Source organism: Caballeronia sordidicola, from assembly GCF_000729995.1.
Taxonomy (GTDB): Bacteria; Pseudomonadota; Gammaproteobacteria; order Burkholderiales; family Burkholderiaceae; genus Caballeronia; species Caballeronia sordidicola_A.
Map to the genome: position 1 here is coordinate 171,847 of NZ_JNFG01000004.1, position 56,692 is coordinate 228,538.

The 56,692-nt window shown below is 61.2% G+C and carries 57 protein-coding genes (2 of these 57 running past the window's edge); 35 read left to right on the top strand and 22 right to left on the bottom strand.

What is annotated here, in order from left to right; all coding sequences use genetic code 11:
- The 13 genes from motA to FH08_RS0104115 all read left to right on the top strand — a co-directional run.
- On the top strand, positions 1–666 hold the 3' portion of the coding sequence (motA, locus tag FH08_RS0104055; RefSeq protein WP_031357091.1) for a flagellar motor stator protein MotA. Its footprint begins 195 nt before the window's first position; the window shows 666 of its 861 coding nt (coding positions 196–861); its start codon lies off the left edge, out of view; its stop codon occupies positions 664–666.
- A gap of 33 nt (positions 667–699) precedes the next feature.
- Positions 700–1,677, top strand: a complete 978-nt coding sequence (gene motB / locus FH08_RS0104060; protein ID WP_031357092.1) for a flagellar motor protein MotB — start codon at positions 700–702, stop codon at positions 1,675–1,677.
- A 74-nt stretch (positions 1,678–1,751) separates the two neighbouring features.
- Positions 1,752–2,132: a response regulator gene (locus FH08_RS0104065; protein WP_031357093.1), complete on the top strand. Its 381-nt coding sequence runs from the start codon at positions 1,752–1,754 to the stop codon at positions 2,130–2,132.
- A 99-nt stretch (positions 2,133–2,231) separates the two neighbouring features.
- Complete coding sequence (gene cheA / locus FH08_RS0104070) at positions 2,232–4,487, top strand: chemotaxis protein CheA (RefSeq protein ID WP_031357094.1); 2,256 nt, start codon at positions 2,232–2,234, stop codon at positions 4,485–4,487.
- Between the two features lie 40 nt (positions 4,488–4,527).
- Positions 4,528–5,061, top strand: a complete 534-nt coding sequence (gene cheW / locus FH08_RS0104075) for a chemotaxis protein CheW (RefSeq protein ID WP_031357095.1) — start codon at positions 4,528–4,530, stop codon at positions 5,059–5,061.
- A 44-nt stretch (positions 5,062–5,105) separates the two neighbouring features.
- Positions 5,106–6,896 carry a methyl-accepting chemotaxis protein gene (locus FH08_RS0104080; RefSeq protein ID WP_031357096.1) on the top strand — a complete coding sequence of 597 codons (1,791 nt, stop codon included), beginning with the start codon at positions 5,106–5,108 and terminating at the stop codon, positions 6,894–6,896.
- Between the two features lie 175 nt (positions 6,897–7,071).
- Positions 7,072–8,019 (top strand): CheR family methyltransferase, encoded by a 948-nt coding sequence (locus tag FH08_RS0104085; protein WP_051887717.1) that lies wholly within the window; start codon positions 7,072–7,074, stop codon positions 8,017–8,019.
- Positions 8,016–8,735 (top strand): chemoreceptor glutamine deamidase CheD, encoded by a 720-nt coding sequence (gene cheD, locus FH08_RS0104090; RefSeq protein WP_031357098.1) that lies wholly within the window; start codon positions 8,016–8,018, stop codon positions 8,733–8,735. The genes FH08_RS0104085 and cheD overlap by 4 nt, the downstream gene beginning before the upstream one ends.
- Positions 8,732–9,847, top strand: a complete 1,116-nt coding sequence (locus FH08_RS0104095) for a protein-glutamate methylesterase/protein-glutamine glutaminase (RefSeq protein WP_031357099.1) — start codon at positions 8,732–8,734, stop codon at positions 9,845–9,847. Before cheD ends, FH08_RS0104095 begins: the two co-directional genes overlap by 4 nt.
- A gap of 91 nt (positions 9,848–9,938) precedes the next feature.
- The gene (gene cheY, locus FH08_RS0104100; RefSeq protein ID WP_031357100.1) at positions 9,939–10,334 is read left to right on the top strand and encodes a chemotaxis response regulator CheY; all 396 of its coding nucleotides are present in this window, start codon (positions 9,939–9,941) and stop codon (positions 10,332–10,334) included.
- A gap of 11 nt (positions 10,335–10,345) precedes the next feature.
- Positions 10,346–11,044, top strand: coding sequence for a protein phosphatase CheZ (gene cheZ / locus FH08_RS0104105; protein ID WP_035565282.1), 699 nt, complete (start codon positions 10,346–10,348; stop codon positions 11,042–11,044).
- Positions 11,045–11,315: 271 nt separating this feature from the next.
- Entirely contained in the window at positions 11,316–11,843 is a 528-nt protein-coding gene (locus tag FH08_RS0104110) for a DUF2844 domain-containing protein (RefSeq protein ID WP_235210279.1), read from the top strand.
- Between the two features lie 18 nt (positions 11,844–11,861).
- The gene (locus FH08_RS0104115) at positions 11,862–13,127 is read left to right on the top strand and encodes a DUF3443 domain-containing protein (RefSeq protein ID WP_051887719.1); all 1,266 of its coding nucleotides are present in this window, start codon (positions 11,862–11,864) and stop codon (positions 13,125–13,127) included.
- A 128-nt stretch (positions 13,128–13,255) separates the two neighbouring features.
- Here FH08_RS0104115 and FH08_RS0104120 read toward each other — a convergent pair whose 3' ends face one another.
- The 4 genes from FH08_RS0104120 to argS form a co-directional block, all read right to left on the bottom strand.
- Positions 13,256–14,053: an SDR family oxidoreductase gene (locus FH08_RS0104120; RefSeq protein ID WP_031357104.1), complete on the bottom strand. Its 798-nt coding sequence runs from the start codon at positions 14,051–14,053 to the stop codon at positions 13,256–13,258.
- A gap of 16 nt (positions 14,054–14,069) precedes the next feature.
- A complete protein-coding gene (locus FH08_RS0104125; protein ID WP_031357105.1) occupies positions 14,070–14,723 on the bottom strand; it encodes a thiol:disulfide interchange protein DsbA/DsbL in 654 nt (217 codons plus the stop codon).
- A 208-nt stretch (positions 14,724–14,931) separates the two neighbouring features.
- Positions 14,932–15,684, bottom strand: coding sequence for an SPOR domain-containing protein (locus FH08_RS0104130; RefSeq protein WP_031357106.1), 753 nt, complete (start codon positions 15,682–15,684; stop codon positions 14,932–14,934).
- A 196-nt stretch (positions 15,685–15,880) separates the two neighbouring features.
- On the bottom strand, positions 15,881–17,665 hold the full coding sequence (argS, locus tag FH08_RS0104135) for an arginine--tRNA ligase (protein ID WP_031357107.1): 1,785 nt from the start codon (positions 17,663–17,665) through the stop codon (positions 15,881–15,883).
- A gap of 455 nt (positions 17,666–18,120) precedes the next feature.
- Between argS and FH08_RS0104140 the strand changes: the two genes are divergently transcribed.
- A complete protein-coding gene (locus tag FH08_RS0104140) occupies positions 18,121–18,447 on the top strand; it encodes a DUF1840 domain-containing protein (RefSeq protein WP_035565243.1) in 327 nt (108 codons plus the stop codon).
- A 111-nt stretch (positions 18,448–18,558) separates the two neighbouring features.
- On the opposite strand, the gene FH08_RS0104145 is transcribed toward FH08_RS0104140, so the two are convergent.
- The 9 genes from FH08_RS0104145 to FH08_RS0104190 form a co-directional block, all read right to left on the bottom strand.
- Positions 18,559–18,777, bottom strand: a complete 219-nt coding sequence (locus tag FH08_RS0104145) for a hypothetical protein (protein ID WP_031357109.1) — start codon at positions 18,775–18,777, stop codon at positions 18,559–18,561.
- 158 nt (positions 18,778–18,935) lie between these two features.
- Positions 18,936–21,653, bottom strand: a complete 2,718-nt coding sequence (gene metH, locus FH08_RS0104155) for a methionine synthase (protein WP_075583284.1) — start codon at positions 21,651–21,653, stop codon at positions 18,936–18,938.
- Between the two features lie 11 nt (positions 21,654–21,664).
- Entirely contained in the window at positions 21,665–22,369 is a 705-nt protein-coding gene (locus FH08_RS0104160; protein WP_035565247.1) for a DUF4276 family protein, read from the bottom strand.
- On the bottom strand, positions 22,369–23,484 hold the full coding sequence (locus tag FH08_RS0104165) for an AAA family ATPase (protein WP_031357112.1): 1,116 nt from the start codon (positions 23,482–23,484) through the stop codon (positions 22,369–22,371). Before FH08_RS0104165 ends, FH08_RS0104160 begins: the two co-directional genes overlap by 1 nt.
- Positions 23,485–23,522: 38 nt before the next feature.
- Positions 23,523–24,611 (bottom strand): homocysteine S-methyltransferase family protein, encoded by a 1,089-nt coding sequence (locus FH08_RS0104170; protein WP_031357113.1) that lies wholly within the window; start codon positions 24,609–24,611, stop codon positions 23,523–23,525.
- 199 nt (positions 24,612–24,810) lie between these two features.
- Positions 24,811–25,068 carry a DUF3567 domain-containing protein gene (locus FH08_RS0104175; RefSeq protein ID WP_031357114.1) on the bottom strand — a complete coding sequence of 86 codons (258 nt, stop codon included), beginning with the start codon at positions 25,066–25,068 and terminating at the stop codon, positions 24,811–24,813.
- Positions 25,069–25,266: 198 nt separating this feature from the next.
- On the bottom strand, positions 25,267–25,473 hold the full coding sequence (locus tag FH08_RS0104180; protein WP_152602723.1) for a hypothetical protein: 207 nt from the start codon (positions 25,471–25,473) through the stop codon (positions 25,267–25,269).
- Between the two features lie 157 nt (positions 25,474–25,630).
- Positions 25,631–26,902, bottom strand: coding sequence for a DUF3108 domain-containing protein (locus FH08_RS0104185; RefSeq protein ID WP_081889348.1), 1,272 nt, complete (start codon positions 26,900–26,902; stop codon positions 25,631–25,633).
- Between the two features lie 204 nt (positions 26,903–27,106).
- Complete coding sequence (locus FH08_RS0104190; RefSeq protein ID WP_031357117.1) at positions 27,107–27,997, bottom strand: IclR family transcriptional regulator; 891 nt, start codon at positions 27,995–27,997, stop codon at positions 27,107–27,109.
- Positions 27,998–28,266: 269 nt separating this feature from the next.
- Between FH08_RS0104190 and FH08_RS0104195 the strand changes: the two genes are divergently transcribed.
- From FH08_RS0104195 to FH08_RS0104210, 4 genes are all read left to right on the top strand, one after another.
- Positions 28,267–29,253 carry a fumarylacetoacetate hydrolase family protein gene (locus FH08_RS0104195; RefSeq protein WP_031357118.1) on the top strand — a complete coding sequence of 329 codons (987 nt, stop codon included), beginning with the start codon at positions 28,267–28,269 and terminating at the stop codon, positions 29,251–29,253.
- Positions 29,254–29,389: 136 nt separating this feature from the next.
- Entirely contained in the window at positions 29,390–30,568 is a 1,179-nt protein-coding gene (locus FH08_RS0104200) for an ABC transporter substrate-binding protein (RefSeq protein WP_035565249.1), read from the top strand.
- 25 nt (positions 30,569–30,593) lie between these two features.
- Complete coding sequence (locus FH08_RS0104205) at positions 30,594–31,421, top strand: enoyl-CoA hydratase/isomerase family protein (protein ID WP_031357120.1); 828 nt, start codon at positions 30,594–30,596, stop codon at positions 31,419–31,421.
- Between the two features lie 69 nt (positions 31,422–31,490).
- Positions 31,491–32,246, top strand: a complete 756-nt coding sequence (locus FH08_RS0104210; RefSeq protein ID WP_031357121.1) for a PhaM family polyhydroxyalkanoate granule multifunctional regulatory protein — start codon at positions 31,491–31,493, stop codon at positions 32,244–32,246.
- A 42-nt stretch (positions 32,247–32,288) separates the two neighbouring features.
- Here FH08_RS0104210 and FH08_RS0104215 read toward each other — a convergent pair whose 3' ends face one another.
- Genes FH08_RS0104215 through FH08_RS0104230 form a run of 4 tightly spaced genes read right to left on the bottom strand, consistent with a single transcriptional unit; the run spans position 32,289 to position 36,283 of the window.
- Entirely contained in the window at positions 32,289–32,909 is a 621-nt protein-coding gene (locus FH08_RS0104215) for a chalcone isomerase family protein (RefSeq protein WP_081889349.1), read from the bottom strand.
- Positions 32,840–34,123 (bottom strand): SAM-dependent methyltransferase, encoded by a 1,284-nt coding sequence (locus tag FH08_RS0104220; RefSeq protein WP_081889350.1) that lies wholly within the window; start codon positions 34,121–34,123, stop codon positions 32,840–32,842. Before FH08_RS0104220 ends, FH08_RS0104215 begins: the two co-directional genes overlap by 70 nt.
- A 7-nt stretch (positions 34,124–34,130) precedes the next feature.
- Entirely contained in the window at positions 34,131–34,973 is an 843-nt protein-coding gene (locus FH08_RS0104225) for a DUF1365 domain-containing protein (RefSeq protein ID WP_031357124.1), read from the bottom strand.
- Positions 34,970–36,283 (bottom strand): NAD(P)/FAD-dependent oxidoreductase, encoded by a 1,314-nt coding sequence (locus FH08_RS0104230; RefSeq protein WP_031357125.1) that lies wholly within the window; start codon positions 36,281–36,283, stop codon positions 34,970–34,972. The genes FH08_RS0104225 and FH08_RS0104230 overlap by 4 nt, the downstream gene beginning before the upstream one ends.
- A gap of 297 nt (positions 36,284–36,580) precedes the next feature.
- On the opposite strand from FH08_RS0104230, the gene FH08_RS0104235 reads away from it, so the two are divergent.
- The 3 genes from FH08_RS0104235 to rfaE2 all read left to right on the top strand — a co-directional run bounded on the left by FH08_RS0104235 (position 36,581) and on the right by rfaE2 (position 39,696).
- Entirely contained in the window at positions 36,581–37,618 is a 1,038-nt protein-coding gene (locus FH08_RS0104235; protein WP_235210280.1) for a MerR family transcriptional regulator, read from the top strand.
- Between the two features lie 545 nt (positions 37,619–38,163).
- Positions 38,164–39,036 carry a ferritin gene (locus FH08_RS0104240; RefSeq protein ID WP_031357127.1) on the top strand — a complete coding sequence of 291 codons (873 nt, stop codon included), beginning with the start codon at positions 38,164–38,166 and terminating at the stop codon, positions 39,034–39,036.
- 168 nt (positions 39,037–39,204) lie between these two features.
- Positions 39,205–39,696, top strand: a complete 492-nt coding sequence (gene rfaE2, locus FH08_RS0104245) for a D-glycero-beta-D-manno-heptose 1-phosphate adenylyltransferase (protein ID WP_031357128.1) — start codon at positions 39,205–39,207, stop codon at positions 39,694–39,696.
- A gap of 38 nt (positions 39,697–39,734) precedes the next feature.
- Here rfaE2 and FH08_RS0104250 read toward each other — a convergent pair whose 3' ends face one another.
- From FH08_RS0104250 to FH08_RS0104260, 3 genes are read right to left on the bottom strand one after another with little or no spacing between them, the layout of a single operon-like run.
- Complete coding sequence (locus FH08_RS0104250; RefSeq protein WP_031357129.1) at positions 39,735–39,974, bottom strand: hypothetical protein; 240 nt, start codon at positions 39,972–39,974, stop codon at positions 39,735–39,737.
- A gap of 13 nt (positions 39,975–39,987) precedes the next feature.
- Positions 39,988–40,794 carry a type III pantothenate kinase gene (locus tag FH08_RS0104255; protein ID WP_031357130.1) on the bottom strand — a complete coding sequence of 269 codons (807 nt, stop codon included), beginning with the start codon at positions 40,792–40,794 and terminating at the stop codon, positions 39,988–39,990.
- Positions 40,791–41,738 (bottom strand): biotin--[acetyl-CoA-carboxylase] ligase, encoded by a 948-nt coding sequence (locus tag FH08_RS0104260; protein WP_031357131.1) that lies wholly within the window; start codon positions 41,736–41,738, stop codon positions 40,791–40,793. Before FH08_RS0104260 ends, FH08_RS0104255 begins: the two co-directional genes overlap by 4 nt.
- Positions 41,739–41,920: 182 nt before the next feature.
- Here FH08_RS0104260 and FH08_RS0104265 point away from each other — a divergent pair, with 182 nt between their 5' ends.
- From FH08_RS0104265 to FH08_RS0104305, 9 genes are all read left to right on the top strand, one after another.
- Entirely contained in the window at positions 41,921–43,054 is a 1,134-nt protein-coding gene (locus FH08_RS0104265; RefSeq protein WP_031357132.1) for an MlaE family ABC transporter permease, read from the top strand.
- Positions 43,054–43,932 (top strand): ABC transporter ATP-binding protein, encoded by an 879-nt coding sequence (locus FH08_RS0104270; RefSeq protein ID WP_031357133.1) that lies wholly within the window; start codon positions 43,054–43,056, stop codon positions 43,930–43,932. The genes FH08_RS0104265 and FH08_RS0104270 overlap by 1 nt, the downstream gene beginning before the upstream one ends.
- An 85-nt stretch (positions 43,933–44,017) precedes the next feature.
- Positions 44,018–44,977 (top strand): MlaD family protein, encoded by a 960-nt coding sequence (locus FH08_RS0104275; RefSeq protein WP_031357134.1) that lies wholly within the window; start codon positions 44,018–44,020, stop codon positions 44,975–44,977.
- A gap of 135 nt (positions 44,978–45,112) precedes the next feature.
- The gene (locus FH08_RS0104280) at positions 45,113–45,748 is read left to right on the top strand and encodes an ABC-type transport auxiliary lipoprotein family protein (RefSeq protein WP_031357135.1); all 636 of its coding nucleotides are present in this window, start codon (positions 45,113–45,115) and stop codon (positions 45,746–45,748) included.
- 105 nt (positions 45,749–45,853) lie between these two features.
- Positions 45,854–47,029 carry a VanZ family protein gene (locus FH08_RS0104285; RefSeq protein WP_031357136.1) on the top strand — a complete coding sequence of 392 codons (1,176 nt, stop codon included), beginning with the start codon at positions 45,854–45,856 and terminating at the stop codon, positions 47,027–47,029.
- A 65-nt stretch (positions 47,030–47,094) separates the two neighbouring features.
- The gene (locus FH08_RS0104290; RefSeq protein WP_031357137.1) at positions 47,095–47,427 is read left to right on the top strand and encodes a (2Fe-2S) ferredoxin domain-containing protein; all 333 of its coding nucleotides are present in this window, start codon (positions 47,095–47,097) and stop codon (positions 47,425–47,427) included.
- 11 nt (positions 47,428–47,438) lie between these two features.
- The gene (locus FH08_RS0104295; RefSeq protein ID WP_031357138.1) at positions 47,439–48,071 is read left to right on the top strand and encodes an alpha/beta hydrolase; all 633 of its coding nucleotides are present in this window, start codon (positions 47,439–47,441) and stop codon (positions 48,069–48,071) included.
- 648 nt (positions 48,072–48,719) lie between these two features.
- A complete protein-coding gene (locus FH08_RS0104300; protein ID WP_031357139.1) occupies positions 48,720–49,931 on the top strand; it encodes a D-alanyl-D-alanine carboxypeptidase family protein in 1,212 nt (403 codons plus the stop codon).
- Positions 49,932–50,033: 102 nt separating this feature from the next.
- A complete protein-coding gene (locus FH08_RS0104305; RefSeq protein ID WP_051887725.1) occupies positions 50,034–50,306 on the top strand; it encodes a DUF493 family protein in 273 nt (90 codons plus the stop codon).
- On the opposite strand, the gene FH08_RS0104310 is transcribed toward FH08_RS0104305, so the two are convergent.
- The gene (locus FH08_RS0104310; RefSeq protein ID WP_051887727.1) at positions 50,290–51,270 is read right to left on the bottom strand and encodes a transcriptional regulator GcvA; all 981 of its coding nucleotides are present in this window, start codon (positions 51,268–51,270) and stop codon (positions 50,290–50,292) included. The genes FH08_RS0104305 and FH08_RS0104310 overlap by 17 nt on opposite strands.
- A 122-nt stretch (positions 51,271–51,392) precedes the next feature.
- On the opposite strand from FH08_RS0104310, the gene FH08_RS0104315 reads away from it, so the two are divergent.
- From FH08_RS0104315 to lipA, 3 genes are all read left to right on the top strand, one after another.
- Positions 51,393–51,719, top strand: coding sequence for a DUF2917 domain-containing protein (locus FH08_RS0104315; protein WP_031357142.1), 327 nt, complete (start codon positions 51,393–51,395; stop codon positions 51,717–51,719).
- 210 nt (positions 51,720–51,929) lie between these two features.
- Positions 51,930–52,688: a lipoyl(octanoyl) transferase LipB gene (gene lipB, locus FH08_RS0104320; protein WP_031357143.1), complete on the top strand. Its 759-nt coding sequence runs from the start codon at positions 51,930–51,932 to the stop codon at positions 52,686–52,688.
- 13 nt (positions 52,689–52,701) lie between these two features.
- On the top strand, positions 52,702–53,712 hold the full coding sequence (gene lipA / locus FH08_RS0104325) for a lipoyl synthase (protein ID WP_031357144.1): 1,011 nt from the start codon (positions 52,702–52,704) through the stop codon (positions 53,710–53,712).
- A gap of 413 nt (positions 53,713–54,125) precedes the next feature.
- On the opposite strand, the gene FH08_RS48140 is transcribed toward lipA, so the two are convergent.
- Entirely contained in the window at positions 54,126–54,380 is a 255-nt protein-coding gene (locus FH08_RS48140) for a hypothetical protein (protein ID WP_051887730.1), read from the bottom strand.
- Between the two features lie 478 nt (positions 54,381–54,858).
- Between FH08_RS48140 and FH08_RS0104340 the strand changes: the two genes are divergently transcribed.
- Together FH08_RS0104340 and FH08_RS0104345 are read left to right on the top strand one after the other, a co-directional pair.
- Entirely contained in the window at positions 54,859–56,142 is a 1,284-nt protein-coding gene (locus tag FH08_RS0104340) for a dicarboxylate/amino acid:cation symporter (RefSeq protein ID WP_031357145.1), read from the top strand.
- Positions 56,143–56,217: 75 nt separating this feature from the next.
- Positions 56,218–56,692, top strand: partial view of a sensor histidine kinase gene (locus tag FH08_RS0104345; protein WP_031357146.1) — the start only. Its footprint extends 1,547 nt past the window's final position; only the first 475 of its 2,022 coding nucleotides appear in the window; its start codon is at positions 56,218–56,220; the stop codon falls past the right edge of the window.

Here is a 56,692-nt window from a genome sequence, read left to right on the forward strand (position 1 = left end):
AAGGGCTCGAAGTACAACAAGGACGTGTACATGGAGCTGATGGCGCTGCTCTATGTGCTGCTCGCAAAAGCACGCAAGGAAGGCACGCTGACGCTGGAGTCCGACATCGACGATCCGTCCAAAAGCCCGATCTTCGGCCAGTACCCGAAGATCCTGGCGGATCACCACATCGTCGAATTCCTTACTGATTATTTGCGCCTGATGGTCGGCGGCAACATGAACGCGTTCGAGATCGAAAGCCTCATGGACGAGGAGATCGAGACGCATCACGCGGAAGGCGAAGGCCCGGCGCAGGCGCTGCACAAAGTAGGCGATGCAATGCCGGCGTTCGGTATTGTCGCGGCCGTGATGGGCGTGGTTCACACCATGGCGTCGGCCGACCAGCCGCCGGCGATCCTTGGCGAGATGATCGCCCAGGCGCTGGTCGGGACGTTCCTCGGCATCCTGCTTTCCTATGGATTGATCGGCCCGCTCGCGAGCGTCGCGGAACAGCGCGTGGCGGAGTCGACGAAGATGTTCCAGTGCATCAAGGTGACGATCCTGGCGAGCCTGAACGGCTACGCGCCGGCTATCGCGGTGGAGTTCGGCCGCAAAGTGCTCTTCTCCACCGAGCGTCCGTCGTTCTCCGAACTGGAAGAACACGTGCGCCGCGTGAAGGCGAAGTAACCGCCTTCAGCGACCGAGCGCCCCGAGCCCGCCATGCCGACCAACAAAGATCGTCCGATTTTCATCAAGCGCGTTGTATCGAACAAGAAATCGCATCACGGTGGTGCCTGGAAGCTGGCGTACGCCGACTTCATGACGGCAATGATGGCGTTTTTCCTGCTGATGTGGCTGCTGAGCGCGGTGTCGCCGGTGCAGCGCCAGGGGATTGCCGAGTATTTCAACATGCCGCTGAAGAACGCGATCATGGGCGGGCAGGGTAGCGGCATGGACTCCAGCATCATCAATGGCGGCGGGCGCGATATTTCAAGCCCCGAGCCGGGCACGACCCGCATGAGCGACGGTACGCGGCGCGTGCAGCGGCTCGACGAACAGACGTTGAGAGCGGCGCAAGGTGAACTCGAGCGGCGCGACCTGGCTCGCCTGCACGACCTGCAGGTGAAGCTGATGGCCGCGATTGAAGCAAACCCGGTGTTGCGCCAGTTCAGGCAGCAGATCCGGATTGATTCGACGCAACAGGGTTTGCGCATCGAGATTGTCGATACCCAGAAGCGCCCGATGTTCGCGCTCGCAAGCAATAACGTCGAGCCCTACATGCGCGACATCCTGCGCGAGATCGGCAAGGCGCTCAACGACGTACCGAACCGGATCGTGGTGCAGGGGCACACCGACGCCACGCAATACGCGGGCGGTGAAAAGGGTTACAGCAACTGGGAGTTGTCTGCGGACCGCGCGAACGCTTCGCGGCGCGAGCTGATCTCGGGCGGTATGGACGAGTCGAAGGTATTGCGGGTGCTTGGACTTGCATCGACGCAGAACCTGAACAAGCAGGATGCTTTCGATCCCGAGAACCGGCGCATCAGCATCCTTGTGTTGAACCACAAGTCGGAAGAGGCCATGACGCGCGAGGACCAGCCGGCGACCACGATTACCAGCAACGCGGGCGGCGTGGGCGAGCTCAAGCCCAACTTCGGCTCGCTGGCGCCGGCCTTGCCGGCCAAGCCAGCGCCATGACGGCTGCATCGGGAAACACGCTCAAGAGAGCGCCAGAGCACGACAAGAACATCGGACAGAGGGCTGCAAATATCATGATCAAGAACATTCTGGCTGTCGACGACTCGGCTGCCATGCGGCAAATCCTCTCGGCGACGTTTGTCGCGGCAGGGTATCGCGTGGTGGTGGCTTTAGATGGCGCGGAAGCGTACGAAGCGGCGCTCGCGGAACAGTTCGATCTCGTGATCACCGACCAGAACATGCCGGCAATGAGCGGCCTGGAGCTGATCGGGAAATTGCGCGGACATCGTGCGTATGCGAATACGCCGATCCTCGTGCTGACGACCGAGTCGGGCGAGCCCTTCAAAGCCGCCGCGCGCGCAGTGGGCGCGACGGGCTGGCTCGAAAAGCCGTTCGACCCCGACATGCTGACCGAACTGGTCGCCACGTTGTCGGGAGCGGAACACCCGCACTGAAGCAAACCGTTCTTGCATCAAGTATCAGGCACGAAGAAAACATCAGCTTTTACGACGCGCATAGCGACGACAGACAAGGCATCCCGTGGTGACCCAGGCATGACACTCGACATTACGCAGTTCTATCAAACATTCTTCGACGAAGCCGACGAGCTGCTCGCGGACATGGAGCAGTTGCTGCTCGCGCTGGATCTGGCGAACCCCGATCCCGAAGATCTCGGGGCGATCTTCCGCGCGGCGCATTCGATCAAGGGCGGCGCGGCCACGTTCGGTTTTTCGGCGCTGACCGAGACCACGCACATCCTCGAGTCGTTGCTCGATCGGGCGCGCAATAACGAGCTGGTCCTGCGTCGCGACATGATCGATATGTTCCTCGAGACGAAAGACGTGCTGTCGGATCAGCTCGGCGCGTATCGCGCCAGTGCTGAGCCGGACGCAGCGGCCGCGAAGGCGATCTGCGCGAAGCTTGAGCACTTGCGGGACCACGATCCGGCTGACGCTGCCGTCGCCGCGGCAGGCGTTGCGCAGCCGCAGCCGTCGTTCACGGAAGCCGCCGCGATCGCGCAGGATCTCGCGCAAGTCGCGCTGGCGCTCGGTCCGAACGAACCGCCGCCGCATGTCGTCGAGCAAGCGAACGAGGCGGTCGAGGAAGACGGCGAATGGGCTGAATTTCCGGCTGCACCGGATGCAAGCCAAGGTGCCGAAGGCGCCGGGCAAGAGGGTCCTCACCTGAAAATTACGCTACGGGGGGTGGGAGAGAAGGACCAGGCTCTGCTGACTGAGGAGCTTGGAAACCTGGGTACTGTCGTCGGGGAATTGAAGTCGGGCAATGATTTGACGTTGTGGCTCGACTCGGATGTGTCCTCCGACGATATCGTCGCCGTGTGCTGTTTCGTGATCGATGAAGCGCAGATCGCGGTGAGCCGCGGCAATGCAGCGGATGCGGCGCCTGCTAGTGGGTCGCAAGCTGCTGCAGAGCAGGAAGATCTAGACGAGGTGGCAGCAAAAGCACCCGCACCTGAGAAGACGGAACCGGCGGCAGTCTCTGCTGCTGCCGCCGAGTCCCGCGCCAAGATATCCGCAAGCCCAGTGGTTGCAGAACCGTCCGAAGCGCCGAAGGCGCCGGAAGGCGACAAGAAGACGCGCGCGGCTGCCGCGCCGGCTGCCGCGGAAGGCAGCTCTATCCGCGTGGGTGTGGAGAAGGTCGATCAGCTGATCAACCTCGTCGGCGAACTGGTGATCACGCAGGCCATGCTCGCCGAAACCACGAGCACCTTCGATCCCGCCTTGCACGACCGCCTCTTCAATGGCATGGCGCAGCTCGAACGCAATGCGCGCGACCTGCAGGAAGCGGTGATGTCCATCCGCATGATGCCGATGGACTACGTCTTCAGCCGTTTCCCGCGCCTCGTGCGCGACTTGGCCGGAAAGCTCGGCAAGGAAGTCGAACTCGTCACGTTCGGACAGGCGACGGAGCTGGACAAGAGCTTGATTGAACGAATCATCGACCCGTTGACGCACCTCGTGCGCAACTCGCTCGACCATGGCATCGAAACCGTGGAAGCACGGCGTGCGGCGGGTAAAGCGACGGCGGGGCAGCTGGTGCTGTCGGCGGCGCATCACGGCGGCAACATCGTGATCGAAGTCAGCGACGACGGCGCGGGCTTGCGCCGCGACAAGATTCTTGCGAAGGCGATGAAGCAAGGCATGCAGGTCAGCGAGCAAATGTCCGACGACGAAGTCTGGCAACTGATCTTCATGCCGGGTTTTTCCACCGCCGAGCAGGTCACGGACATCTCCGGCCGCGGCGTGGGCATGGACGTGGTGAAACGCAACATCCAGGCGATGGGCGGCCATGTCGAGATCCAGTCGCGTGAAGGCAAGGGTACGACCACGAAGATCGTATTGCCGCTGACGCTGGCGATTCTGGACGGCATGTCGGTCAAGGTCGGCGCAGAGATCTTCATCCTGCCGCTGAACTTCGTGATGGAGTCGCTGCAACCCGTTGCCGACGATATCTACACGGTTGCCGGCGGCGAGCGCGTGGTCCGCGTTCGCGGCGAGTACCTGCCGCTGGTCGCACTGCACCAGGTCTTTGAAGTGACCGATGCGCGCACTGAACCCACGCAGGGAATCATCACGATCATCCAGTCGGAAGGACGCCGTTTTGCCATGCTGATCGATGAACTGGTCGGTCAGCAGCAAGTGGTGGTGAAGAACCTGGAAACGAATTACCGCAAGGTGCACGGCATTTCCGCCGCGACCATCCTGGGCGACGGCCGCGTCGCACTGATCGTCGACGTCGCGGCGCTGAATCGTGAAAACCGCTCGGCGCATGGCGCGCTGACGCATTAAACAGATAGTCGGAACACCCAACCAATTTTTGGAGGCTAACGTGGCAGCAGACATCCAATCGATTACTTCGGCGGTACAACGCCGTGACGTCCAACGTGTCAGCCAGGCCGAAGCGGCAGGACAGGAATTCCTCGTCTTCACGCTGGGCGCGGAAGAGTACGGCATCGATATCCTGAAAGTGCAGGAAATTCGCGGCTACGACAACGTCACGCGCATCGCGAACGCGCCGGCGTTCATCAAGGGCGTGATCAACTTGCGCGGCATCATCGTGCCGATCGTCGACATGCGCATCAAGTTCAATCTCGGTCGCGTGGAGTATGACAACCAGACCGTCGTGATCATCCTGAACGTCGCGCATCGCGTGGTCGGCATGGTGGTCGACGGCGTGTCCGACGTGCTCACGCTGCAAGCCGATCAAGTTATGCCGGCGCCGGAATTCGGCGCCACGCTCACGACCGAATACCTGACGGGTCTCGGTACCGTCGATGGCCGGATGCTGATCCTGATGGACATCGAAAAGTTGATGACGAGCAAGGAGATGGAGTTGATCGACTCCGTCGCCGTGCCCGCCTGAGTCTTCACATAGTTGGTTACCAATACGTTGGTCGGGAAGAAGACATGCTTAAGAACTGGTCGATTCGTACCACGCTGACGCTCGTGGGCCTGCTGTTCGTCGGCTTTGCGGCAGTGGTGAGCGCGTTGTCGCTCAACGGCTTGCGCTCGGCCGGCAATTCGCTTTCCTTGCTGGCGGACAGCGACATGGTGTCCATGCGCGCACTCAACGACGCGTCGTCGAACCTGCTGCGCTCACGCGTGGCGCTCGACCGCGTGCGCGGGCTGACGGAAGCGAACAACGCCGACGAAGCCAAGAAGGTGCTCGAGCGCGGGCAGTTCCTGCTCGATAAATCGAACGAGAGCTGGAAGCTGTTCTTGTCGACGCCCAAGCCGATGTTGCCGCAAGCCACGCTGGACGACATCGTGACGAAACGCGACGCGTTGATGCATGACGGCGTCGAACCCGAGTTCGCGGCGATGCGCACCGGCGACATGGCGGCGTACCACGCGATTGCGGACACCAAGATCAGCCCGATGTTCATCGCGCTCGACGCGGCGACGGCTGTCACGGCCGACTTGACCCAGAAGCACGCCGAGCAGTTGCGTGCGGACGCGGGGGCGAACATTGCGCTGCTGATCGAGGTGATCATTGGCGTGATGGTGCTGGCCGTGCTCACGCTGATCGCCACGCGTGTCGCGCTGGGCGGGATGATCGTGCAGCCGATCAACGATGCAGTCGATCACTTCGAGCGCATCGCCAAAGGCGATCTGACGAAGTCGGCGCATACGGACAAGACCAACGAGATCGGCCGGTTGTTTGCCGGTATCGAGCGGATGCGAACGAACCTGACCACGATGGTGGGATCGGTGCATCACGGTGCGGAATCTATCGATGTCGGCGCGCGCGAGATTGCGAGCGGCAACACGGATCTCTCGCAACGTACGGAAGAGCAAGCGGCGTCGCTGCAGGAAACGGCGTCGAGCATGGAGCAGCTCACGAGCACTGTGAAGCAGAACGCCGAGAACGCGCGCCAGGCTTCGCAACTGGCCGTCAACGCGTCCGATATTGCGTCGCGCGGCGGTCAGGTGGTGGAGCAGGTCGTGGACACCATGAGCGCGATTTCATCGAGTTCGAGCAAGGTGGTCGACATCATCGGTGTGATTGAAGGCATCGCGTTCCAGACCAATATTCTCGCGCTGAACGCGGCCGTGGAAGCGGCGCGGGCAGGAGAGGAAGGGCGTGGTTTCGCCGTCGTTGCAGGCGAAGTGCGCAGTCTGGCGCAACGCAGCGCGGCAGCGGCGAAAGAGATCAAGTCGCTGATCGGCGACTCCACCGCGAAGGTGGAAAGCGGCTCCGTGCTGGTCGCGCGCGCCGGCGAGACGATGGACGAAATCGTGCAGGCCGTGCGCCGTGTCACCGACATCATGGGCGAGATCAGCGCCGCGTCGGACGAGCAGTCGCAAGGCATTGAACAGGTGAGCCGCGCCGTTGGGCAGATGGACGAAGTCACGCAGCAGAACGCGGCGCTGGTTGAACAGGCGGCGGCCGCAGCGGCGTCGCTTGAAGAGCAGACACGCAAGCTGAAGGACGTGGTCGGCCATTGGCAAGTCAGCAGCGACGCGCCTTCCAGCGACCCGCGCGCGCGACTCGAACCGAAGGTTGTCGCCCGTGCGCATACCAACGCAAACCCCGCGATTAAAGTTGCAGCACGGCCTAACGTCGCGGCCAATCGCGCCGTTAATAAGCTTAGTGCCTCACCGGCTCCGGCCGCTTCGGCACCGGCAACACCGGTTGCGAAAGCGCCCGCAGCGAAGCTCGCAGCGGCCGCGTCCGGCGACTGGGAAACTTTTTAAGGCAGTGTCAGACAAGCATGCAGGCCCATCGAATCGCGCTCCTTGACGAGCATTTCAATGAAGCGCGCCGGGCCGTGTGGTTGTCGAAGAGACGCGGTGCAACGCCCCATGGGAATCCGACCGGAGACCCGTACCGGGCCGCCGCCGATGCACGTTCCAGCAGAACAAAGGCTAGATGATGGCAACGCGCCCACCCGTCGATTCACCCCGCGACCGGACCCGAACCGGTTCGGAAGTGGAACGCGACTTCGAATTCACCAGCGCCGATTTCGGCCGCATTCGCGACCTGATTCACCGGCGCGCCGGGATTTCGCTGTCCGAGCATAAACGCGACATGGCGTACAGCCGTCTCGCGCGACGTCTGCGCGCCTGCAATATCGATACGTTCCGCCTGTATCTCGATCGTCTCGAAGCGCAGCCGGATAGCGACGAGTGGGAAGCGTTCACCAACGCGCTGACCACGAACCTGACTGCGTTCTTCCGCGAATCGCATCATTTCCCGATTCTCGCCACGTTCGCGAAAGGCCGTCCGCAGCCGTTCTCGGTGTGGTGCTCGGCGGCATCGACGGGGGAAGAGCCGTATTCCATCGCCATGACGCTGATGGAAACGCTTGGCGACGCCGGCGCGCGTCATTGCACGGTGATTGCGACGGACATAGACAGCCAGGTCTTGCAGAAGGCCGACGCGGGCGTCTATTCGCTCGATTCGGTGAAGACCCTTGGGGCCGACCGCCTGAAGCGGTTTTTCCTGAAGGGCACGGGCGCGCATGCCGGCATGGTGAAGATCCGCCCGGAAGTGCGCGCGCTGGTGAAGTTCGAGCAACTGAACCTCACGGACGCGAAGTACGCGCTGCCCGGCCAGTTCGACGCGATCTTCTGCCGCAACGTGATGATCTACTTCGATAAACCCACGCAAGCGCAAGTGCTCGCGCGCTTCGAGCCGCTGATGAAGTCCGGCGGTTTGCTGTTCGCCGGGCACTCGGAAAACTTCACGTATGTGACGCAGGCATTCAAGCTGCGCGGCCAGACCGTGTACGGGTTGTCGCGTGATGCTGCTGCGGCGGCTGCGGCACTGGCCGCGGCGAAGAAAGCGGGCAAGACGCTCGCCGGGGAGCTCGCATGAGTGGCTTGCCGATCGCATCGAATCTTTACTTCGACAACCATTTCAAGCTCCCGGGCGTGAAGCTGTTGCCGAACGAGTTCTACATGACGAGCGAAGACATGGTGCTCGTCACGGTGCTCGGTTCATGCGTGGCGGCATGCATTCACGATCGCTCGGCGGGCATTGGCGGAATGAACCATTTCATGCTCCCCGACGACGGTTCCGACGCGTCGCAATCGAGCTCGGATTCCATGCGTTACGGCGCCTATGCAATGGAAGTGCTGATCAACGAGATGATCAAGCGCGGCGGCCGGCGCGAGCGCTTCGAAGCGAAAGTGTTCGGCGGCGGCGCGGTGCTGGCGGGCATGACGACGATTAACATCGGCGATCGCAATTCGGAGTTCGTGCGCCGATATCTCGCGCTGGAAAAGATTCGTATCGTGGCCGAGGACCTGCAAGGCATGTATCCGCGCAAGGTCGCGTTCATGCCGCGCACCGGCCAGGCCATGGTCAAGAAACTCATCACGCAACAAGATCCGAGCGTGGTCGAACGCGAGCAGGCGCTCGCGCGGCAAACACCCGAAGCACGCAGCGAACGGCTCGCGAAGGCACGTGCGCGCGTCGAGATGTTCAGCCGGCCCAAAGCCAACATTACCGATAAACCCCGCATCGAATTATTCGGTGCCGCAGCCGGCCTGCAGCGAACCGTCCGCACCAAGACGGCGGAGGAAGCATGACAACGGCCCGGAGCACGGAACCGAAAATTAGCGTGCTGTGCGTCGATGACTCGGCGCTGGTGCGCAGCCTGATGACCGAGATCATCAACTCGCAACCCGACATGCACGTGTGCGCAACTGCGCCTGATCCGCTGGTCGCGCGTGATCTCATCAAGCAGCACAACCCCGACGTCCTGACGCTCGACGTCGAAATGCCGCGCATGGACGGCCTCGATTTCCTCGAAAAGCTGATGCGGCTTCGGCCAATGCCGGTGGTGATGGTGTCGTCGCTGACGGAGCGCGGATCGGAAATCACGCTGCGCGCGCTGGAACTCGGCGCGGTGGATTTCGTGACGAAACCGCGCGTAGGTATTCGCGACGGCATGCTCGAATATGCAGAAAAACTCGCCGATAAAATTCGCGCAGCCGCCCGCGCACGGGTGCGGCAGACGCCTCACGTCGTGCATACGGCGCCTGGCGCCAGCGGCGCGGCAGCGGCCACGAAACCCACGCCGAATCTGAACAATCCGCTGGTGAGTACGGAGAAGCTGATCATTGTCGGGGCATCGACAGGCGGCACCGAAGCGATCCGGGAACTGCTGGTGCCCCTGCCGCCCGACGCGCCCGGCGTGATGATCGCGCAGCACATGCCGCCGGGCTTCACGAAGTCATTTGCACAACGTCTTAATGGCCTGTGCCGGATCGCGGTGAAGGAAGCGGAGCACGGCGAACGTGTGCTGCCGGGTCATGCGTACATCGCACCCGGCGACGCTCACCTGGTGCTCGTGCGCAGTGGTGCGAACTATGTGGCGCATCTCTCCGATGCCCCGCCGGTCAACCGCCACCGTCCTTCAGTCGATGTGCTGTTCCGATCCGCTGCGCAGAACGCCGGCAAGAACGCGCTCGGCGTGATCCTGACCGGCATGGGCCGCGACGGCGCGCAGGGCATGCTGGAGATGCAGCAAGCCGGCGCGTACACCTTCGCGCAGGACGAAGCGAGCTGCGTGGTGTTCGGCATGCCGCGCGAGGCTATTGCAACCGGCGGCGTCAGCGAGATCGCGCCGCTGGCGGAAATGACCCGGCGCGTGATGGCGCGGCTCAGTTCAATGGGTGAACGCACGCAGCGCGTTTAATCGACGCCAACAGAATTCGGATAGCAGCGGAATAGATACGCGGCGTAACGCGCCGCTTGCAGAAAACACAGGAACACAAGGAGCAGTGATGGTGGACAAGAACATGAAGATTTTGGTCGTCGATGACTTTCCGACGATGCGGCGGATTGTGCGAAACCTGCTGAAGGAGCTGGGTTTCTCCAACGTCGATGAAGCCGAAGACGGCGCGGCCGGTCTTGCACGCCTGCGCGGCGGCGGTTTCGAGTTCGTCATTTCCGACTGGAACATGCCGAACCTCGATGGCCTCGAAATGCTCAAGCAGATTCGCGGCGATGCCGCGCTGTCCCATCTGCCCGTGCTGATGGTGACGGCGGAATCGAAGAAGGAAAACATCATCGCCGCGGCGCAGGCTGGCGCGAGCGGATACGTGGTCAAGCCATTCACGGCGGCGACCCTCGACGAGAAGCTGCAGAAGATTCTCGAAAAGATGGCTAAGGCCGGGAGCTGATCGTGAACGAAATGACGAACCACGACACGCTTATCGACGTCGACGAAGGCGATGCATCGAGCGACCGCATCCTGGCGCGCATCGGGCAGTTGACGCGGACCCTGCGCGACTCCATGCGCGAACTTGGCCTCGACAAACAAGTGGAAGCCGCTGCCGAGATGGTGCCGGACGCGCGCGACCGCCTGAAGTACGTCGCCACGATGACGGAGCAAGCCGCCGAGCGCGCGCTGAACGCCATCGAGCTGGCCAAGCCGCTGCAGGAGAATATGCAGCGTGACGCACAGGCGCTGGATGCCCGCTGGGAGCAATGGTATGGCGCACCGCTCGAGAAAGCGGAAGTGAAGACCTTGCTGGCTGACACCCGGGGCTTTTTGCAACAAGTGCCGGTGCACACGGTCGCGACCAATACACAGTTACTCGAAATCATGCTCGCTCAGGATTTCCAGGATCTGACCGGTCAGGTGATCAAGAAGATTACCGACGTGGTGTACGTGATAGAGCAGCAATTGCTCGGCGTGCTGCTGGAGAACATTGCGCCCGAGCGGCGTGAACAATTCGCGGCACAGGCAGCGGCGCTGGCGGCCGCATCGAACTCTGCGAGCTCGTCGGATACGTTGCTGAACGGCCCGCAGATCAATCCGGAAGGCCGCACCGACGTAGTCCAGGACCAGACTCAAGTCGACGATCTGCTCGCCAGTCTCGGTTTTTGACAATACGAACGCTCGACGCGCGCGGGCTTGGCGCTGCGCAGGTGCATGCGCAGATGCTGGCGCTTGCACGCGTCGAGTCGCTTCCTGCGGCGTCAGCCCCCTGAAAGTATTCAGCGGCGCGCGACCATCCGCGTGTGTACGAGCCGTTGTTTTCCCGGTTCCGACTCAATCGACTGGCATACTGACAGCGCATTCTTATTAACTTTTGTGGCGCGGACGTTGCAGAAGGCAAAATAGCGAATATTGAGATAATCGAAACGAAGGAGCCGAAGTGAACACTTCGATCATTTCATTTAGCTTGCGGCGCGCAACGGCGCTCGCTAGCCTGGCAGCAGGGCTGACATTAAGCTTGCTAGCTGTATCCCCGGCTTATGCCGTGCTTGGCGGCGCGCCAATGACACCGCCCGCCGGCGCCACCGTGAACAACGCCGTGTCGCATGCGGCGGTTTCAGCGGTTGCTTCAGCAGCGGGTGCTACGGCCAGTTCTTACACCGTGCGCACAACGACGCTCGCCGTCGGGACGGTGGTGAACGAGTACGTCGGCACGGACGGCGTGGTGTTTGGCATTGCGTGGCAAGGTCGAAGAATTCCCGACCTGCCAACCTTGCTCGGCAGCTATTTCCCTCAATACGTGCAAGGTATCCAGAATCAGCGCGCCAACGGCGGCGGCCGCGGACCTGTCAGCGTGGCAGGCAGTGCGCTGGTGGTTCGCTCCGGCGGCCATATGGGCGCATTCGCCGGGCAGGCCTACCTGCCGCAGTCCTTGCCCGCGGGCGTCAGCCCCAGCGACATCCAATAACGGACGGAGACTTTTATTATGCGTCCGACGATTTCCTCGTCCAATCCGAGCTCGCGTTCGGGCCTGCTCCGGTGGCTTGCCGTGCTGAGCGTGTCGGTGTTACTCGCTGCCTGCGGCGGCGGAGGCGGCGATTCAGGCAGCAGTTCTGTCAGCAGCAGCAGTAGCAGCGGTAGCGGCAGCAATAGCACGCCGATCGCATCAACAGCGTCGAACACGGTGCCTATCACCGTCGGTCCCGGTGCACAAAACTTCGTCAATATCCCGAACGTATCGGTGACGGTGTGCGCGCCCGGCACGAACACGTGCCAGACCATCAACAACATTCAGCTTGATACCGGCTCGTACGGCTTGCGGCTGGCCAGCGACGCTGCCACGCAGATTTTGGGCAGCTTGCCGGTGGCCCAGTCGACGAGCAATGGTCAACTGGCGGAATGCACGCAATTCGCAGATGGCTTCACCTGGGGCACCGTGCGTACCGCCGATGTGAAGATCGGTGGCGAAACAGCGAGCAGCATTCCGATCCAGGTCGTGGGCGATCTGCCTGATTCCACGGTGCCGCTCAATGGCTGTATCAACGGCAGCAACGAGAGCACCTCGCGGCAACTGGGCGCGAACGGGATTCTCGGCGTGGGTGTTGCGGCGACCGATTGCGGTGTGGACTGTACGAACGCCGGGACCAGCAACTACTATTCGTGCCCGAGCGGGACAAACTGCTCGGCCATTGCCGTGCCGCTTGCCCAGCAGGTGGTCAATCCGGTGACGAAGTTCGCGGTGGACAACAACGGCGTGATCGTGCAATTGCCGTCGGTGGCGACGTCGGCGGCTTCTGCGACAGGCACGTTGGTGTTCGGGATCGGCACGCAGAGCAACAATGCGTTGACTGGCGTGACGTCGTATCGCTCGACGGATTTTGGCAACTTGATCGGCACCTATAAGGGCGCTTCGGTGACGACCATTGTGGATTCGGGTTCGAACGGCCTGTTCTTCACCGACAGCTCATTACCGGCCTGTACATCGACGTTTACGGACTTCTACTGTCCGGCGAGTGCGCAAGCGCTTTCTGCGACCGTTACCGGGTTAAATGGAGCGACGGGCACGGTGAACTTCACGGTCCTGAACGCGCAGACGCTGGCTGCCAGCGGCACGAACTATGCGCTTAATGGATTGGCCGGCAGCATTGGCTCGTTTCCGACGCTGTTCGACTTCGGCTTGCCGTTCTTCTTCGGCCGAAATGTTTATTTCGGTATTAACTCCAACGGAAATTCACCGTACATCGCGTTCTAAGCGCGATTGAGTTCACTTCGATAGCCTCAATGCGACGAGGAAAAACAACAAAGCCCGGCGAGTTTTGCGCCGGGCTTTGTTTTTCGTGGAGGCGTTTTTTGCTTCTGCACGCGTACAGTTTTAAACGATCATTCCCCCGCGCGCGGTTTCCTCGGCGCCTTCTCCATCAAGCGGTCATACAGCCAGCGCGGCACCACGTGCAGCAGCGAACCGGCTACACGCATCTGCCAGGGAAACGTTGCAAACCGGACTTTCCTCGCGATCGCATCGGCGCTTTTGGCGGCGAATACATTTGCGTCCATCAGGAAGGGCATCGGATACGGATTGTGCTCGGTCATCGCGGTGCGGATATAACCCGGCGCAATGGTCACTACCGATACCCCCTTCGGCCGCATCTCCACCCGCAACGCTTCGAGATACTTCAGCGCCGCCGATTTCGACGCGCTGTACGCGCCCGAACCCGGCAAGCCGCGAATGCCCGCCACGCTTGCGATGCCAACCAGTGTTCCGCGCCGCTCCGCGACCATGCGGGCGACAAACGGCTCAAACGTCGCGATCATCCCGAAGTAGTTGATATCCATCACGTCGCGAAACGTATCGAGGTCGCCATGACCCGTCAGCGCGCCGCGGCTGACACCGGCGTTGGCGATCACCACGTCGGCGCCCCCATGCTGCGCGCAGAATTGCGCCGCGGCGTGACCAAGCGCGCCGGCGTCGCGGACGTCGGCGGGATAGATCGAGATGGAATGGGAGGGAAAGCGTGCGGCGAATGCCGCGAGGGTGTCGCCACGACGGGCAACGAGGCCAAGCACCGCACCGCGCCGGAGATATTCCTCGGCGAGCGCGAGGCCAATGCCGCTGGATGCGCCGGTGATGAAAACTCTCAGCCGGGCTGGCGCGACGCCATTGCCCGGCGTGTCCTTCATAGCGGCGCTCACGCCGTTACATCTTCTTCGCGCGAACCTGGCCAACCAGGAAATCCAGGACCTGAATCGTGCCCGGCAGGCTGTTCGTGGTCGCGGGACCCGTCTCGTACTTGCCCTGCACGGCGAGCGTCGGCACGCCGTCGATCTTGTAATCCTGCATCAGCTTGGTATCGCGTTGCAGGTCGCTTTGCGTCGAGAAGGAGTTGTACGCGTCCATGTACTTCTTCTTGTCGACACCTTGCGTGGCGAGGAACGTAGCCTGCGCTTCCGGCGTCAGCAGATAGTTCTTCTTCACGTGGATCTCGTTGAACACCGCGGGCGTGAGCTTGTCTGCGAGGCCGAGTGCGTCGAGTGCGTGATACATCTTCGAATGCGGGATGAAGTCATCGCGGAACGCAACCGGCACGCGCTTGAAGACGACATCAGGACCTTGCTTCTTGATCCATGCTTCCAGATACGGGTCGAATTCGTTGCAGTGCGGGCAGCCATACCACATGAACTCGATCACTTCGATCTTGCCCTGCGCGTCCACCGGCTGCGCAGCTTGCAGCACCGTGTAGTCGGTGCCCGCAACGGGCGCTGCCGGCGATGCGTGCGCCGCATTCATGGCGCTCAGGGTACCGGCTGCGAGGCCGAGGGACAGAGCGAGGGCGCTGAAGAATTTTTTCATAATGACCGAGAAAGGGCGTGGAGACGCGAAAGGGGAACACACGACGCTTAAAGGAGGCTTAAACCTGCTTGGCTGGACCGCTGCTACGGCCATGCCTTGATAGCCCACGCCGCTGTCGGCCACAGCTCAGTGGCGCTCGGCGCTCATGCTATCAACCCGCGCCAGCCTTGGTCGAAAGGCCGCGCGGGCTGCGGGGTCTACTGCGCGTTCACTGCTTGGAGAAGCGGATGACCGCAGTGTCCACGCCTGCATCGGAAAGCCGCTGGCGCACGTTGTTCATGTCCTCGAACTTCGTGAACGGTCCAATCCGCACGCGGAAATACGTGACGTTGCCGGCATCGCGTTGCGTGACCTTCGACTCGAAACCCTGGAAACCGAGCCGTGCGCGCTGCTGCTCTGCATCGGCCTGGGTCTTGTACGCGCCAACCTGCAGGAAATAGCCCGTGTTCGCGTCGCCGGGCGCGGGCGGCGTGACCTTGGCCGTCGATGAAGCCTGCGCCTCAGCCGGCTTCTTCGCCGGCGTGGCGCTCGACGAGCCGCCCGGCGCGTTCGCAACCGGCGGCACGGTGGCCGGCTTCGGCGCGACGGCCGTACCGTTCGCGGCCGACGGCGGCACTTCCAGGATCTCCGGCTCGTCCTGCACGCCCGACGACTGCGTCTGGTTGTTCGTCTGCCCGGGCGCGGTATTCGGCGGTGCGGGCTGCGCGGCTTGCGGCACGGCCTGGCCGGGCGTCTTGCCCTGGAGCGGCCGGTTCGGGTCATACGGCTGTCCCGTGGCGGGCGCGGAGACCGCGTCGGCTGGAGCCGGCGCGACCTTCGCGACGAACGGCGTGGGCGCGCGCGTGATGTACAGCGCCACGATGACTGCAATTGCAAGGCCGACAATCAAGCCCAGCACGATACCGAGAAAAGTGCCCCCAGTTTGCTTCGACTGCTTCGACGTGCTGCGTGGTTTTGCCATCGTATGAATAACCTGCAAAAAGTCTTCTGAATGGCCGTCGATTATAACGGCGGCCTTAGGCGCGGTTTGGCGTTGCGCGATGTTGTGTTGCGCGGTATTGCGTTAAGTCATACACCCGTCGTTCGCCGTTTTCACACTTCGTACCCGCGCCGGGCATATGACACGCCCGGTGCGGCAGAAGTGCCCGGCATGGGAATCACATCTTGACGGGGGCGGACACGCCGATCAGCGCGAGGCCGTTCTCGAGCACCTGCCGCGTAGCGGCAAGCAATGCAATGCGCGCGTTGCGTACGCCGTCTTCCTCCACCAGCACGCGCTCCGCATTGTAGAACGAGTGGAATTCGCCCGCGAGGTCACGCAGGTAGAACGCGACCGCGTGCGGCGCGAGTTCGTCCGCTGCGTGCGAGAGCATGTCAGGATACTCGGCGAGCTTGTTGAGCAACGCCATCGCGCGTTCGCTCGACAGCGGCGACAGATCGACGTTCGGCAGCGTCTCTGCATTGCCGGCGTATTTCGTCTTCCAGTCGCCGAGGATCGTGCAGATCCGCGCGTGCGCGTATTGCACGTAATACACCGGGTTCTCGTCGCTTTGCTTGAGCGCCAGATCGATATCGAAGACGAATTCCGTGTCGGCCTTGCGCGAGATCAGGAAGAAACGCACGGCATCGCGGCCGCGGCGAATGGTGTCTTCATCGATCTGATCGGGCGCGACTTCCTCGCCCGGCGTCATGCCGCCCGACCATTCGATCAGGTCGCGCACCGTCACATAGCTGCCCGCGCGCTTCGAGATCTTCACTTCCACGCCGTTGCGCATGACCGTGACCATCTTGTGCAGCACGTAGTCGGGGTAGCCCTTCGGAATGCCGATGCCAAGCCCCTGCAGCCCTGCCCGCACACGCGCGATGGTGCCGTGATGGTCCGAGCCCTGCACGTTGATGACCTTGGTGAAGCCGCGCTGCCACTTCGCCACGTGGTACGCGACGTCCGGCACGAAATACGTGTACGTGCCGTCGGACTTGCGCATGACGCGGTCCTTGTCGTCGCCGTCGTCGGTCGTGCGCAGCCAGAGTGCGCCGTCTTGCTCGTAGGTCATGCCGGCGGCGATCAGCGAGTCCACGGTGGCTTGCACACGGCCTTCGTTATACAGCGACGACTCCAGGTAGAACTGGTCGAAGTCCACGCCGAACGCGGTCAGGTCCAGATCCTGTTCGTGGCGCAGGTACGCGACGGCAAAGACGCGAATAGCGTCGATATCGTCCACATCGCCCTTCGCCTTCACCGGCGCGCCATCCTTGGCCGCGACCGTCGCGCCGGCCAGATAGTCGCGTGCGATATCCGCGATGTACTCGCCGTTGTACGCGTTTTCCGGCCATTCCTTGTCGTCTGGATTGAAACCACGAGCGCGCAATTGCGTGGATGTGGCGAGATTGCCGATCTGCACGCCGGCGTCGTTGTAGTAGAACTCGCGATGCACCGCGTTGCCTTGCGTGCCGAGCAGGTTCGCCAATGCGTCGCCGAGCGTGGCCTGCCGGCCATGGCCGACATGCAGCGGCCCGGTCGGGTTGGCCGAAACAAATTCGATCAGTACGCGTTTGCCTTCGTCTCGGGCGTTGTAGCCGTAGCGCGCGCCTTCCACGATAGCCGCAGGCACCACGGCCTGTTTCGCCGCTGCGGCGAGCCGCAAGTTGATGAAGCCCGGACCGGCGACTTCGGCCGCATCGACCAAGCCCTGAGCGGCCGGCAGTGCGAGCACGGCATCGACAATCTGCTGCGCCAGCTGGCGCGGATTGGCCCGCAGCGGCTTGGCGAGCTGCATGGCCACGTTCGACGCCACGTCACCGTGCGCCGCGACTTTCGGGCGCTCGAGCACGATGACCGGTTCGACAAAGTTCGCTTCCGATGCGCCTTGCGACGCCTGTACGACTTGCTTGACCGCGTCGGCGAGCAGCGTTTCGAGTGTATGTTTTTGTGCGGGCAGCATGCTGATTCCCAGATCCGGTAATTGTTTGCTTATTTATTTGTTGGCTTGACTCAAGCTACGCGCTCGCTGAGAACGCGGCAAAAACGTGCGATCGAGCTTCAAACGCCGACGTGACGCGTCCTCGTTTCAATCCACTGCGCTCGCTCGGGAGCGGGCGAAGACTTTGGACACTCGGTCGAGACGCAACCCACGTCTGTGTATGCGCGTCCGGAGGCATATCCGGAGCCGGTTGCAGCCATAAAGCCAAAACCGGGGTTTTGTAACCGGCGCAACATTTGCTCGGGTAAATCGGGATTTTAGCAGGTGCTAATATGTCGAATCAGGGTCTAGTCGGGGAAACAAGTCAGGAATTAAAACAATGCGCCGGCGTGTGATGTAGCGGCCTGGGCTGTTACCACGCTTGGCGCATGTCGCTCACTAGCCACAAAAAGCCAACATAAGGAGAGGACCTTGCCATGCTGATCACATTCAAAACCAGAGCTGCACCGGACGTTCAGATGCTCGACAACCTTGCTGATTACCTGCTTGGCATCATCGGCAAGCGGCTTGGCGAGCGCGGCGTCATTACGCATGAAGAGCTGCCTGATTGCATCCATAAGCTGGAGTCGGCGGTTGCCACGGACAAACAGGAACGCGCGGAACATGACGGCCACTTCCACGAAGGCGAGCCCGGCCACGAACCGCACGAGATTCCCGTCGGTCTGGCGCAGCGCGCATACCCCTTCCTCGACATGATGCGCTTAGCCCATCAGGCAGACGGCGACATCTTGTGGGGCGTGTGAGCCGCGGGTTCTCTGGCCGAGCCTGACGCGAACCAGTGAGTCAGTATTAAAAAACCCGCCTCGTCGCCGATGCGGGTTTTTTTATTCAGATGAATGCGAAGCTATAGCGTTTTATTGGCCGGCTCCAGCTGCCGGTGCGCTCGCGCCTTTTTTCGCACGCGGTTTGCGGGGTTTTTTCTTGTGCTCGACGACAGGCGGCGAATAACTCGACGCGGTGCTCGAGCTTGCGCCCGTACCCGGCTTGGCGTTGCCCTGCGCGAAGGCAGCCGGGCTTCCCGACGTGAACAGCACAGCAATAGCAACGGCGAGGACAGGCGTCAGCTTGTTCATGTTCGACTTTCTCCGTGACGAATTGAAGGAATGCGCGACCGCCGCCATGACGGCCTTTTGCACCCCTTCGAGTGTAAGGAAAGTCAAAATAACCGTAATAGACTTCGCCAATATTGCGTCTTTGTGATTCCCAGTATTTGTCTGCGCCCGATTTTTGCCTAGAGTAAGGGCGCAAGTGCGCGTTCGGCGTCGTTCTTCGAAATCGCCATGCGTTGCGCGAAGCTATCCACCTGATCGTCCGCGATCTTGCCCACCGAAAAGTACGTGCTTTCCGGATGCGCGATGTAAAAACCCGACACGCTCGCCGCCGGCAACATGGCCAGCGACTCGGTCACCGTCATGCCAATTTCGTTCGCTTGCAGCACGTCGAACATGTCCTGCTTCACCAGGTGATCCGGGCACGCCGGATAACCCGGCGCCGGACGAATACCGCGGTACTTTTCTTCGATCATCGCGGCGTTGTCGAGTGTTTCGCCGGCCGCGTAACCCCACAGTTCGCGACGCACCCGTGCATGCAGCGCCTCGGCGAAGGCTTCAGCGAAACGATCGGCCAGTGCCTTCAGCATGATCGCGCTGTAGTCGTCGTTATCGGCTTCGAACTGCTTTTCTTTTTTCTCTACGCCCAGCCCCGCCGTCACCGCGAACATGCCGATGTAATCCGCCACGCCCGAGTCCTTCGGCGCGATGAAATCTGCCAGCGAGCGGTTGGAACGCTGCACGCCATCCACGATAGGACGCACGGTTTGCTGGCGCAGATTGCGCCATGTCATGGCGACTTGCGTGCGGGTATCGTCGGTATAGATCTCGATGTCGTCGTCGTTCACCGTGTTCGCCGGCAGCAGCATCAACACACCGTTCGCCTGCAGCCAGCGGCCCTGGATAATGCGCGAGAGCATCGACTTGCCATCGGAGAAAACGCGTCGTGCGGATTCACCCACGATCTTGTCGTTGAGAATGGCCGGATACGGACCGGCGAGATCCCAGGTCTGGAAGAACGGCGCCCAGTCGATGTAATTCGCCAACTCCGCGAGATCGTAGTTCTTGAAGATGCGCCGTCCGATAAACGTCGGTTTCTTCGGCTCGTAACTCGCCCAGTCGAGCTTCGTTTTGTTCGCGCGTGCTTCGGCGTACGTGACCATCGGTGTCGCCTTGCGGTTCGCGTGCTGCGTGCGAATGCGTTCGTAGTCCGTCTTGAGGTCTTCGAGGTATTTCTTCGCGCCGTCGTCCGAAAGCAGGCTCGACGCCACCGATACCGACCGCGATGCATCCGGCACATAGACCACCGGACCATCGTAATGCGGGGCAATTTTCACGGCCGTATGCACGCGTGAGGTCGTTGCGCCGCCGATCAGCAGCGGCGTTTGCTTGCCGCGGAAATAGTCGTCGCGCTGCATTTCCGACGCGACGTAGGCCATCTCTTCGAGGCTCGGCGTAATCAAACCCGACAAGCCGATGATGTCCGCGCCTTGCTCCTTCGCCATCGCGAGGATGGTCGCGCAGGGCACCATCACGCCCATGTTGACAACTTCGAAGTTGTTGCACTGGAGCACGACGGAAACGATGTTCTTGCCGATGTCGTGCACGTCACCCTTGACCGTCGCAATCACGATCTTGCCCTTTGGCCGGACGTCTTCGCCGGCATCGGCCATGCGCTTCTTTTCTTCCTCGATGTACGGAATCAGATGCGCAACGGCCTGCTTCATCACGCGCGCGGACTTGACCACTTGCGGCAGGAACATCTTGCCCGCGCCGAACAGGTCACCGACGATATTCATGCCGTCCATCAACGGCCCTTCGATCACGTTGATCGGGCGGCCGCCTTCGGCTTCAATGCGCGCCCGGACTTCCTCGGTGTCTTCCACGATGAAGTTCGTGATGCCGTGAACCAGTGCGTGGGCGAGGCGTTGATCGACGCCCTGGTTGCGCCACTCGAGGTTCTCTTCTTTCTTCGCGGCGCCGGTTTTGAATTTATCGGCGATTTCTAGCAGGCGATCCGTACCGTCCTCGCGGCGATTCAGCACCACGTCTTCCACGCGTTCGCGCAGTTCGGGATCGAGATCCTGATACACGCCGAGCTGACCCGCATTCACGATCCCCATGTCCATGCCCGCCTGAATCGCGTGGTAGAGGAACACGGTGTGGATGGCTTCACGCACCGGGTCGTTGCCGCGGAATGAGAACGACACGTTCGACACGCCGCCGCTGATCTTCGCGTGCGGCAGGTTTTCCTTGATCCAGCGCGTGGCGTTGATGAAATCGACGGCGTAGTTGTTGTGCTCTTCAATGCCCGTGGCGATCGCGAAGATGTTCGGATCGAAGATGATGTCTTCCGGCGGGAAGTCGACTTCATTTACGAGGAAATCGTACGAGCGCTTGCAGATCTGCGTCTTGCGTTCGTAGGTGTCGGCCTGGCCTTGTTCATCGAAGGCCATCACAACTGCGGCTGCGCCATAGCGGCGGATCAGCGTGGCGTGATGGCGGAAAGCATCTTCGCCTTCCTTCAGGGAGATCGAGTTCACGACCGCCTTGCCCTGCACGCATTTCAGACCCGCTTCGATCACTTCCCACTTCGACGAGTCGATCATGATCGGCACGCGCGAGATGTCCGGTTCGGACGCGATCAGGTTCAGGAAGCGAACCATGGCCGCTTTCGAATCGAGCATGGCCTCGTCCATGTTGATGTCGATGATCTGCGCACCGTTCTCAACCTGCTGGCGCGCGACGGCCAGCGCTTCGTCGAACTGGTTGTTGAGGATCATGCGTGAGAACGCCTTCGATCCCGTCACGTTGGTCCGCTCGCCCACGTTGATGAAGAGCGAACCGTCGGTGACATTGAACGGCTCGAGGCCGGAAAGGCGCATGGTGTGATCGGTCATGGGCTGAGGCTTTAGCTTATGAATTCTGGGAGTCGGGCGGCCAATGGCTGCGCGCCGATTTGCAGCAGTCGTTCAAACCACTGCCGGAAATGCGGGCACTGTTCGCGGATTTTATCGAGGGTGATTCTTATCGCGCTCGCTGGGCCGTGCGTTGTCTTTCTGTAACGAGGACGGAGAATTTCGAGGCGCTTCGACGGCGCCGTCTGGGGAGAGTCGTTGATCCATTCCGGGTTCGCGACATCGGCGCGGACCTTCGAAAGTACTGTGCGATGCTTGTCCCACTCCGGTTCCGCGTCGCAAAGCTTGCCGATGTCCGAGAACAACAACGACTCGAATTCGTGCGGCTGGATGTGTGGGATGAAGCGCTCTGGACGGCATCCAACGCGCGCGACAATGTCCCGATGCAACAGATGCTCGATGTGCTCAGCACGCTTTGATGGAGCCAAGCTGGCTGACTCGATGACACCTGCAAAAGACGTATCGAGCGCATAGAGATCGAACATCGTAGTTATGTACGCGTCGTTGTGCTCCTGCAGCGCGTTTCTGACGGCGCGTCTCGTGCGATCGAGATTGAGCCCGCCGCCATAGGGTCCACGGGATGTTTCCATGAGCAAAGGCTTGGCGAAAATGTTGGATAACCGCAGGACGGGTGCCAGCACCGATTTTACAAAAACCTCTTCGGTCGGACCCTCGCCGATAATAAACAAACGGGTCATTACGACGGCCTCCCGCCCAGCACATTCTGATTCCAGAGTTCGCCAAGCGAATAGTCTTCGAGCCAACCTTTGAGGCGTTCAGCATCCAAGCGGTGAAACGTCGACGCGCCGTCTTCCCGGTCTACGACGACGATATCTTCCGGCTCCATCAAGTTCATCAACTCCACCGATTGCGTGGAGACGATTACTTGCTTTCGCTCAGCCGCGCGCTTGAGCAGATCGGCGAGGATAACGATGGCGTACGGATGCAAACCAAGTTCCGGTTCGTCGATCAGGATGGTGTCGGGCATCAAATCCCACGGTTGCAGCAAAAGCGTGCTCAGGCAGATGAAGCGGAGCGTACCGTCGGATAGCGCGTGAGCGTTGAACACCACATCGGGTTTTCCTTTTTCCAGCCACTCCAATTGGACCAGTTTGCTTCCCTCGCGGGCAGGAACGAAGTCATCGAAGAACGGGGCGACGAGCCCGATGGTCTCCACGATCATTCGGTAATGGTCCGGATACGAAGTCCGCAGCAGACCGAGATAGGCGGCTAGGTTTCCGCCGTCGACTTGCAGGCGAAGCGTGTCGAACGGGGCGTGTTGCTGCTTTACCTTCGCGCTCTCACCAGTATCGTGGAAATGATAGACGCGCCAGCGATCCATGCCGAGACGCACGGACGACGTGAACCGGCCGCCAGTCTTCTCGAATTGAGATTCGGCATGAGGTTCAGAGAAATGTTCTCCGCGGCCAACAATCTCAAGACCCACAACCTCATGATTTGCATTTTGGTTGTCGCCTCCGTTAAACAGTCCCTCGTCTTCGAAAACCAGGCGATTGTCGTTGGTCGGTACAAGCGTGAAGTAATAAGAGTCCTCTTCGCCGTAGAACTCGGCGTGAATTCCCGAAGTCGTCCGCCGCGAAAAATGCAGCAACGCGTCCGGCCCCCCCTGCACCGCGACAAACAACTGAAATCTTTTCCCAACGATCTCCGCGAGCATCCGAAAGAAGCTAACAAAGTTCGACTTCCCCGCGCCATTGGCCCCAATCAACACGTTCAGATTGCGCAACTCGAAGTCACGCAATTCGCGTATCGATTTGTACCCGGTGATCGTCAGTTTTTTGACGGCGGCCATTGATCAGTTCCAGTAGGAAACCCGCGGAAAACAGCAAATTAAACCGTCTCGGCCTCTGCTTCACGATAATGCGACGGCCACTTCCTTGGCTTCACATCGGCCAGTGCCTTCGCGATCTCCGCGATATGTTCCGGCGTTGTCCCGCAGCACCCGCCCGCCAGATTCACCAAGCCCGCTTGCGCGAACTCCTTCAGCAAGCTGGAGGTGACGTCGGGCGTTTCATCGAAGCCTGTATCGCTCATCGGGTTCGGCAAACCCGCGTTCGGATAGCACGAGACATACGTGTCGCAGAGCTTCGACAATTCGGCGATATATGGCCTCATCAGCGCCGCGCCCAACGCGCAGTTCAAGCCGAACGTCAACGGCCGCGCATGACGCAGTGAGTTCCAGAACGCCTCGACCGTCTGCCCCGAGAGGATGCGGCCCGAAGCATCGGTGACGGTGCCCGAGATCATGATCGGCAGCAGTTCGCCCGTGTCCTCGAACAGCTGATCGAGCGCGAATAACGCGGCCTTTGCGTTCAGGGTGTCGAAGATGGTTTCAACCAGGAACAGATCGCAGCCCGCATCCATCAGCGCCTTCGCCTGCTCGTAATAAGCCTGGCGAAGTTCGTCGAAGGTCACGTTGCGCGCGGCCGGGTCGTTGACGTCCGGAGAGATGCTCGCGGTCTTCGGCGTCGGTCCGATTGCGCCCGCGACAAAGCGCGGCTTGTCCGGCGTCGAGTACTTGTCGCAAGCCCCGCGCGCCAACTTTGCCGACTGCATGTTCATTTCGACCGCCAGCGATTCCATGCCGTAATCGGCTTGCGCCACGGTCGTCGCGCCGAAGGTGTTCGTCTCGAGAATGTCCGCGCCAGCAGCCAGATACTGGTCATGAATCTCACGAATCACATGCGGCTGCGTGATGGACAACAACTCGTTATTGCCCTTGATATCGCGGGGATAGTCGGCAAAACGTTCGCCACGATACGCCGCTTCGTCGAGTTTGTAGCGCTGGATCATGGTGCCCATCGCGCCGTCGAGAATGAGAATGCGCTGTTGCAAAAGGGCAGGCAACACGGCGCCGCGCGTGTACGGGCGGCGCTCTGCGGCGGATTTCGGGTCGACAGTTTCGAGGGACGGATTCATGATTCACATGGCTCCAAACAGGCTGAAATAACCTGACATTGTATCTGTAGTGGGGTTCGAACGCTTTCTGATGGCGCTTTCGAAAACAACGGGCAATCAAGCGCCAGGAACAAAAAACCCCGCCACTTTCGTGGCGGGGTTTCGGGGTGTCGCTGAGTGTTCTTACCGCTTGGCCAGGCTACAAGCTGGGATACAACGTTTAGTGAAGGATCACCGGCTGGTTCATCAAGATGTCGAACTGACCGAGAAACTCGTCCACATCTTCCAACGATTGTTCTTCCTGCATCAACTTCTGGACATGCTCGCGAAAACGCGCGGCGAGTGCGCCGTCGATGAAGATTTCGCGCTGCATGGTCTTGTCCACGATCTCGTAACCGCCCGCTTTCAAAGCGAGATGGTTGTCCTGCGGCGGGAATTCGACTACACAATAGTTAGGGCTGTTGTAGATCATTTGCATGGCGACACTCCTTATTCCTGTTTGCCCGTAAGGCGTTTCTGCGTCTTACATTGAGCGTTTGGGTTGGAATTCAAGGGGTGGCCTCGACGTTGAGACCGAAAGCCCATCGAGGACCTTTGTTAGACATTCTCCCGTAAAAATGTTTCCAGAAGTGCCCTGAAACGCTGTGTTTCTTCTACTAGGGACAGATGTGCCGCGTCAAGTATTGCGAATCTTGCATTCTTGGTGGAATTCGCCACCATTTTCATCTGCATCGGCGGCAATGACCCTCTTGGGCGTTTTAGTCGATGTCAATTGCCGCCTCAGGTCGAAATCGCGGGTCGCTTCGGCGGTCTTGGCGAAACGTTCCAGCGATGCACCTACAACCGTTTCATCCCGTACTTGCCGCGTGATCGACAGTTCCATATTGACCCTTTTGAGAGGCAGCATCGGTTCGGGATCGAACCATCCCCACATATCCGCACACGTTCTGGCATTACCTGTTTAACGGAGTTTTTCGTCGATTCTTTACGCTATTCAGCTTACCTCGCCTGACTTAAGCCTGCGTTAAATCGAGCAGATATCAGGGTTTGTCGGATCCGGGCGCAGCGGGTGTTGCATCTTCTGTCGCATCCGGCGTGCCCGCACCGGATTGACCCGGCGTGCCGGACGGCGCTTGCAGCTTGCCGCGCCAGAGCATTTCGATCTGCATGCCGTTCGGCTCCGTCTGCAGAATGCGCACGGGCAGCCAGCCCAGCGCGGGCGCGAGCCAGATGTCGAGACGCCGGCGATCGCCTTCGCGCCGCGGCAGGCGGGTGAAATGGCGAGCCTGCAAGTTGCCGTCAGCGGTCTGCACGTTTTCATCGCCGACGGTTTCTATCGGCCAGATCTCGTTGCTGTCGTTATCGGCGACACTGAATTGACGCACTACGCCGGGCTTGTAGGCGTCGGGCGAGCCGCGTACCAGACTCGACAACTGCATGACAACGCTGAAGCGGTCTTGCGCACCATCGGCGAGCGGCTGGTTGTTCGGTGTGCGGGTGTAGACCAGTTGCTTCGTGGTGCGATCGAAGACGGTGATGTCGGCGGCGCGGCGGCCACGCTGCTCCGAATATTGCTCGGGCGCAATGCCGAAACCATCGATATGGCCCTTGCTCGAATACACATACGGTCCGACGAACGGCAAGGGGATCGACACCACCATCTCGTAGTGCTGGCCGTCGTTGAGCCAGTGGATATTGCCGACCTGATTCATCACGCCATTGATCCGCGTGTCGTAACGAAGTTCGCCCGTGGGCGGGACGCTGAATTTATCGCCGGTTTTTGCGGCTGCGGCAGCTGCTTGAGAGGCCGCAGCGTCGCTTGCTGCTTTCGCGGCAGCTTGGGTTGCTGCTTTCGCGGCAGCTTGGGTTGCTGCTTGGGCTTGGGCTGCTTGCTCGGCTTGGGCTGCTTGAGCTGCTTGAGCTGCTTCAGCTGCTTGAGCTGCCTGTGCCGCCTGTGCCGCTTGAGCCGCCTGTTCAGTTTGCGCGGTCGTGATGGCGTGCGTGGGTTGGGCTTGCGGCACCGGCTTGGGCTTGGGAGCGGGCGGAGGTGGCGCGACAGGCCTCGGCGCTTGAGCTATCGGCTTGGGCGTCAGCAACTCGACCTGCACCGGGACATGTTCAGCCGGCTCCGGATTCGATGCGTTCCTGCTCCTCTCCACCCATCGCCCGGCTAGCCAATGCAGTGCCAGGACAACGAGCAGCACGACCAGCCACACGACCCATCGAAGGGAATGGTCGGCGGATGAATTGTCGGACGATGCGCCAGCAGTGGCGCGACGGCGAAACAGCGAGGACGGCAGGGAGAACGGCATCGGCTAGCTCGGAAACGCGCGTGATCAGGCAAACGATAAAACGCTGCAGGGGGAATCATCGGCAACGATCATGACAGAACGCGAATGATCAAAGGACCAGGAAAGGGCCACGCGAAACGCGCACGAACCACGCACGAAACGCATATGACACGCGGGCACGCTGCGATGTTCCGCGCGGGTGACGCATCATGCAATCCTCAGGCCTTACCGCTCGCCCGGTGTGTACCCGAGTTCGTAAGACAGTTGTCCGGCGCATTCGCGCAAGGCGGTGTCGATTGCGCCGCCCCAGCGGGTATCGAATGATCCTTCGTGGCCGAGCGCAATCAACCCGAGCGCGAGATCCCCGGTCGAGTCGAACACCGGCGTGCAGAACGCATGGATGGTCGGCAGCAACATGCCCTCCACCCGTGCGGCCCCGTGTGCGCGGATCTCGGCGAGCACCGGCTCAATGTCTGCCATCGACTGCCGCGTGGCGGCGAGTTCGCGATCGAGCATCGCTTGCGTCTTGCTGCGCGGTAGCCACGCGGCAAACAGCAAACCCGTCGCCGATGACAACAGCGGCATCACATCGCCCAATTTCAACGACGCCTTCGCCGGATAGCTCGACTCCATCCAGTGCACGACAGTCGGCCCCTGATTGCCCCACACCGCGATCCCCACGGTGAGGTCCAGCCGGTCGCGCAATCCCGTTAGCGCGATACGCGCCAGCTTCACGCCATCGACTCGAGCGAGGCGCGCCAAACCCATCTGCAACGCGAAACCACCGAGTTCATAGCGCCCGGAAACGGGGTCCTGCGAGACCGCGCCAAGCCGCAGGAAACTCACCAGGTAACGGTGCGCCTTCGCCGGACTCATGCCGGCGCGCTGGGCGAGATCGCGCAGCATCATCGCGCGCGGCTCGTTAGTCAGCACGTCGAGCAGGCGGAAGCCGACTTCGATCGACTGAATGCCGGAGCGGGACTTTTCTTCGGCGGGGTCGGCGGGGTCGCTTGGGTCGGAGGAATCGGCGAGGTCGAGGGCATCGTCGGCTTCGGCCTGTTCGGGCAAAGGCAGCGTGGGCGAGACGGACGAACCGGGACGGCTGGGAGAGGGCATGGAGAAATCGATGATGGCGCGAGCCGGTTCAAATACAAGGTCAGGTCGGGCGCGTGAGCGGCCAATATGGCGACGGTAGCAGCCAAGCGAACGGCAACCGGCAAACGCCATCACCGCTCAAAAAGGACGTTCACCAGCCCTGGAAACGAACCGGCAAACGCAGCGAATCATTTCACCGCATCAGCCCGAATCATCCCAAAACCGCCCCGACATGATTCACCATCGTAAAATAGATTTCCTCCATCGTCACTAAACGTACAAAACGGGTTATGAAACTTGCCACGCTGAAGGACGGAACGCGCGACGGCCAACTGGTCGTCGTATCGCGTGATTTGCGCACGGCGGCCATTGCCGACGCGATAGTGCCAACGCTGCAACGCGCACTGGACGACTGGACTTTTTACGCGCCGCAGTTGCTGGATCTCTCCGATTCGCTTAACCAGGGCCGCGCGCGCCACTCGTTCGCCTTCGATCCCAAAGCCTGCATGGCGCCGCTTCCACGCGCGTTCCAGTGGGCCGACGCCTCGGCTTACGTGAACCATGTCGAACTCGTGCGACGCGCCCGCAAAGCGGAAATGCCACCGGAATTCTGGACCGATCCCTTGATGTACCAAGGCGGCGGCGACGATTTGCTCGGACCCGAAGACGATATCGTGTGTGCATCGGAGGCTTATGGCATCGACTTCGAAGCCGAAGTGGCTGTGATCACCACCGACGTGCCGATGGCCGTCAAACCCGCCGATGCGCTCAGGCACGTCCGCCTCCTGATGTTGGTCAACGACGTCTCGCTGCGCAACCTGATTCCCGCGGAACTCGGCAAGGGCTTCGGGTTTTTCCAGAGCAAGCCCGCCACGGCGTTCTCGCCGGTTGCGGTTACGCCCGACGAACTCGGGGATGCGTGGCGCGAAGGCCGTGTGCATCGCCCGATGATCGTGCACTGGAACGGCAAGAAAGTCGGCCAGCCCGATTGCGGCACGGATATGGTGTTCAACTTCGGCGAGTTGATCGCGCACGCGGCCAAGACGCGTAATGTGCGCGCGGGATCGATCGTTGGTTCGGGCACGGTGTCGAACAAGGATACGAAGCGAGGTTATTGCTGTATTGCCGAGAAGCGTTGCCTGGAAACCATCGAACACGGTGCGCCCACCACCGAGTTCATGAAGTTCGGCGACAGCGTGAAGATCGAGATATTCGATGAAGCCGGTAAGTCGATTTTCGGCGCAATCGATCAGTCGGTTGTGGCGCTGAATGGATAACTGAGTGAATAACTAAGGCCACCAGTAAGGGGTTTCGCCCGATGCGCTCCTATGCTGCGCCGCCCTACACTTAGCCGCATTGCGTCAAAACGCTTACAAAAAACCGCGTTGGCGCACCCATAACAAGGAGACTTCGATGCAGTCAGGCGGCGAATGGGGAACGGCGTTCAGGCAGTTGGCGGCGGGTGTCCTGATCACACTTTCAACGGCAGCCTGGGCGCAGACGCCGCATGTGAAGATCGGGCTGGTGTTGTCGTTGACTGGGCCGGCCGCGTCGCTCGGCATTCCGGCACGCGACACGGTAGCGCTGTTGCCGAAGGAAATGGGCGGCCGCCCGGTGGACTACATCATTCTCGATGACGCCTCCGACACCACGCAAGCCGTGCAGACCACGAAGAAGCTGATCTCCGAAGATCACGTGGACGCGATCATCGGTTCATCGATTACGCCGAACTCGCTCGCCATGATCGATGTGGTCGCCGACGGCCAGACGCCGATGATCTCGCTAGCGTCTTCGTCGAAGATCATTGAGCCTGTGGATGCCAAGCGTCACTGGGTCTTCAAGACGCCGCAAACCGACGCAATGATGGCGTCTGCCATTGCAGAACATGCGAGCAATCATGGCGTGAAGACGATGGCGTACATCGGCCAGGCCGATGCGCTCGGCGAGACCTTTTATGCCGAAGTAGCGAAATTCGCGCAGCTCCACCACATTACGATGGTGGCGAACGAGCGCTTCAACCGGACGGACACCAGCGTGACCGGTCAGGTGCTGAAGATCCTGGCAGCGAAGCCCGATGCGGTGGTTGTGGGCGCTGCGGGAACGCCTGCCGCACTGCCGCCGAAGACATTGAAAGAACGCGGCTACAAAGGCACGATTTATCATAACCACGGCACGGGCAATCGCGACTTCCTGCGTGTATGCGGCGCGGATTGCAACGGCACATTCCTGCCGACGAGCCCGGTGCTCGTTGCATCGCAACTGCCCGACGATCACCCGGCAAAACATCTCGCGCTCGAGTACATCAAGCTGTATGAAACGAAGTACGGCGCGGGCACGGTCTCGGCGTTCGGCTCGTATGCATGGGATGCAGGCATGTTGCTGAATCGTGCGGTGCCTATAGCGTTGAAAGCAGGCGCGCCGGGCACGCCGGAGTTCCGTGCCGCGTTACGCGATGCGCTGGAAAACACGAAGAATTTTGCGGACTCGAACGGCCTTGTCAACATGACGCCGAACGATCATATCGGTCTCGATCAGCGTGCCCGCGTGATAGCTGAGATCGAGAACGGCAAGTGGATCTATCAACCGCGTTGATCTTTCTAAAGCCCAAGAGACGACCATGAGCGACCTTTCTCTTTACGCGCATTACACGTCGCTGGAATTGCGGCGGCACGACCACGGTGTGCTCGAAATCGTGATGAACGGCGCGGGCGCGAACAAAAGCGGACTCGCGACCGCGGATGCAAACATGCATCGCGAACTGGCGGATATCTGGCGTGACATAGATCGCGATCCGGACACGCGCGTGGGGTTGATTCGCGGCGAGGGCAAGGGATTTTCGGGCGGCGGCGATCTGGGTCTGGTCGAACAGATGGCCTCCGACTTCGAGGTCCGCGCACGGGTCTGGCGCGAAGCGCGCGACCTTGTCTATAACGTGATCAATTGCAGCAAGCCGATTGTCTCGGCCATGCACGGACCGGCGGTCGGCGCGGGACTGGTTGCAGGCCTTCTCGCCGATATTTCCATCGCGGCGAAAACTGCGCGCATTATCGATGGACACACGCGGCTCGGCGTGGCGGCCGGCGATCACGCGGCCATCGTGTGGCCGTTGCTGTGCGGCATGGCGAAAGCGAAGTATTACCTGCTGCTGTGCGAGCCGGTGAGCGGCGAGGAAGCGGAGCGCATAGGCCTCGTTTCGCTGGCGGTGGACGAAAGCGAACTGATGCCGAAAGCCATTGAAGTCGCGAATCGCCTGGCGCAAGGTTCGCAGACGGCAATCCGCTGGACGAAATACGCGCTGAATAACTGGCTGCGCACGGCCGGTCCGGCCTTCGATACCTCGCTGGCGCTCGAATTCATGGGCTTTTCCGGACCCGATGTCCAGGAGGGCATCAAGTCGCTGCGCGAGCGGCGCGCGCCGGATTTCCCGGGCGGATCGCCGTTTTAGATCCGCATCGACTATCTTGTGGTTTCATCCCTATCTCGTACGTACCCGTAGCATCAAGGAGAAAGTCTCATGACCGATACGCCCGGTGGTACGTCGCCCTTTGGAAGTTTCCCAGGCATGACCGGTTTCCCCCAGGGCGACATGATGGAAAAGATGTGGGACATGATGAAGCTGAACCCGTTTGCGGCAGCCGCCGCGCCGGGCGGATCCCCGTCGCTGTCCATGATGTCCGACATGCTCGCGCCGCTCACGAACGTGGAAGAACTCGACAAGCGCATCAAGGATATGCGCGCGGTCGAGCAATGGCTCAAGCTCAACCTGAACATGCTGCAGTCGGCTATCCAGGCGCTGGAAGTGCAGCGCGCGACGCTTGCTACGTTGCGTGCTTTCGGCGCGTTCGCGCAGTCGTCGGTGGAGAAGGCGCAGGCTTCGCCGGCGGCGCCACCGACCAGATCCGGGTGGCCTGCGCCGCCGCCGGAAAAGCCGAAGGCGGAAGCGGAGCCGCAACCACAGCAGGGAACTGAGGCGCCCAATGAGACCGGGGCGACGGAGGCTTCATTCGATCCTTCGGGCTGGTGGAACTTGCTTCAGTCGCAATTCAACGGCCTTGCGGCCTTGGCGATGGCGCAACAAAATGCCGGCGCGGCGACGCCGAGCATGAGCACGGATGAAGACGAAAACGGCGACGACGATGACAATGTAGAACCGCCCGACGCCGATGCTCCACCTGAGGCGCCTGAGGCCGACGCACCGTCCGCGGCCGGGAAAGCCGCAGCGAAGAAAGCGCCTGCGAAGAAAGCGGCGCCACGAAAGAAACCGCTTTGACCGATGCTTAAGGCGGCTCGGCGCCGAGGCTGAAACCTTAGGCTACTGCGCCGCGCCGTTGGCGAGCAACTGGTTCCGCAAGCCCGGCGCCGACGTGCGCGGATCGAACCAGATCGCGAAGAATGCGCGAGCGAAGTCGTCCCCGGGAATCGTGCCGATGACTTTATCGTCGGCATAAAACGTCGTGCCGCGTTCGGGCACGAATACGCCAATGACATGATCTCCCGGCTGCACGTCCGGGAAGATCGTTTCCATCTCCTCTTGCCATTGCGCCGTCTGGGCCTTGCTGGCCACCTTCAGCTCGTCCATTTCCTGGCGACCTCTTTTGGCTATCGCGGCACCCTTGAAAGCACGCCCATATTCGATATCCAGCGCAAACGGCCGCACCGTCAATTCCTTGCTCGACAGACCCGTCGGCCCGACAAACAGCGTGGCGTCGTAGATATGAAAACCGTACATGCGCAACTCGCCTTCGCCCTGCACGCGCGCTTGGGGAATCGTCTGACGCACGACCGATGCAGCGTCGAAAGCAAACGCCTGCAGCGGCAAGACGATCAGCACAAGCGCGAGCGCAGCAGCGAAGGCGCTTGCAATCAGGCGTGCTCCAGCGTGAACTGGATGACGTCGGTGTTCGAGTGCGCGAACGCGGCCTCGCAATAACATAAGTAAAAGTCCCACAAGCGGATGAATCGTTCGTCGAATCTTTGTGCACGGATTTGGTCGAGGTGCGCAACGAACGCGTTGCGCCATATCCTGAGCGTGCGGGCATAGTCGCGGCCAAAGGAGAACTGGTTGACCACTTTCAGCCCGTGGCGTTCCGCCGATTGCACGAACACGGCAGGCGAGGGCAGCATACCGCCTGGAAAAATATACTGCTGGATAAAGTCGGTGCTCGTCCTGTAACGATCGAACAGCGCGTTGTCGATGGTAATCGTCTGCACGCATGCCCGGCCGCCGCGCTTGAGATTGCGTTTGATGCATTCAAAGTAGCTCGGCCAATATTCCTCGCCCACGGCTTCGAACATTTCAATCGATGCAATCGCGTCGAACTGGCCGTGGGTATCGCGGTAATCCTGCAGGCGGAGATCGGTTTGATCGCTTAAGCCCGCGTCTGCCAGACGCTGCTGCGCGTAAGCGAGTTGTTCGGTGGACAGCGTCAGGCCGGTCACGTTCGCTTTCGCCTCGCTCGCAGCAAGTTGCGCAAACCCGCCCCAGCCGCAGCCGATCTCCAGCACGTTCAGATTGACGCCTTCGAGCTTCAGTTCGTTCAGCAGCCGCCGGTATTTTGCGCGTTGCGCGTCATCTAGCGTCTGATCCGGCGAGCCATCGAAGAGAGCGCTCGAATAGGTCATCGTGCTGTCGAGCCAGAGCTTGTAGAACGCGTTGCCAAGGTCGTAATGGGCGTGGATATTGCGCCGGCTGCCTTCCTTCGTATTTGCGTTGCGCAGATGACGGAAGCGGTTCGTCAGCTTGCCCAGCCACGAGCCGTAGACGACGGTTTCTATCGTCGTGCGGTTACGCACCATGATGTCGAGCAGCGCGGCGAGATCGTCGGTATGCCAGTCGCCGGCCAGGTACGTGTCGGCAAAGCCGATATCGCCGCTCTTCAGCGCCGCCGCGCACACGTTCCAGTTGGTCAGCACGACCCGCGCGTATGGCGGGTTGCCGGGGGCGTCGGCTGCTTGCCCGAAACGGCGCGTGGTGCCGTCGGGGAGGTGGACATCGAGGACGCCGTATTGAAGCTGGCTCATCAGCCTGAGCACCATGCGCGCAGCCGCGGGTTTGCGCAACGCGCCATGGGTGCGCAGCAAAGGCCGCATGAACCATGACGATGCCGGCTTGCGAAGCGATGAAGGAGAGGAGGGCTGTGTCGACATTTGCAAGTCACCTGGTCGGCAATTCGGCCCGCTCGTGCGAGACGTTCGCAGCCGGCGGAGTGGGTTTGCTGAGGAACGGCACGCGCTTGAAGAACAGCTTCAGCGCCTGCCAATGAATTTTCGCGACGACGCCGAACGTCATCATCGGGTAGCCGAAGAACACGCGCAGCACGTTGCGAGCGTCGAGCGGGCGGGCGCTTCCCGCGATGCTGGTGAGCAGCAGTGGACCTTCGCCGTCGTCGTAGTCGATACGCGCGAGCGAGCGCATCGGCTTACCGTTTTTCGGCGATGCAAACATGAAGCGGAAGGTGTACTGCCCTTCCACCTTGCAGAACGGCGACACGTGGAAAACCTTTGCGGCCGTGAGCGGCGCGCCGTTCAAGACGCCGCTGCCCGGATCGAGCAGATAGCAATGGCGCTCGCCGAAGGTGTTGTTCACTTCGCAGACCACGGCGCGCAATGAGCCGTCCCAGCGCTCGCAAAACCAGAAGCTCACCGGATTGAAGACATAGCCCAGCACGCGCGGGAAGGTGTGCAGGAAGATCTCGCCGGTGGCGTCGTGGATGCCGTTTTCATGCAGCATCGATTCGATCCATTGGAGCGCCGTTTGTCCGTCGGCGCCATGGTCGCTGTCGTAAAAGCTTAGTAAGCCGAATCGATTGGTTGCGAACAGGCGCGAGTCACGTTGTGTCCCTTGGGCCTGCCTCGCCGCGCGAGCGCGCAGGGGTAGCCGCAACGTATAGACGCCGTAGGAAAACGCGTTACGTGCCGGGCGCAGCCGCTTGTGACGCACCGGCCCGACAAGCAGCAGGTCGGGGGCATCGAAGGATTGAGGGGCGGGCGTGCTCATGCTGCAAGCGCCGGTTCATTGCTGCCTGATGCCGCGATGGCCGCAACGGCCGCGATGGCGGTCAGCTTCGCAGCCGCTTCCAGCCCCGACTTCAGGCCGTCTTCGTGGAATCCGTAACCGGTCCACGCCCCTGCGAACCATGTGTTGCGTACGCCTTGCATCGACGGCAAAGAGCGTTGAGCCTGAACGGCCGCTTGATCGAAGACCGGGTGGCTGTAGGCGAACTCGCGCATTACCGTGTCGCGACGCGGCTCACGCACCGGATTCAGCGAGACGATGACTGGTGACCTGAACGGCAACGGTTGCAGCTTGTTGATGAGGTAATGCACGCATAACTGCGGCTCGTCGCCAAGCGCACCGGTGCGGCTTTCGTAGTTCCATGCCGACCATGCGCGTTGTGCCGGCAAGAGCGAAACATCCGTGTGCAACACGGCGCGGTTCGGCGCATAGCCGATCGCGCCGAGCGTCGCTGATTCAGCGTGCGAGGGATCGGCGAGAAGCGCCAGTGCCTGGTCGCTGTGGCACGCAAGCACGACGTGATCGAAGTGCTCCGACCCCCGCGCGCTATCGATTTCCACGCCGTGCGCGCTGCGCCTCACCGATGTCACGGCCGCACCGACGCGGGCATCGCCTATGACCGGCAGCATGCGCCGCACGTATTCGCGCGCGCCGCCGTTGACGGTGTGCCATTGCGGCCGGTCTTTGACCTGCAGCAGCCCGTGGTTATGACAAAAGCGAATCAACGTGCCGATGGGAAACGCCATCATCTGCGATGTGGAACATGACCAGATTGCGCCGATCATCGGCAGCAGGTACCAGTCGCGGAATGCCGTCGAAAATTTTTCGCGTTCGAGAAAACGGCTCACCGGCTCGGCGAGTTGAACGTCCTTGCCAGCCAGCGCCAGCGCGGTGGTCGTGCGGTTGAAGCGGAGGATATCGGCCAGCATGCGCAGGAAGGCCGGGCGCAGCAGATTGCGGCGCTGTGTGAAAACCGTGTTGAGGTCGCTCCCCGCCCACTCCAGCCGACGGTCCGTCAGCGACACGGAGAACGACATATCGGTCGCGGTGGTGGGGACGTCGAGTTCTTCGAAGAGCTTCACCAGGTTCGGATAGGTACGGTGATTGAAGACCAGGAAGCCCGTATCCACGCCATGCGTGATGCCTTCGAGTGTCACGTCCACGGTGTTCGTATGACCGCCAAAGTAGCCGTTAGCCTCGAACAGCGTTACGTCGATACCCGTCTTGGCCTTCGCCAGCCGGTACGCGCACGCGAGCCCAGAAATCCCCGCTCCGATTACCGCAACTTTCATGACGTTGCTCCGTGTGTCTTTGTCTTTTGTGTCGACTGCCTGATGGCGCTGACGGCTCTTTGTCTGGAACTACCGGCGGTGGCTCATGCCGCGTTCAAGGTGATTTACGCAATCCCAGGCGCGATGGATGCACGCAACCGGAATTAAACGACCATTCGCTGACGAAATTTTGTCCACCATAAATATGAAATTTCGTCTATGATCAATAATGTTTCGGATCGTTGCGAAAGTCCATAGATATTAGATGTAAGGCGGATTTTGCTTCGTTGACTAATTTATCTGCGCAAGAGTTTGTCCATGACAAATGAATCAGAAACCGGCCCATCCTTGAACATCTCGGTGGCTGGCCGGACAGAAACCGGAAGCTCGATGGCGGTCAATCACGACCCGGCGGGCACGGCGGAGGACGGTGCTGCGACAGGCGCCGCTGGCATCGGAATTGGTATTGGTGCGATCGCAAACGAGATCGGCTTGACCAAGGACACGTTGCGGGTCTGGGAGCGTCGATACGGCTTCCCGCAACCGTTGCGGTCATCGGGCGGCGAGCGGCTGTATCCCCAGGAGCAGGTGACCAAGCTGCGTCTGGTCAAGCGCCTGCTCGACGCAGGTCATAGGCCGAGCAAGGTCCTGCCGCAATCCATCACGCACCTGCAGCAGCTGGCTGAGGATTCGGGCGTGGGACAGGACGCGCCGGACGCGGCACTCGACCGGCTCGTTGAGCTGCTGCGCGTGGGCCGATACGACGACTTCCGCTTTGAGCTGCTCAAGCGCGCCACGCGCGAAGGCCTCTCGCACTTCGTGCTCGATACAGCCGCGCCTTTGTCCGCGCGAGTTGGCAATGCATGGGCGGCAGGCACGTTGCAGGTCTATCACGAGCATCTGTTCAGCGAAGCCATGCAGGTCACGCTGCGCTCGCTGATGCGCCCGCTCTCCGAGGCTTTGCGCGGGCGCGGCGCGCACCCGCGGGTGGTGCTCACCACGCTGCCGGGCGAGGCGCACGGGCTCGGCATCCTGATGGCGGAGGCCATGCTTGCCCTGGCCGATTGCGAATGTATGGCGCTCGGAACCCAGACGCCGCAGCAGGAGATAGTCGACGCCGTTCTCGCCCACGAAATCGAGATTGTCGCTCTGTCGTTTTCCGCTTCCGTGCCGGTGCAGGCCGTGATCAACGGACTCACGGAGTTGCGCGCGGTGCTGCCTGCGGAGGTGACGATCTGGGTTGGCGGCAGCAGTCCTGCATTACGGCGCAAACTCCCCGACGGCGTGCTGAACGTCGCGGGACTCGGGCCGATTGAAGATGCTGTAGCGGAGTGGCGCCATAGCGCCATGCTATGATCGACGGGCGGTTTGCTGCATTGTCCAGCGTTGTCCACTTAGCACTACGGTCAATGCAACGAAGGCAGCCCGGGCATGGCCAAGGACATGATTCATGGTCCAACCCGAGGGTGTGGCCCGAGTGCGAGGTGTAAAACATGTTGCGCCTTGTGCCTGTCACGCGCCAAAGGCATGCTTCATGCGTCGTACATAGCGCTACGGTGGTGGAAGTGGCGGGGTCTCGCCCAAGCAACAGGGTTTTAGAAAGTATCAAAAAAGGCTTTAAACGAGCTGCATCACGGCTCACGCTTCGTACTTACCTCAGGCACAGGGTTCGCTCCTCACCCACGGTAGATAGTGCAACGCCGCTTTCAGGTGCGCGTTTGCAACGGGCAAAAAGTCGCAAAGGGACGCGACAGGCGCTTCTTTACCGTTTTTGCATCTGAGCGCCTGATTCCCGCGTAAAATTGAAAGCTTCGCCGCCGGCGGCGCGGATTCCCGCGCGTAGCCGGCTAAAGTTACAACAGACAGAACTGTCGCACTACGTTGCAGACCAGGGGTGGACTATGAACACGATGCTTTATCCGGAACTGTATAAATCGCTGGAATCGGTTCGTTGGGACATGGAGAAAGATATTCCCTGGGACAAATTCGACTCGGCGCTGCTCACCGACGAACAAGCCAAGACCATCAAGATGAACGCGATCACCGAATGGTCCGCGTTGCCCGCCACGGAAATGTTCCTGCGCGACAACCACAACGACAGCGATTTTTCGGCGTTCATCAGCGTGTGGTTCTTCGAAGAGCAGAAACACTCGCTCGTGTTGATGGAATACCTGCGCCGTTTCAAGCCTGAAATGGTGCCGACCGAAGCGGAGCTGGATGCCGTTCGCTTCGAATTCGATCCCGCTCCCCCGCTCGAAACGCTGATGCTGCACTTTTGCGGTGAAATCCGCCTGAACCATTGGTACAGGCGCGCGGCTGAGTGGCACACGGAGCCGGTGATCAAACACATTTACGAAACCATTTCACGCGACGAAGCACGTCACGGCGGCGCGTATCTGCGTTACATGAAGAAAGCGATGACGCAGACCGGCGATATCGCGCGTGCGGCATTTGCGAAGATCGGTGTCCTGATGGCATCGGCACGACGCACGGAAAAACCGCTGCATCCGACCAATCTTCACGTGAACCAGGCGCTGTTTCCGCGCGACACAATCCAGTCGCGTTTGCCGGACCCGGAGTGGCTCGAACACTGGCTCGACGAACAAATTCGTTTCGACGACAGTTGGGAAAAGAAAGTCGTCGAACGGATTCTGCATAATCTTTCCATTCTGTTCGAACGCTCTTTCGCCACGGCGCAGGAGTTGAACAGGTATCGCAAGGAAGTGGTGTTGCGACTGCAAGCTGCACAAAGCGCGACGCAACTGCCGGCCTGACCGGAACCCTGACTAGTTGCTTTGAACAGCCCGCTGGTTTGTGACCGGCGGGCTGTTTTGTTTATGAAGGGTGCGTTTCATACGCAAACGCACTTGCACGCGGAAGCATACCGGCATGCATGGCACACTATGGTCCTTCCGAATTCCTCATCGCTTAAACACACAGACATGCCCGCTCCCTTCGAACGCAAGATCATGACGCGCGACGATCTCTCTGCTGTGCGCCCGCAATTCACTTCGCCGGTGGTTTTCACAAACGGCGTTTTCGATATCCTGCATCGCGGCCATGTAACCTATCTCGCCGATGCGAAAGCGTTGGGTGCAACGCTGATCGTGGGTGTGAACAGCGACGCGTCCGTGCGTATGCTCGGCAAGGGCGACGATCGGCCGATCAATCGCGAAGACGACCGCATGGCGCTATTGGCCGCGCTGGAAAGCGTGGATTGGGTGGTGAAATTCGAGGAGTCCACGCCGCTGGAGCTGATCGGCGAATTGCATCCGGACGTGCTGGTGAAAGGCGGCGACTACGACATGGACAAGCTGGCGGAATCGGCGCTGGTGCGCAGCTGGGGCGGCAAGGCGCTCGCCATTCCATTCGAGCACGATCGCTCGACGACTGCTTTGCTCAAGAAAGTGCGCACGCAGGGCGCGGAGAAATAAGCGCGTTGCTGTCGCCGTCGATGTTGCAGGAAAACAGTTTATTGCGCGAGCGGCGCTGCCTGCACGGCAGCCGCGGGCGCGGGACCACCGACCATGGGCTGATCGGCGGCTTCTTCGGGACCGATCGGGCGAACCCGTACCAGTTCCGGATGCACTTGCCGGTCGAGATGTTGCGGTTCGCGTCCGCCGGCCGCCGGCAACGGTCCGAACACGCCTTGCACGACAACGAACATCAACAGGTTTGCCAGAAATAAAACGGCGAGCAGCCAGCGCAACATGGAAAGCGCTCCATCAATCAGGTGAACGGGAAACGGCGGCTTCGCGGGCGATTAATGCAAGTCCCGCGAGCACGAGGGAGTCGTGGCGAGTATGCGGCACCTTGAGCGCGCCCGCCACTTCGCTGGCGCCACCGCCGCTGAGAATCAGGCGTACGTCGTTGTTCCACTGGGCGCGCAGATCCTGCCACGCGCGTTCTATCAAACCCGCCTGCGCGAGCAGGCATCCCGACGACAAAGCCGTTCGCGTGTCAGTCGCGAAAATTCCGCTGGATGAACTGATCGCACGACGGGCGGTGTCAGGCAGAAGGGTTGGCAATTGTGCCGTGTGGGTGCCGAGCGATTGCATCATCAGCAGCCAGCCGGGTGCAATCAGGCCACCTGTGAAGGTGCCATCGGCGAGGAGCGCTTCAAGCGTCGTCGCCGTCCCGATGGTGGCAATGAGCAAGTTTTCCCCGGGGTACGCGGCGTGCGCGCCGATCATGCCGCACCACCGGTCGCTGCCGAGCGCCGCCGGTTCCGTGTAGCGGTTCGTCACGCCTGATTGTTGCGCCTGAGCGTGCACGATCGTGCTGGGCAAGCCGGGCCAGTGTGCATCGAGCAAGGCGGCAATGCGTTCACCGACGCGCGGCCCCGCCACATTGGAAATCCATGCGCCCGCGGGCGTTGGCAAGCTGGACCAATCGGCAATATCGGCCAGCAGGGCTTCAACGTCGGCGTGCTCAAACGCGCCGCCGCTCAGCGTTTCATGCGTGGCGCTCACCAGTGACCACTTGATCCGGCTGTTGCCTGCATCGATAAGCAGAAACGGTGCACCACTCACGGCCGTTGCTCCGCGAGCCGCAGCGAGACGTCGCCGGTGGCGGCGGTTCTCAGGCCAGTTGGCGTGTCGATCTGCAACTGGCCGTTATCGTCGATACCCACCGCCAGGCCGCGCGCCACTTCCACGCCCTGTTCCAGCAGCACCACCTCGCGGCCCGCGTAGGCGTGCGCGGCGAGCCACTGCTGGCGAAACGGGCGGAAGCCATCGGCGGCAAAACGTGCGAGGGTGGCATCGAGCGCGTTCAGGACGGCGGCGAGGGTATCGGTGAGATTCGCTTCGGGCCACGCCCGCGACAAGGAAGCCGGTGTATTGCCCGGCAAAGGAAGAGCGTTTCGACGCTGGGCTTCATCGAGTTCGGCCGCCAATTCGGCTGCGCCGTGGAGGTTGATGCCGATGCCAATCACCACCGCGCTCGCCCGCGGTGTGTTCCACGCTGTCTCGATCAGGATGCCGGCGAGCTTGCCGTCGTCGAGCAGGATGTCGTTCGGCCATTTCAGCGCGAGTCTCGCCGATGCCGCCAGCGGCAAGCTGTTCAGTGCCTCGAGCACGGCGGTGCCGACTGCGAGGCTCAGGCCCGCGAGCCCTTCCAGCGGCCGCGGCAGCACGCAGGCGGTGGAAAACAGCAACGCGTTGCCCGGTTGCGCCAGCCACGCGCGGCCCCGGCGACCTCGGCCGGCTGTCTGCAGGTACGCAACCCGCACGAACGGCGTGCCATCGGCGGCCTTCAGCGTGGAACGTGGCGAGAACGAGTCGGGTGCCGACGCTGATGTCTTGTTGCGGGGCTGCTCTTTGAGCTGCGCCATCAGGTCGGCATTCGTGGAGCCCGTTTCATCGACGATCTCGATCGGCCAGTCGCGCACCGGCCGCGCGGAGAGCGACATCAGCCGGTCGCGGTCGATCCGCCAGGCGGCGTCGAGCGGGAAAGACGAATTGGATGAGTTCATATCCGCATTGTAGCGATCTGGCGCCCGGCGGCTGAGCGGGGGAAACGCGCAGGCCGGTCGTTACACTGTCCTGGGCGCCGAAATCCTGGCCGGTTGGCCAGCGCCCCGCCTGTTCGAGATTCCAACACGTACCTTCGCTACAATGACTTCTCCCTCCACCCTACCCGGAGCGTTTTCAAGCCTTGAACTTCGACACTCCGCCCGGCCTGAAGGTCGAGTCCGGCCAGCAGGGCAAGGTTGTCCGGCTTTCCGGCCAGTGGACGGCGTTTGCTCTGGCGCGCGATCACGCGAGCTCCAAGCGCGGCGTGGTGGACCGGCTGCGCAGCGTCGGGCAGGAAGCGATCAAGCAGTGGGACCTGCTGCCTGTCGAGCGGCTCGATCACGTCGGCGGACAGGCACTGTGGCGCGTGTGGGGCAGGAAGTTGCCGGAGCGCGTCACGCTCTCGGACACGCAAAGGGAAATTTTCGAACGGGTCGCGTTGCTCGACGCGAATCGCGACGAGCCCGAGCAAATCGATCGTGCCGATCCCATCACACGCTTCGGCCTGATGCTGTTCTCGTTCTTCGAACATCTGCACGGCGGCCTCGCCATGTTTGGCGGCTTCGTGCTTGACCTGATCGGGCTGGTGCGGCGTCCGAAGCGTATTCCGTGGACTGAAATCTCCTCGAACGTCTATTCAGCCGGCACGCAGGCGCTCGGTATCACGGCGCTCGTGGCCTTCCTGATCGGTATCGTGCTGAGTTACCTGTCCGCGCAACAACTGCGCATGTTCGGCGCAAACCAGTACATCGTAAATATTCTGGGGCTTTCGGTGATCCGCGAGCTCGGGCCAGTGCTTTCGGCCATCCTGGTTGCCGGCCGCTCCGGCTCCGCCATCACTGCGCAGATCGGCGTGATGCGCGTGACGGAAGAACTCGATGCCATGCAGGTCATGGGTATCCCGCACGGCCTGCGGATCGTGCTGCCGCGCGTGATCGCGCTCGGCATTGCCATGCCGCTGCTGGTCATGTGGACCAACATGGTTGCGCTGCTTGGGGGTGCGCTGGCGGCGAAGCTGGTATTGGGTATCGACCTGTCCTTTTTTGTGCGTTCGCTGCCCTCGGTCGTGCCGATCGCCAACCTGTGGATCGGGCTTGGCAAGGGCGTGGTGTTCGGCATGCTGATTGCGCTGGCCGCGTGCCATTTCGGCTTCCGCATCAAGGCGAATTCGCAGAGCCTGGGCGAAGGAACGACGACCTCGGTGGTGTCGTCCATCACCATCGTGATTCTCGCCGACGCCGTGTTCGCGATTCTCTTCCAGTCGGTGGGCATCTGATGTCGGCTACTCTCGCCTCCGCCGTTCGCGACAAACCGACGCCCGTCACCGCTGAACCGGTGATTGAAGTCGTGGACGTGACGAAACGCTACGGCCGTACCGTGATTCACGAGCATCTGAACCTGGAAGTGCGGCGCGGCGAGATCCTCGCGTTGCTCGGCGGGTCGGGGTCCGGCAAGACCACGCTCGTGCGGCAGATGCTTGGGCTGGAGTCGCCCACGTCGGGCACGATCCGCGTGCTCGGTGACGAGTGGGCGAACATGGACGACGACACCGCGCGCATCCTGCGCACGCGCTCCGGCATGATGTTCCAGCAAGGCGCGCTGTTCTCGTCGCTGTCGGTGTACGACAACATCGCGCAGCCGTTTCGCGAGCTGGGCAAGATTCCCGAGGACCTGATCCGCGAGTTCGTCATGCTCAAGCTCGAGATGGTCGGGCTGTCGTGCAAGAACATGAGCAAGATGCCATCGGCGTTGTCGGGCGGCATGGTCAAGCGCGTAGGGATTGCACGCGCCATTGCGCTTGAACCCGAACTGCTGTTTCTCGATGAACCCACGGCGGGGCTGGACCCGAAGGCGTCGGACGAATTCGTCGACCTGATCGCCACGCTGCACCGGGCGCTCGGGCTGACCGTGGTTCTCGTCACCCATGACCTCGATACCATGGTCGCGCTGTCCACGCGCGTGGCTGTGCTGGCCGAGCGGCGAGTACTGGTGGCCGCTCCTGTGGAAGAGGCGGTCGCCGTGGATCACCCATTTATCCGCGAATATTTTCTCGGGCGGCGCGGCCGGCGCGCGTTACAGGCGCTGCCGCCCGCGCGCCGCGCAAAATTACCGGCGATCGCGCTGGAAGACGCGCCATGCGGTCCCACGCTTTAACCGTTCTAACGGGCATTTCCAACATTTCCACGAACGGTTTTTTGGGAAAGCTCTGGCAGTAAGTAGTAAAAAAAGGAACCTGCTGATGGAAAACAAATCCCATGCGTTCTGGGCCGGTCTGTTCACTATCGGGCTGTTGGCTGCTATCGGCGTCGCGGTGTTTTTTTTCAACGTGGACCGCACCGTGCGCGTGCCGTACGACCTGGTTGCGCGCACCAATGTGACGGGCCTGTACACCGACGCCGACGTCCGGTATCGCGGACTTGGCGTGGGCAAGGTGGCGTCCATCAAGTTCGATCACGCTAATCCGGGGCAGATCCGCATCCGTATCGAGGTCGACAAGAACGCGCCGATCACTAAGTCCACGTTCGCTACGCTCGGTTTCCAGGGCGTGACGGGGATCGCGTTCGTGCAACTCGATGACACCGGCAAGGATCCCGCGCCGTTGCCTTCATCGACGAAGAATGTAGCGTCGCTGCCATTGCGCCCGGGTTTGTTCGACCAGTTGCAGCAACGCGGCGACATCCTGATCAAAAAGTTTGAACGGATAGCCGACGATGCAGACAGATTCATGTCCGACGACATGCGTGATCAGGTGCAGCAGACCGCGAAGAGCTTGCAAGGGGCGGCTGACAGCATCGCCGCGCTGAGCAAGCAGGTCGGCCCGGTGGCGGAGCAACTGCCGCGCACGCTGAATCAACTGGACCGGACGCTCGCGTCGACCAATGCGCTCGCGAACAGCTTGAGCCGGCCGGACGGCCCGTTCGTCACCAACATGAATAAGGCGGGTGACGCGGCTGAACGTGCCAGCCGGGTGCTGAACGAAGTCAACGAGTCGTTGCAGGAGATGGCCGCGCGGGTGGGTTACGAGACCTTGCCACGCGTGAATTCGCTGGCGGACGACGTGGGCAGCGCGGCGCGCTCGGTGGATCACGCCGCCGAGACCTTCGACCGGAATCCGCGCAGCATACTGTTTGGTGCGCCAAAGCCGGCGCCTGGGCCTGGCGAGCCGGGTTTCCAGTGGCCGTCGGCGCCATCGAAATGATGTCATAGAAATTGGCGCAGAGTCATCGGCGCCGGGTCCGCTGCCCGCAGGAATTTGGCGGACCAGAGTTCGATGTCCAAGTGCTTTGTGATCTTGAAAAAGGAAACTGTGATGCCACACACGATCTTGCAGGCGATGCGCTTATCCAAGCGTGCTGCGCGCCCGCTGCCGCGGGCGCGCTCCGGTTTTATCAGCGTGGCTGTTATTGCCCTGCTCGCAGGTTGCGCGTCGGGGCCGCCCGCGGCTGTGTCGAATATCCGCTATGACCTGGGTGCGCCCACGCCGCTTGGTAACACCATGAACATGCCGCCGGTGAAAGTGCTGGCGGTGAACGCGGCGAAAAACCTGGATACCGACGCGATCGTGTATCGCCTGAAATATGCCGATGCCCAGCGCACCGGCAATTACGCGGACAGCCGCTGGACCATGTCGCCGGCGGATTTGCTCACGCAGCGTTTGCGCGCGGCGCTGGCCTCGCGCGGGCCAGTGCTCACGGGCGCGGACCCGATGCGCGCACCCACGTTGCAGGTCGATCTGACGGACTTCGAGCAAGTCTTCGATGCCCCCGAGCAAAGCCATGGCGAAGTCTCGGCGCGGGTGACGTTGTCGCAGCATGGGCAGGTGGTCAGCCAGCGCACGTTCATCGCACGGGCGCCTTCGTCCACGGCCGATGCCGCCGGTGGCGCGCGTGCGCTCGCCGCTGCGTCCGACGACCTGATCGCGCAAATGGCGGCATGGCTCGGCGTGCAGCCGCTGGTCGCTTCGCAGTGACAGCGTTGAAGGCCTCGAACGTGCACGTGCCCAGGACCGCCCAGTGAGTGCTACGTACGTCGACGCGGCATGCTGCGCCACATTGCAAGAACCAGGGCGGCGCGCATGACACTCAAGCACTGGCAGCGCCGGCCGTCCGCGCTCTCGCGGCAGGCGCTGGGGGCATACACAATGCTCGTGGTCTACGGGTCGTTGTATCCGTTTTCCGGCTGGCGAACGCTCGGAATCGGCCCGTTCGCGTATCTCGCCGATCCACTGCCGCAATATCTCACCGCGTTCGATGTCATCACCAACGTGCTCGGATACATGCCGTTCGGCGCGCTGGCCGTGCTTGCGCTCTATCCGCGCTGGCGCGGCGCGCTTGCGGCGGGCGTGGCGTTTATCGGCGGGGCGATGTTGTCGGGCTCGATGGAAGCCGTGCAGACCTATCTGCCCACACGGGTGGCGTCGAATCTCGACCTGGCCGCCAACGCCCTCGGTGCGCTGCTGGGCGCCGCGCTCACCGCACCTGCCACCAGCAGGCTGCTCGACCGGGGCTTGTTGCGGCGCATGCGTTTCATGTGGTTCGAGCGCGACGCCGCGTACATGATTGGCTTATCCGGGCTCTGGCCGTTCGCCGCGATGTATCCCGCGCCGTTCCTGTTCGCCGTCGGCGATTTGCCGCGCGTGCTGTGGTCGAGTATCGATCCAGTCATGCAGGATGCACTGCTCGCGTGGACACCCGCCGCATGGAACGTCGCTGCGTGGCCGGCGCACTTGGGCGCGAAGCTACCCGACGGCGCCTGGGAAACGCTCATCACCTCGCTCAACCTGTTTGCCGCGCTGGTGTTGGCCACGTTGCCGATGCGCACCCGCGCGCCGCGCGTGCGGCTGTTGCTCGGCCTGGTGATCGCGACGCTTGGCGCGAAGGCGGGCGCGACGTTCCTGCAATCGCGTTCCGGGCTCACGTTCAACTGGGCTACCGACGGCGCGATCGCCGGCATAGCGTGTGGAACGCTGGCAAGTCTGCTTTCCCTGCGATGCTCACGGGCGTGGCGGGCGACGCTGGCCGGTCTTGCGCTTATCGCGGCGCTGGTGCTGGTGAACCTGCTGCCGGTCAATCCCTACTTCGATATCGTGCTGGCCGACTGGCGCCAGGGGCGCTATCTGCATTTCAACGGCCTTTCGCAGTGGCTTGCGTGGGTGTGGCCGTATGCCGCGCTTGGCTGGCTGGCATCGACTGCGGAGCGCGCATTCGTGGCTAGGCGGCGCGGCGGCGGTGACAAGCGCCGGTCGCTATAATCGGCTGAAAGCGACACAAAAATCCCTACATTCTCTACGACAACGAATCTTTTCCGGCCAAGCTCATGGACCCGTTCTACAAATATCACGTGTTCTTCTGCCTCAACCAGCGCGACCCCGACGCAGCGCGCCCGAGTTGCGCGAATTGCAATGCGCAGGCCATGCAGGAGTACGCGAAGAAGCGCGTGAAACAGCTCGGGCTCGCGGGCGATGGCAAGGTGCGCATCAACAAGGCCGGCTGCCTCGAGCGCTGCGAACTGGGGCCGGTGGTCGTCGTGTATCCCGAGGGGACCTGGTACACGTATGTGGATGAAGCGGATATCGATGAAATCGTCGATTCGCATCTGGTGAACGGCAAGATCGTCGAGCGTTTGCTGCTCGATCAGCCCGTGGTCTGAGGGCTCACACAATGAATACACAGACCGAAAGGTTCCTGATCGACGGCCCGGTAGGCAAGATCGAAGTCGCGCTGGATCGTCCCGCCGACGGAGCGCCCACAAGAGGCATTGCGCTGGTTGCGCACCCGCATCCGCTTTACGGCGGAACGATGGACAACAAGGTCGCGCAGACCCTCGCGCGCACGCTCGTTCAGCTTGGGTACATCACGTATCGCTCGAATTTTCGCGGCGTGGGTGAAACGCAAGGCGAGCACGACAACGGCACGGGCGAACGCGACGATCTGCTGGCCGTTGTCGCGCATATGCGCGCTCAGCCGGGGCAATCAGATGTCCCGCTAGTGCTCGCCGGTTTCTCGTTCGGCACCTTTGTGATGTCGCATGTGGCGAAGCACTTGCGCGAGTCCGGCGAGGCCATCGAGCGGATGGTGTTCGTGGGGACGGCAGCGAGTAACTGGCAGGTGGCCGAGGTGCCGGACAACACGCTCGTGATCCACGGTGAAGTGGACGAAACCGTGCCTATCAGTTCGGTCTACGAGTGGGCCCGGCCGCAGGAATTACCCGTGGTGGTCATTCCTGGCGGCGAGCATTTCTTTCATCGGAAGCTGCATGTGCTGAAGAAGATTATCGTCGACGCATGGCGTTGAGATCACCTCGGCATTACGCTTCACCAATACATACCTTCTGTTGAATCAACGCGCGGCGCGAGGCTTTCAAAGGCTTTGCGCCGCAGCCGTTTTTATCTCTGTTTTTATCGCTGTTTTCACGAATCCTCGGCACATCCAGCCACTTTCGCGGCAAAAGCGGTTTGGCGCACGCGTATAATGGCGCAGACTTTTGCGCGACCGCTTGTCGGTTCAGCGCTCGCCGTAGCGCATGCGGCACGTGTCCGGCATCTGCATAACCGGGCACGCCAAGCCCATGCGCCGCCCGAGTATCGAAGCGCGCGGAGGTCAGTCCAGCGAGCGTTTTATGCCGCGCCGGCGGATTAAGGATTCAACCGGGCCGCGTCCGGTTTGTATTGGGTTTTACTGTGTTGCGCGCTTTACATCGTCGTTTAAAACTGTCTGCCATTCAGCGGTAGTTCGAACCCGATTAAAAAGCCGTCAAACGAAAACCCATGCAACCCGAGCGGTCCTGACCGGTCCAATAATCCGTCTTTCGCGCGGCGTCCGACGATTTTGTTCACCCAAGCGCTCTACTGGACTGACCCTCCGCCTGTACAACCCGCGCGTTGCGTGTTTCCTTGAAGGGAATGCCTGACTCGCCGATGTTTTTTCTGCCGATCCGAACCTATGCGCTTTTCCCCTTCAAGCTTGTCTTTCGTCGCTCCTTCCTCCATTCACCGCGCTGTCACTGCCGCTATCGTCTTGCCTGCGACGCTTGTCACGGCGACTGCGTTTGCGCAAGTGCCGCCGCCTGATGTCACGGCGAACTCCTGGGTTCTCGTCGATGCAACCAGCAACCAGGTGCTTGCTTCCGGCAATCCGGACGAGCGCTCGGAGCCGGCGTCGCTGACCAAGCTCATGACCGCTTATCTCGTCTTCGACGCGCTCAAGTCGAAGAAGATCAACATGGACCAGACGGTCATGCCGAGCGAGGCCGTGCGCCGCGTGGGCACGGATGAGTCGCGCATGTTTATCGAGGCGAACAAGCCGGTGACCGTGCACGATCTCGTGTACGGCATGATCATCCAGTCGGGTAATGACGCGGCGATCGCGTTGGCTGAACTGGTGGGCGGCAGCGAGTCGAACTTCGTCGCGCTGATGAACGCGGCGGCGAAACAGATTGGTATGAAGAATACCCATTTCGCCGATGTGAACGGCATGCCCGACCCGCAGCACTACACCACGGCGGGTGATTTGGCCGTGTTGTCCACGCGCCTGATTCGCGATTTCCCCGAGTACTACAGCATCTTCTCGGTGAAGGACTTCACCTATAACAAGATCAAGCAGCCGAACCGCAATCGCTTGCTGTGGATCGATTCCTCCGTCGATGGCTTGAAGACCGGCCATACCAAAGCTGCGGGATATTGCCTGATCGCCACGGCAAAGCGTCCGCTGGACGGCGTACCCGACGCCAGCCGTCGTCTGGTCGCTGTGATGATGGGTGAGCCGAAAGAGCACAATCGGGTGCAGGACAGCCTGAAGATGCTGAACTACGGCTATACGGCCTATGACGCGTTGCGCCTTTACAAGGCGGGTCAGGTGATCGATTCACCGCGCGTCTACAAGGGCACGGAGAACCTGGTGAAGGCCGGTGTGGAGACGGATCAGTACATCACCGTGCCGAAGGGCATGGGCGACAAGGTCAAGCCAACTGTCACGCACAACGACACCATCATCGCGCCGATCAAGAAGGGTCAGCAGATCGGCACCGTGAAGATGATGGCGGACGGCAAGGAAGTGGCGCAGTTTCCGCTGGTGGCGCTCCAGGACGTGCCGCAAGCCGGCTTTGTCGGCCGGACGTGGGACTCGCTGCTGATGATGTGGCAAAAGAAGAAGTAAGCGGCAAGGCAAAGGGCGGTGGTTGGATTCAGGTGATCCGGCTCCATCTATGCCTGCTGTAAGACGCCCGGACGGCCCGGGCGTCCTGTGATGGAGAACACCATGAGCTCACCCGATATCGACGCCCTGTTCGATTTCCCCTGCGATTTTCCGATCAAGGTGATGGGCGCGACGCATCCGGAATTCCGCGATGCCGTCGTCACCGTCATCCGCGAATTTGACGACGAGTTCGACATTGAGCGCATTGAAGTGCGCCCGTCGTCGGGCGGTAAATACACCGGCCTGACCATTACCGTGCGGGCGCAGAGCCGCGCACATCTCGACGATATCTATCGTGCGCTGACGGGTCACCCTATGGTCAAAGTGGTGCTCTGAGCCTGAGTTCGGGCGCGGCCGGCAGCGGCAGCATGGGTGCATCGCAGGCAGCCGGCGTGCACTCGTAGAGCTGCTTGAAGCGTGCGATTTCATCGAAGAGCCAGGTGCGAAAGACCTGCACGCGTTGCGTTCCGAGCAACGCGTGCGGGCAAACAAAGTAGTAATTCCACGGGCTTGGCCCATCTACATTGAACAGCCGCACGAGCCGGCCCGCCACGATCTCTTGCATGGCAAGCGACCGGCGCACGAGCGCGATTCCCTGGCCTTGAATGGCCGCCTGCAGCAAATTCGACGAATCCTCGTATAAAACCCCGCGCTTCGGCTCAGGAAGGTCCAGGAGTCCGGCCGCATCGAACCAAGGCTTCCATAGCTCGTCATGCGAGCGCAGCAGCGGCACGTCGGCGATATCGGAGGGCTTGCGCGGCAGCTTACCGCCGTTGAAGCTCGGCGAACACGCCGGGAAAAACACTTCATCGAGCAATTCTTCCGCGTGCAGTCCGGCATATTTGCCCAGGCTGCTGAAACGGATGGCGACGTCCACGTCGTCGCGGGTGAAATCGGTCAGTGTGTTGGTCGAGAGCAATTCCAGGTTGATTTCCGGATGCTGCTCAATAAACCCGCCAATCCGCGGTGTCACCCAGCGTGCTGAAAACGACGACAGCATCGACACCACCAGCCGCCGGTCCCGCTCCCCCGAGCGCAGGCGGCGCGTGGCATCGGCGAGGGCGGAGAGCGTGGCGCGAACCTCGGTCGCGTATTGGCGGCCGATGTCCGACAGGCGTACGCGTTTGCCGTCGCGGGCGAAGAGGGTGACGCCGAGATCGGCTTCGAGCGCGCGGATCTGGTGGCTAACGGCGCCGTGGGTGACGAACAATTCGTCGGCGGCGCGCGAAAAGCTTTCGTGACGCGCAGCGGCTTCGAAGGCGCGCAGCGCGTTGAGGGCGGGAAGATGTCGGAGGTCCACGGGCGTTCACTCGAGTTGCGTATGTGAATTTATCTCACAAACCGAAGAAAATTGCTCGTTTTGCTTAAACCCATGCTGAGCCTATCTTATAGCCATCAACACGATTTTTGGCGGAGGCTGTCATGCGAGAAATATCCACAAGCATCACGTTTGAGATTGGTGATGGAGAAACCGTTCCGATGAAGATTGGCCGCAGTGTCAGGCTGATCGTTCAGGGTGCGCCAGTGTGGGCTACGCGTAGTAACGATACGGAAGATTACTGGCTTGTGCCAGGCGATTCCCTGAAGCTCCGTGAGCGTGAACGGTTGTGGCTGAGCACGGAAAAAGGGCGGACCGCGCAAGTGGTGTTCACGTTGGCGCCGCGACCCGATCAGCGCGCGATTGGATGGCTGGCGCGCCGGTTCGAGAAACTTGCAGGGCGGTTCCGGTCGGGGTGGCGGACGGTTTGAGAGGGGTTTCCCGTTCGCATCCCGCGGAGTTTTCATTCGTACCCGGGTGTGGTTTGGGGTTTGTTTTTGCTCGCGCCGGCGAACTGAGGGGTTCGCTGGCGCGGGTGGGAGTCGCATTGGGGGCGCGTCAGCAACTCGGAGCGATGCAAGAAGCACTTCGACAATCGTCCTTCGGCGCGAGCAAGCGAAGTTCGGTAAACTAGCAACATCATGTCTGCCCAGCCGGTAATAACTTCCCCCTCAGCGGCAACAGAGCGCGCTGCAACTAGCGCGTTGGCCGCCTCGGTCATATTCCGCTGGCGCGGCCTCGAGCCCTACACACAAAGCTTCGACGCCATGCGGGCCTTCACGGAAACGCGCACTGCCGAGACCCCTGACGAAATCTGGCTTGTCGAGCATCCGCCCGTTTTCACCTTGGGCCTGGCCGGCGACCCTGCGCATCTGCTCAATCCCAACAGCAATATCCCGCTCGTCAAAGTCGATCGCGGCGGCCAGATCACCTATCACGGCCCCGGGCAAGTCGTCGCGTACCTATTGCTCGACTTGCGCCGCCGCAAGCTGATGGTGCGCGAACTTGTGCATCGAATCGAGGCAGGCGTGATCGAAACACTTGCATCGTATAATCTTGCGACGGAGCGCAAGGAGCGTGCGCCGGGCATCTACGTCGCGCCAACGCCGTCGCAGCCGGCACAACAATCGCACGCGGGCGCAAAGATCGCGGCGCTAGGGCTGAAAATCCGCAATGGCTGCAGTTATCACGGTGTGAGCCTCAACGTGAAAATGGACCTGCAACCGTTCCTCGCGATCAACCCGTGTGGCTACGCCGGCCTCGAAACCGTCGATATGGCAACACTCGGCGTGACAGCGGAATGGAACGACGTGGCTCAAACGCTGGCTGAAAACCTTACTCACCATATTGGCGGCCATCGCGTGACCGCCGCCCAACCGCAGAACGGCGTGGCCGTCTGAATGGACCGACCGAATGACTGACGTAACCGGAAATCTGGCTGGCAGCACCGCTGCATCGTCCCCCGCTGCTGCGCCCTACGACGCCACCGCCAAACAAAAAGCGCAAGCGAAGACAGCGCGCATCCCGATCAAGATCATCCCGATCGAAAAGCTGAAGAAGCCGGAGTGGATTCGCGTGAAGGCCGCAACGGGCAGTTCGCGTTTCACCGAGATCAAGCAGATCCTGCGCGAACACAATCTTCATACGGTCTGCGAAGAAGCGAGCTGCCCGAATATTGGCGAATGTTTCGGCAAGGGCACCGCGACCTTCATGATCATGGGCGACAAATGCACGCGTCGTTGCCCGTTCTGCGATGTGGGCCATGGCCGCCCCGATCCGCTCGATGCCGACGAACCGCTGAACCTCGCACGCACGATTGGCGCGCTGAAGTTGAAGTACGTGGTGATCACGAGCGTGGACCGCGATGATCTGCGCGACGGCGGTGCCGCGCATTTTGTTGAATGTATCCGTCAGGTGCGCGAGCATTCGCCGCTGACGCGCATCGAAATCTTGACACCGGATTTTCGTGGCCGCCTGGACCGCGCGATCGGGATTTTGACCGCCGCGCCGCCTGACGTGATGAATCACAATCTCGAAACGGTGCCGCGTTTGTACAAGGAAGCGCGTCCGGGTTCGGACTATGCGCATTCGCTGAAGCTGCTGAAGGACTTCAAGGCCCTGCATCCGGAAGTGGCGACCAAGTCCGGCCTGATGGTCGGCCTGGGCGAAACGGAAGAAGAAATCCTTCAGGTCATGCGCGATCTGCGTGAGCATAACGTCGACATGCTGACGATCGGCCAGTATCTGCAGCCTTCCGAGCATCACCTGCCGGTGCGTTCTTACGTTCATCCGGATACGTTCAAGATGTACGAGGAAGAAGCGTACAAGATGGGCTTCACGCACGCGGCTGTGGGCGCGATGGTGCGGTCGAGCTATCACGCGGATCAGCAGGCTCACGACGCGGGTCTGGTCGGCGCGATGTGAGTTGTCTGGTTTTGGTTGGTTTGGTTGGTATGCAAAAACCCACGGAAACGTGGGTTTTTGCGTTTTGAGACTGCGTTGTGTATGAGTCGGGCCATCGGCCGAAACCGTGCCTTTGAGCTTCTCGCAGAGGTCGACAAAAAAAGATACCGGCGATGGTAGGCTTGCCCTCAAAGCTATTCGGGCAACCAGCCGATGAAGTTCTTGGGGACGCATCACCGGCGCCTAAGGACGAAGCTGGCCTTCAAGTTGACCGTCGTTATCAGTATCCTTAAACTTGAGTCCGAAAACTACGTATGAGCGGGTGCGAAAAACGTAGCGCCGCCTGGGTGACCAGGTCCCACCTGGAGTGGGAATTCCACCGCGAGGTGGATAGAGAATCCCGCATGCGACGGCTGCCGAAAGGCAGCCGTTGGTCATTCTGGGCTAGGGTCGAATTCTTCGTCCTTCCACGGCCGCTCGCTGGATGCTCCTAACGTGACCTTCTTGGCCACCTTCTGCCGCTTCGTCAGGCCCTGATCGAGCGTAAAGGCCGATTGTATGCGGAGCAGTAGACGGTGTTTCCGCGTCTTGTCTTTTTCCACCTCAAAGAACACCGCATATAGGCACGGCTCGCCGGATGCGTTCGTCGTTTCGACCGTCATGAAATTCGGTTGACGTTCGTCGGCCACGATGATCCGCCTCGTTGGCAAATTGCAGTCCTCTTCGACATCTGGCTGTGCCCATGGTGTTTTCAGACCTGTCCGATAGCCCAGAAAACACGACCTTCCCGGACCCCATCCGATCAGCCCCAAAACCTCGGGAAAGCCCGTAGATAAAGCGTCTAAGGGATAACCCGAATACTGTCCGGATGGTCAGACGGGCCACTTCCCGAATTCCGGAAACACGGATTCCCGCTGCTTGGTGTCAACAAAAAACCCTTAAAAATCAACGCTAAATGCGAGTCAAAAACTGGCATCGACCTTGCAATATGAAGTCTTGCCAGACAGGCCATAAAAAAGACACGGAGACGATTCAATGCAACCCATCCCATCCAGCCTCACCTGATTTTGCCGACGCCAGACGCGCATCGCCGCAGCCTAGCGCCGGCGCGTTTTTGTCTCACCCCTTTGCCATTCGCCGACCATGCCCGGAACAACTGTGACAACCGTGAAGAAACCCTTTTATAAAGTCCTGTATGTGCAGGTGCTGATGGCTATTGCCATCGGCATTGCGCTCGGGCATTTCTACCCTGCGCTCGCCACCGACATGAAACCGCTCGGCGATGGCTTCATCAAGCTCATCAAGATGGTGATCGGCCCAATCATCTTCTGTACGGTCGTGACCGGGATCGCGGGCATGGAGGACATGAAAAAGGTCGGGCGCGTGGGCGGCAAGGCGCTTCTGTACTTTGAAGTCGTCTCTTCCTTCGCGCTCGTGCTCGGCCTGGCCGCAACACACCTGCTGAAACCGGGCGTGGGCTTCAACATCGATCCGGCTACGCTGGACGCCAAAGCGGTCGCCTCGTACGCCGCGAAGGCGCACGGCCAGACGACCACCGATTTCCTGATGCACATCATCCCGGACACGATCTCGTCGGCATTCGCTCAGGGCGAAATCCTGCAGATCCTGCTCGTCGCGCTGCTGTTCGGCGCGGTGCTGGCGACGGCCGGTGAGAAAGGCCGCGTGGTGACGAGTTTTATCGAAGGCTTGTCGCACATCCTGTTCGGCATCGTGCGCATCATCACGAAGCTGGCCCCGATCGGCGCGTTCGGCGCAATGGCGTTCACCATCGGCAAGTACGGCATCGGCTCGCTTGTGCCCATGCTTAAGCTGATCGGCACGTTCTATCTGACGTCCATCGTGTTCGTGGTCGTCGTGCTCGGCGCGATTGCGAAGATGGTCGGCTTCAACATCTTCCGCTTCGTCGCGTACATCAAGGAAGAAATGCTGATCGTGCTGGGTACGAGCTCGTCGGAAGCCGCCTTGCCGCAACTGATGCTCAAGCTCGAAAAACTCGGCTGCTCGCGCTCGGTGGTGGGCCTCGTGGTGCCGACCGGTTATTCGTTCAACCTCGACGGCACCAACATCTACATGACGATGGCTGTGCTGTTCATCGCCCAGGCGACGAATACGGACCTGACGTGGACGCAGCAACTGACGCTCCTCGCGGTGACCATGCTGACCTCGAAGGGCGCAAGCGGCGTGACCGGCGCGGGGTTCATCACGCTGGCTGCAACGCTCGCTGTCGTGCCGACCATTCCGCTGTCGGGCATGGTGCTGATTCTTGGTATCGACCGCTTCATGAGCGAGTGCCGCGCGTTGACGAACATCGTGGGTAACGGCGTGGCGACGGTCGTTGTGTCGGCATGGGAAAAGGAACTGGACCGCAACAAGCTGCGCGATCAGCTCAAGCACGGCGCGGTAGATACCGAAGCCGAAACCGTGTCCTGATCGGGCGAAGCAGCGGCCTATCCAGGCCCGCTGCTTACCCGGCATCGGCATCCACGCGAAAGGGAATCAACAGCAATGAAAGCGGCGAAGCATTCGGTGGCGGATGCTTCGCCGCGTCCGTTTACGTTGGAAGTCACGGGAGCATCGGCGCAGGCGTCGGAAGAAACCGCGTTCGAAGCGGCGCGTGCCACAATCGGGGGTCCCCATCGTCTGGAACCCGTTTACGTGACGCGGCGCTTGGTCGTTTTCCTGCTTCTTCTCGCGGCGCTCGCCGGCGTGTGCGCGCTGACGTGGAGCATCGCATGGCAACGTGGGCTCGACACATTGCGTCAAAGCGCGGCGGCGCGCGTCGACCGCACGACGGCCGAGCTGAAAAGCACGCTCGACCGTTACGAATATCTGCCTTACCTGCTCTCGCGCCATCCGTTCGTGCAGGAAGTTCTCGCCGATCCAAACCCCCGCTTTGCCGCACGCGCGGACAGTTATCTCGCGGACCTGAACACGCACGCGCGTGCCACGGCGACCTACATCATCCAGTCGAACGGGCGTT

Excerpts from the sequence above, each read along its gene's own strand:
- motB (WP_031357092.1), top strand. The coding sequence starts at position 700 with ATGCCGACCAACAAAGATCGTCCGATTTTCATCAAGCGCGTTGTATCG.
- FH08_RS0104065 (WP_031357093.1), top strand. The coding sequence starts at position 1,752 with ATGATCAAGAACATTCTGGCTGTCGACGACTCGGCTGCCATGCGGCAA.
- cheA (WP_031357094.1), top strand. The coding sequence starts at position 2,232 with ATGACACTCGACATTACGCAGTTCTATCAAACATTCTTCGACGAAGCC.
- FH08_RS0104080 (WP_031357096.1), top strand. The coding sequence starts at position 5,106 with ATGCTTAAGAACTGGTCGATTCGTACCACGCTGACGCTCGTGGGCCTG.
- FH08_RS0104085 (WP_051887717.1), top strand. The coding sequence starts at position 7,072 with ATGATGGCAACGCGCCCACCCGTCGATTCACCCCGCGACCGGACCCGA.
- cheD (WP_031357098.1), top strand. The coding sequence starts at position 8,016 with ATGAGTGGCTTGCCGATCGCATCGAATCTTTACTTCGACAACCATTTC.
- FH08_RS0104095 (WP_031357099.1), top strand. The coding sequence starts at position 8,732 with ATGACAACGGCCCGGAGCACGGAACCGAAAATTAGCGTGCTGTGCGTC.
- cheZ (WP_035565282.1), top strand. The coding sequence starts at position 10,346 with ATGACGAACCACGACACGCTTATCGACGTCGACGAAGGCGATGCATCG.
- FH08_RS0104115 (WP_051887719.1), top strand. The coding sequence starts at position 11,862 with ATGCGTCCGACGATTTCCTCGTCCAATCCGAGCTCGCGTTCGGGCCTG.
- FH08_RS0104120 (WP_031357104.1), bottom strand. The coding sequence starts at position 14,053 with ATGAAGGACACGCCGGGCAATGGCGTCGCGCCAGCCCGGCTGAGAGTT.
- FH08_RS0104125 (WP_031357105.1), bottom strand. The coding sequence starts at position 14,723 with ATGAAAAAATTCTTCAGCGCCCTCGCTCTGTCCCTCGGCCTCGCAGCC.
- FH08_RS0104130 (WP_031357106.1), bottom strand. The coding sequence starts at position 15,684 with ATGGCAAAACCACGCAGCACGTCGAAGCAGTCGAAGCAAACTGGGGGC.
- argS (WP_031357107.1), bottom strand. The coding sequence starts at position 17,665 with ATGCTGCCCGCACAAAAACATACACTCGAAACGCTGCTCGCCGACGCG.
- FH08_RS0104140 (WP_035565243.1), top strand. The coding sequence starts at position 18,121 with ATGCTGATCACATTCAAAACCAGAGCTGCACCGGACGTTCAGATGCTC.
- FH08_RS0104145 (WP_031357109.1), bottom strand. The coding sequence starts at position 18,777 with ATGAACAAGCTGACGCCTGTCCTCGCCGTTGCTATTGCTGTGCTGTTC.
- metH (WP_075583284.1), bottom strand. The coding sequence starts at position 21,653 with ATGACCGATCACACCATGCGCCTTTCCGGCCTCGAGCCGTTCAATGTC.
- FH08_RS0104160 (WP_035565247.1), bottom strand. The coding sequence starts at position 22,369 with ATGACCCGTTTGTTTATTATCGGCGAGGGTCCGACCGAAGAGGTTTTT.
- FH08_RS0104165 (WP_031357112.1), bottom strand. The coding sequence starts at position 23,484 with ATGGCCGCCGTCAAAAAACTGACGATCACCGGGTACAAATCGATACGC.
- FH08_RS0104170 (WP_031357113.1), bottom strand. The coding sequence starts at position 24,611 with ATGAATCCGTCCCTCGAAACTGTCGACCCGAAATCCGCCGCAGAGCGC.
- FH08_RS0104175 (WP_031357114.1), bottom strand. The coding sequence starts at position 25,068 with ATGCAAATGATCTACAACAGCCCTAACTATTGTGTAGTCGAATTCCCG.
- FH08_RS0104180 (WP_152602723.1), bottom strand. The coding sequence starts at position 25,473 with ATGGAACTGTCGATCACGCGGCAAGTACGGGATGAAACGGTTGTAGGT.
- FH08_RS0104185 (WP_081889348.1), bottom strand. The coding sequence starts at position 26,902 with ATGCCGTTCTCCCTGCCGTCCTCGCTGTTTCGCCGTCGCGCCACTGCT.
- FH08_RS0104190 (WP_031357117.1), bottom strand. The coding sequence starts at position 27,997 with ATGCCCTCTCCCAGCCGTCCCGGTTCGTCCGTCTCGCCCACGCTGCCT.
- FH08_RS0104195 (WP_031357118.1), top strand. The coding sequence starts at position 28,267 with ATGAAACTTGCCACGCTGAAGGACGGAACGCGCGACGGCCAACTGGTC.
- FH08_RS0104200 (WP_035565249.1), top strand. The coding sequence starts at position 29,390 with ATGCAGTCAGGCGGCGAATGGGGAACGGCGTTCAGGCAGTTGGCGGCG.
- FH08_RS0104205 (WP_031357120.1), top strand. The coding sequence starts at position 30,594 with ATGAGCGACCTTTCTCTTTACGCGCATTACACGTCGCTGGAATTGCGG.
- FH08_RS0104210 (WP_031357121.1), top strand. The coding sequence starts at position 31,491 with ATGACCGATACGCCCGGTGGTACGTCGCCCTTTGGAAGTTTCCCAGGC.
- FH08_RS0104215 (WP_081889349.1), bottom strand. The coding sequence starts at position 32,909 with ATGTTATTGCGAGGCCGCGTTCGCGCACTCGAACACCGACGTCATCCA.
- FH08_RS0104220 (WP_081889350.1), bottom strand. The coding sequence starts at position 34,123 with ATGTCGACACAGCCCTCCTCTCCTTCATCGCTTCGCAAGCCGGCATCG.
- FH08_RS0104225 (WP_031357124.1), bottom strand. The coding sequence starts at position 34,973 with ATGAGCACGCCCGCCCCTCAATCCTTCGATGCCCCCGACCTGCTGCTT.
- FH08_RS0104230 (WP_031357125.1), bottom strand. The coding sequence starts at position 36,283 with ATGAAAGTTGCGGTAATCGGAGCGGGGATTTCTGGGCTCGCGTGCGCG.
- FH08_RS0104235 (WP_235210280.1), top strand. The coding sequence starts at position 36,581 with ATGACAAATGAATCAGAAACCGGCCCATCCTTGAACATCTCGGTGGCT.
- FH08_RS0104240 (WP_031357127.1), top strand. The coding sequence starts at position 38,164 with ATGAACACGATGCTTTATCCGGAACTGTATAAATCGCTGGAATCGGTT.
- rfaE2 (WP_031357128.1), top strand. The coding sequence starts at position 39,205 with ATGCCCGCTCCCTTCGAACGCAAGATCATGACGCGCGACGATCTCTCT.
- FH08_RS0104250 (WP_031357129.1), bottom strand. The coding sequence starts at position 39,974 with ATGTTGCGCTGGCTGCTCGCCGTTTTATTTCTGGCAAACCTGTTGATG.
- FH08_RS0104260 (WP_031357131.1), bottom strand. The coding sequence starts at position 41,738 with ATGAACTCATCCAATTCGTCTTTCCCGCTCGACGCCGCCTGGCGGATC.
- FH08_RS0104270 (WP_031357133.1), top strand. The coding sequence starts at position 43,054 with ATGTCGGCTACTCTCGCCTCCGCCGTTCGCGACAAACCGACGCCCGTC.
- FH08_RS0104275 (WP_031357134.1), top strand. The coding sequence starts at position 44,018 with ATGGAAAACAAATCCCATGCGTTCTGGGCCGGTCTGTTCACTATCGGG.
- FH08_RS0104280 (WP_031357135.1), top strand. The coding sequence starts at position 45,113 with ATGCGCTTATCCAAGCGTGCTGCGCGCCCGCTGCCGCGGGCGCGCTCC.
- FH08_RS0104285 (WP_031357136.1), top strand. The coding sequence starts at position 45,854 with ATGACACTCAAGCACTGGCAGCGCCGGCCGTCCGCGCTCTCGCGGCAG.
- FH08_RS0104290 (WP_031357137.1), top strand. The coding sequence starts at position 47,095 with ATGGACCCGTTCTACAAATATCACGTGTTCTTCTGCCTCAACCAGCGC.
- FH08_RS0104295 (WP_031357138.1), top strand. The coding sequence starts at position 47,439 with ATGAATACACAGACCGAAAGGTTCCTGATCGACGGCCCGGTAGGCAAG.
- FH08_RS0104300 (WP_031357139.1), top strand. The coding sequence starts at position 48,720 with ATGCGCTTTTCCCCTTCAAGCTTGTCTTTCGTCGCTCCTTCCTCCATT.
- FH08_RS0104305 (WP_051887725.1), top strand. The coding sequence starts at position 50,034 with ATGAGCTCACCCGATATCGACGCCCTGTTCGATTTCCCCTGCGATTTT.
- FH08_RS0104315 (WP_031357142.1), top strand. The coding sequence starts at position 51,393 with ATGCGAGAAATATCCACAAGCATCACGTTTGAGATTGGTGATGGAGAA.
- lipB (WP_031357143.1), top strand. The coding sequence starts at position 51,930 with ATGTCTGCCCAGCCGGTAATAACTTCCCCCTCAGCGGCAACAGAGCGC.
- lipA (WP_031357144.1), top strand. The coding sequence starts at position 52,702 with ATGACTGACGTAACCGGAAATCTGGCTGGCAGCACCGCTGCATCGTCC.